50 protein-coding genes, 1 other RNA gene and 1 pseudogene are annotated in these 54,061 nt (G+C 64.2%); 25 read left to right on the top strand and 27 right to left on the bottom strand.

Annotated features, from left to right (window positions below):
* Positions 1 to 122 precede the first annotated feature (122 nt).
* A pseudogene (locus ACFWO3_RS12845) lies at positions 123 to 299 on the bottom strand (GntR family transcriptional regulator); the annotation flags it as partial.
* Positions 300 to 391: 92 nt separating this feature from the next.
* Between ACFWO3_RS12845 and ACFWO3_RS12840 the strand changes: the two are divergent.
* A complete protein-coding gene (locus ACFWO3_RS12840) occupies positions 392 to 1,399 on the top strand; it encodes an iron-siderophore ABC transporter substrate-binding protein (protein ID WP_378577837.1) in 1,008 nt (335 codons plus the stop codon).
* Between the two features lie 118 nt (positions 1,400 to 1,517).
* Complete coding sequence (locus ACFWO3_RS12835) at positions 1,518 to 2,957, top strand: sugar porter family MFS transporter (protein WP_378577890.1); 1,440 nt, start codon at positions 1,518 to 1,520, stop codon at positions 2,955 to 2,957.
* Position 2,958: 1 nt separating this feature from the next.
* On the opposite strand, the gene dxs is transcribed toward ACFWO3_RS12835, so the two are convergent.
* Complete coding sequence (gene dxs / locus ACFWO3_RS12830; protein ID WP_378577835.1) at positions 2,959 to 4,893, bottom strand: 1-deoxy-D-xylulose-5-phosphate synthase; 1,935 nt, start codon at positions 4,891 to 4,893, stop codon at positions 2,959 to 2,961.
* A gap of 225 nt (positions 4,894 to 5,118) precedes the next feature.
* On the opposite strand from dxs, the gene glsA reads away from it, so the two are divergent.
* From glsA to ACFWO3_RS12815, 3 genes are all read left to right on the top strand, one after another.
* Positions 5,119 to 6,948: a glutaminase A gene (glsA, locus tag ACFWO3_RS12825; RefSeq protein WP_378577832.1), complete on the top strand. Its 1,830-nt coding sequence runs from the start codon at positions 5,119 to 5,121 to the stop codon at positions 6,946 to 6,948.
* A gap of 90 nt (positions 6,949 to 7,038) precedes the next feature.
* Positions 7,039 to 7,995: an ATP-binding cassette domain-containing protein gene (locus ACFWO3_RS12820; protein ID WP_378577830.1), complete on the top strand. Its 957-nt coding sequence runs from the start codon at positions 7,039 to 7,041 to the stop codon at positions 7,993 to 7,995.
* A gap of 1 nt (position 7,996) precedes the next feature.
* Positions 7,997 to 8,836 (top strand): ABC transporter permease, encoded by an 840-nt coding sequence (locus tag ACFWO3_RS12815; protein ID WP_378577828.1) that lies wholly within the window; start codon positions 7,997 to 7,999, stop codon positions 8,834 to 8,836.
* A gap of 67 nt (positions 8,837 to 8,903) precedes the next feature.
* Here the strand turns inward: ACFWO3_RS12815 and ACFWO3_RS12810 are convergent, their stop codons facing one another.
* From ACFWO3_RS12810 to ACFWO3_RS12795, 4 genes are all read right to left on the bottom strand, one after another.
* On the bottom strand, positions 8,904 to 10,448 hold the full coding sequence (locus ACFWO3_RS12810) for an MDR family MFS transporter (RefSeq protein ID WP_378577888.1): 1,545 nt from the start codon (positions 10,446 to 10,448) through the stop codon (positions 8,904 to 8,906).
* A 69-nt stretch (positions 10,449 to 10,517) separates the two neighbouring features.
* Complete coding sequence (locus tag ACFWO3_RS12805; protein ID WP_378577826.1) at positions 10,518 to 10,994, bottom strand: MarR family winged helix-turn-helix transcriptional regulator; 477 nt, start codon at positions 10,992 to 10,994, stop codon at positions 10,518 to 10,520.
* A gap of 124 nt (positions 10,995 to 11,118) precedes the next feature.
* Entirely contained in the window at positions 11,119 to 12,387 is a 1,269-nt protein-coding gene (locus ACFWO3_RS12800) for a class I SAM-dependent RNA methyltransferase (RefSeq protein WP_378577886.1), read from the bottom strand.
* Positions 12,388 to 12,392: 5 nt separating this feature from the next.
* Positions 12,393 to 14,387, bottom strand: coding sequence for an APC family permease (locus tag ACFWO3_RS12795; RefSeq protein ID WP_378577824.1), 1,995 nt, complete (start codon positions 14,385 to 14,387; stop codon positions 12,393 to 12,395).
* Between the two features lie 140 nt (positions 14,388 to 14,527).
* Between ACFWO3_RS12795 and ACFWO3_RS12790 the strand changes: the two genes are divergently transcribed.
* Together ACFWO3_RS12790 and ACFWO3_RS12785 are read left to right on the top strand one after the other, a co-directional pair.
* Positions 14,528 to 15,193, top strand: a complete 666-nt coding sequence (locus ACFWO3_RS12790) for a potassium channel family protein (RefSeq protein WP_378577884.1) — start codon at positions 14,528 to 14,530, stop codon at positions 15,191 to 15,193.
* Positions 15,194 to 15,261: 68 nt separating this feature from the next.
* Entirely contained in the window at positions 15,262 to 15,921 is a 660-nt protein-coding gene (locus tag ACFWO3_RS12785; protein WP_378577822.1) for a potassium channel family protein, read from the top strand.
* On the opposite strand, the gene ACFWO3_RS12780 is transcribed toward ACFWO3_RS12785, so the two are convergent.
* Both ACFWO3_RS12780 and ACFWO3_RS12775 read right to left on the bottom strand, forming a co-directional pair.
* Positions 15,895 to 16,599, bottom strand: coding sequence for a DUF3159 domain-containing protein (locus ACFWO3_RS12780; RefSeq protein ID WP_378577820.1), 705 nt, complete (start codon positions 16,597 to 16,599; stop codon positions 15,895 to 15,897). The two genes, ACFWO3_RS12785 and ACFWO3_RS12780, sit on opposite strands and share 27 nt — an antisense overlap.
* Positions 16,600 to 16,644: 45 nt before the next feature.
* Positions 16,645 to 17,022 (bottom strand): DNA-binding protein, encoded by a 378-nt coding sequence (locus ACFWO3_RS12775; RefSeq protein ID WP_378577818.1) that lies wholly within the window; start codon positions 17,020 to 17,022, stop codon positions 16,645 to 16,647.
* Positions 17,023 to 17,185: 163 nt separating this feature from the next.
* Between ACFWO3_RS12775 and ACFWO3_RS12770 the strand changes: the two genes are divergently transcribed.
* The gene (locus ACFWO3_RS12770; RefSeq protein WP_378577816.1) at positions 17,186 to 17,893 is read left to right on the top strand and encodes an alpha/beta hydrolase; all 708 of its coding nucleotides are present in this window, start codon (positions 17,186 to 17,188) and stop codon (positions 17,891 to 17,893) included.
* Here ACFWO3_RS12770 and ACFWO3_RS12765 read toward each other — a convergent pair whose 3' ends face one another.
* Both ACFWO3_RS12765 and dut read right to left on the bottom strand, forming a co-directional pair.
* Complete coding sequence (locus tag ACFWO3_RS12765) at positions 17,894 to 18,814, bottom strand: DUF3710 domain-containing protein (RefSeq protein WP_378577814.1); 921 nt, start codon at positions 18,812 to 18,814, stop codon at positions 17,894 to 17,896.
* A 2-nt stretch (positions 18,815 to 18,816) separates the two neighbouring features.
* The gene (gene dut, locus ACFWO3_RS12760; protein ID WP_378577882.1) at positions 18,817 to 19,278 is read right to left on the bottom strand and encodes a dUTP diphosphatase; all 462 of its coding nucleotides are present in this window, start codon (positions 19,276 to 19,278) and stop codon (positions 18,817 to 18,819) included.
* Positions 19,279 to 19,385: 107 nt separating this feature from the next.
* On the opposite strand from dut, the gene ACFWO3_RS12755 reads away from it, so the two are divergent.
* Positions 19,386 to 19,910 carry a DUF3093 domain-containing protein gene (locus ACFWO3_RS12755; protein WP_378577812.1) on the top strand — a complete coding sequence of 175 codons (525 nt, stop codon included), beginning with the start codon at positions 19,386 to 19,388 and terminating at the stop codon, positions 19,908 to 19,910.
* A 22-nt stretch (positions 19,911 to 19,932) separates the two neighbouring features.
* On the opposite strand, the gene ACFWO3_RS12750 is transcribed toward ACFWO3_RS12755, so the two are convergent.
* Positions 19,933 to 20,235, bottom strand: a complete 303-nt coding sequence (locus ACFWO3_RS12750; RefSeq protein WP_378577810.1) for a DUF4193 domain-containing protein — start codon at positions 20,233 to 20,235, stop codon at positions 19,933 to 19,935.
* 485 nt (positions 20,236 to 20,720) lie between these two features.
* On the opposite strand from ACFWO3_RS12750, the gene cei reads away from it, so the two are divergent.
* The gene (gene cei, locus ACFWO3_RS12745; protein WP_378577808.1) at positions 20,721 to 21,410 is read left to right on the top strand and encodes an envelope integrity protein Cei; all 690 of its coding nucleotides are present in this window, start codon (positions 20,721 to 20,723) and stop codon (positions 21,408 to 21,410) included.
* Between the two features lie 39 nt (positions 21,411 to 21,449).
* Here the strand turns inward: cei and ACFWO3_RS12740 are convergent, their stop codons facing one another.
* On the bottom strand, positions 21,450 to 22,337 hold the full coding sequence (locus ACFWO3_RS12740; protein WP_378577806.1) for an inositol monophosphatase family protein: 888 nt from the start codon (positions 22,335 to 22,337) through the stop codon (positions 21,450 to 21,452).
* A gap of 153 nt (positions 22,338 to 22,490) precedes the next feature.
* Between ACFWO3_RS12740 and ppgK the strand changes: the two genes are divergently transcribed.
* Both ppgK and ACFWO3_RS12730 read left to right on the top strand, forming a co-directional pair.
* On the top strand, positions 22,491 to 23,243 hold the full coding sequence (gene ppgK, locus ACFWO3_RS12735; protein WP_378577804.1) for a polyphosphate--glucose phosphotransferase: 753 nt from the start codon (positions 22,491 to 22,493) through the stop codon (positions 23,241 to 23,243).
* 122 nt (positions 23,244 to 23,365) lie between these two features.
* The gene (locus tag ACFWO3_RS12730) at positions 23,366 to 24,715 is read left to right on the top strand and encodes an RNA polymerase sigma factor (protein ID WP_378577803.1); all 1,350 of its coding nucleotides are present in this window, start codon (positions 23,366 to 23,368) and stop codon (positions 24,713 to 24,715) included.
* An 88-nt stretch (positions 24,716 to 24,803) separates the two neighbouring features.
* Here ACFWO3_RS12730 and ACFWO3_RS12725 read toward each other — a convergent pair whose 3' ends face one another.
* Positions 24,804 to 25,175, bottom strand: coding sequence for a DUF952 domain-containing protein (locus tag ACFWO3_RS12725; protein WP_378577801.1), 372 nt, complete (start codon positions 25,173 to 25,175; stop codon positions 24,804 to 24,806).
* 230 nt (positions 25,176 to 25,405) lie between these two features.
* Between ACFWO3_RS12725 and ACFWO3_RS12720 the strand changes: the two genes are divergently transcribed.
* Positions 25,406 to 25,600 carry a hypothetical protein gene (locus ACFWO3_RS12720; protein ID WP_378577799.1) on the top strand — a complete coding sequence of 65 codons (195 nt, stop codon included), beginning with the start codon at positions 25,406 to 25,408 and terminating at the stop codon, positions 25,598 to 25,600.
* Between the two features lie 151 nt (positions 25,601 to 25,751).
* Here the strand turns inward: ACFWO3_RS12720 and ACFWO3_RS12715 are convergent, their stop codons facing one another.
* A complete protein-coding gene (locus tag ACFWO3_RS12715; RefSeq protein WP_378577797.1) occupies positions 25,752 to 27,494 on the bottom strand; it encodes a DEAD/DEAH box helicase in 1,743 nt (580 codons plus the stop codon).
* A 240-nt stretch (positions 27,495 to 27,734) separates the two neighbouring features.
* On the opposite strand from ACFWO3_RS12715, the gene ACFWO3_RS12710 reads away from it, so the two are divergent.
* Positions 27,735 to 28,874: a YihY/virulence factor BrkB family protein gene (locus ACFWO3_RS12710; RefSeq protein ID WP_378577795.1), complete on the top strand. Its 1,140-nt coding sequence runs from the start codon at positions 27,735 to 27,737 to the stop codon at positions 28,872 to 28,874.
* Here the strand turns inward: ACFWO3_RS12710 and ACFWO3_RS12705 are convergent.
* Positions 28,847 to 29,083 (bottom strand): DUF3039 domain-containing protein, encoded by a 237-nt coding sequence (locus ACFWO3_RS12705; RefSeq protein WP_378577793.1) that lies wholly within the window; start codon positions 29,081 to 29,083, stop codon positions 28,847 to 28,849. The genes ACFWO3_RS12710 and ACFWO3_RS12705 overlap by 28 nt on opposite strands.
* Positions 29,084 to 29,210: 127 nt before the next feature.
* On the opposite strand from ACFWO3_RS12705, the gene ACFWO3_RS12700 reads away from it, so the two are divergent.
* The 3 genes from ACFWO3_RS12700 to ACFWO3_RS12690 all read left to right on the top strand — a co-directional run bounded on the left by ACFWO3_RS12700 (position 29,211) and on the right by ACFWO3_RS12690 (position 32,258).
* A complete protein-coding gene (locus ACFWO3_RS12700; RefSeq protein ID WP_378577791.1) occupies positions 29,211 to 29,570 on the top strand; it encodes a DUF3099 domain-containing protein in 360 nt (119 codons plus the stop codon).
* Between the two features lie 46 nt (positions 29,571 to 29,616).
* Positions 29,617 to 31,113, top strand: a complete 1,497-nt coding sequence (locus ACFWO3_RS12695; RefSeq protein ID WP_378577788.1) for a methyltransferase — start codon at positions 29,617 to 29,619, stop codon at positions 31,111 to 31,113.
* A gap of 173 nt (positions 31,114 to 31,286) precedes the next feature.
* Complete coding sequence (locus ACFWO3_RS12690) at positions 31,287 to 32,258, top strand: sigma-70 family RNA polymerase sigma factor (RefSeq protein ID WP_378577786.1); 972 nt, start codon at positions 31,287 to 31,289, stop codon at positions 32,256 to 32,258.
* 82 nt (positions 32,259 to 32,340) lie between these two features.
* Here the strand turns inward: ACFWO3_RS12690 and ACFWO3_RS12685 are convergent, their stop codons facing one another.
* Together ACFWO3_RS12685 and ACFWO3_RS12680 are read right to left on the bottom strand one after the other, a co-directional pair.
* On the bottom strand, positions 32,341 to 35,028 hold the full coding sequence (locus tag ACFWO3_RS12685; protein ID WP_378577880.1) for a GNAT family N-acetyltransferase: 2,688 nt from the start codon (positions 35,026 to 35,028) through the stop codon (positions 32,341 to 32,343).
* Between the two features lie 4 nt (positions 35,029 to 35,032).
* The gene (locus tag ACFWO3_RS12680; RefSeq protein ID WP_378577784.1) at positions 35,033 to 36,304 is read right to left on the bottom strand and encodes an acetoin utilization protein AcuC; all 1,272 of its coding nucleotides are present in this window, start codon (positions 36,302 to 36,304) and stop codon (positions 35,033 to 35,035) included.
* A 166-nt stretch (positions 36,305 to 36,470) separates the two neighbouring features.
* Here ACFWO3_RS12680 and ACFWO3_RS12675 point away from each other — a divergent pair, with 166 nt between their 5' ends.
* On the top strand, positions 36,471 to 37,163 hold the full coding sequence (locus tag ACFWO3_RS12675; RefSeq protein WP_378577878.1) for an iron dependent repressor, metal binding and dimerization domain protein: 693 nt from the start codon (positions 36,471 to 36,473) through the stop codon (positions 37,161 to 37,163).
* Between the two features lie 3 nt (positions 37,164 to 37,166).
* Positions 37,167 to 38,162: a UDP-glucose 4-epimerase GalE gene (galE, locus tag ACFWO3_RS12670; RefSeq protein WP_378577782.1), complete on the top strand. Its 996-nt coding sequence runs from the start codon at positions 37,167 to 37,169 to the stop codon at positions 38,160 to 38,162.
* Here the strand turns inward: galE and ACFWO3_RS12665 are convergent, their stop codons facing one another.
* From ACFWO3_RS12665 to ACFWO3_RS12650, 4 genes are all read right to left on the bottom strand, one after another.
* Complete coding sequence (locus tag ACFWO3_RS12665; RefSeq protein WP_378577780.1) at positions 38,163 to 39,320, bottom strand: DUF4192 domain-containing protein; 1,158 nt, start codon at positions 39,318 to 39,320, stop codon at positions 38,163 to 38,165.
* A gap of 192 nt (positions 39,321 to 39,512) precedes the next feature.
* Entirely contained in the window at positions 39,513 to 40,208 is a 696-nt protein-coding gene (locus tag ACFWO3_RS12660; protein ID WP_378577876.1) for a DUF5642 family protein, read from the bottom strand.
* 97 nt (positions 40,209 to 40,305) lie between these two features.
* Entirely contained in the window at positions 40,306 to 40,932 is a 627-nt protein-coding gene (locus ACFWO3_RS12655) for an MBL fold metallo-hydrolase (RefSeq protein ID WP_378577778.1), read from the bottom strand.
* The gene (locus ACFWO3_RS12650; RefSeq protein WP_378577776.1) at positions 40,929 to 42,014 is read right to left on the bottom strand and encodes an S-(hydroxymethyl)mycothiol dehydrogenase; all 1,086 of its coding nucleotides are present in this window, start codon (positions 42,012 to 42,014) and stop codon (positions 40,929 to 40,931) included. The genes ACFWO3_RS12655 and ACFWO3_RS12650 overlap by 4 nt, the downstream gene beginning before the upstream one ends.
* 307 nt (positions 42,015 to 42,321) lie before the next feature.
* Between ACFWO3_RS12650 and ACFWO3_RS12645 the strand changes: the two genes are divergently transcribed.
* From ACFWO3_RS12645 to ACFWO3_RS12635, 3 genes are all read left to right on the top strand, one after another.
* On the top strand, positions 42,322 to 43,260 hold the full coding sequence (locus ACFWO3_RS12645) for a proteasome assembly chaperone family protein (protein WP_378577774.1): 939 nt from the start codon (positions 42,322 to 42,324) through the stop codon (positions 43,258 to 43,260).
* A 145-nt stretch (positions 43,261 to 43,405) separates the two neighbouring features.
* Positions 43,406 to 44,443: an alpha/beta fold hydrolase gene (locus ACFWO3_RS12640; protein WP_378577772.1), complete on the top strand. Its 1,038-nt coding sequence runs from the start codon at positions 43,406 to 43,408 to the stop codon at positions 44,441 to 44,443.
* A gap of 59 nt (positions 44,444 to 44,502) precedes the next feature.
* A complete protein-coding gene (locus ACFWO3_RS12635; protein ID WP_378577770.1) occupies positions 44,503 to 47,007 on the top strand; it encodes a DEAD/DEAH box helicase in 2,505 nt (834 codons plus the stop codon).
* On the opposite strand, the gene ACFWO3_RS12630 is transcribed toward ACFWO3_RS12635, so the two are convergent.
* Positions 47,004 to 48,026 carry a linear amide C-N hydrolase gene (locus ACFWO3_RS12630; protein WP_378577768.1) on the bottom strand — a complete coding sequence of 341 codons (1,023 nt, stop codon included), beginning with the start codon at positions 48,024 to 48,026 and terminating at the stop codon, positions 47,004 to 47,006. The genes ACFWO3_RS12635 and ACFWO3_RS12630 overlap by 4 nt on opposite strands.
* 117 nt (positions 48,027 to 48,143) lie before the next feature.
* Complete coding sequence (locus ACFWO3_RS12625) at positions 48,144 to 48,545, bottom strand: DUF5997 family protein (RefSeq protein ID WP_378577766.1); 402 nt, start codon at positions 48,543 to 48,545, stop codon at positions 48,144 to 48,146.
* A gap of 57 nt (positions 48,546 to 48,602) precedes the next feature.
* Between ACFWO3_RS12625 and ACFWO3_RS12620 the strand changes: the two genes are divergently transcribed.
* Positions 48,603 to 49,343, top strand: a complete 741-nt coding sequence (locus tag ACFWO3_RS12620) for a LysR family substrate-binding domain-containing protein (RefSeq protein ID WP_378577764.1) — start codon at positions 48,603 to 48,605, stop codon at positions 49,341 to 49,343.
* 19 nt (positions 49,344 to 49,362) lie between these two features.
* On the opposite strand, the gene ACFWO3_RS12615 is transcribed toward ACFWO3_RS12620, so the two are convergent.
* Positions 49,363 to 50,280 (bottom strand): hydrogen peroxide-inducible genes activator, encoded by a 918-nt coding sequence (locus ACFWO3_RS12615; protein WP_378577762.1) that lies wholly within the window; start codon positions 50,278 to 50,280, stop codon positions 49,363 to 49,365.
* 195 nt (positions 50,281 to 50,475) lie between these two features.
* On the opposite strand from ACFWO3_RS12615, the gene ACFWO3_RS12610 reads away from it, so the two are divergent.
* Positions 50,476 to 51,063 carry a peroxiredoxin gene (locus tag ACFWO3_RS12610; RefSeq protein ID WP_378577760.1) on the top strand — a complete coding sequence of 196 codons (588 nt, stop codon included), beginning with the start codon at positions 50,476 to 50,478 and terminating at the stop codon, positions 51,061 to 51,063.
* A gap of 3 nt (positions 51,064 to 51,066) precedes the next feature.
* Positions 51,067 to 51,606: a carboxymuconolactone decarboxylase family protein gene (locus ACFWO3_RS12605; protein ID WP_378577758.1), complete on the top strand. Its 540-nt coding sequence runs from the start codon at positions 51,067 to 51,069 to the stop codon at positions 51,604 to 51,606.
* A 53-nt stretch (positions 51,607 to 51,659) separates the two neighbouring features.
* On the opposite strand, the gene ACFWO3_RS12600 is transcribed toward ACFWO3_RS12605, so the two are convergent.
* The 3 genes from ACFWO3_RS12600 to rnpB all read right to left on the bottom strand — a co-directional run bounded on the left by ACFWO3_RS12600 (position 51,660) and on the right by rnpB (position 54,002).
* A complete protein-coding gene (locus ACFWO3_RS12600; protein WP_378577874.1) occupies positions 51,660 to 53,078 on the bottom strand; it encodes an RNB domain-containing ribonuclease in 1,419 nt (472 codons plus the stop codon).
* Between the two features lie 45 nt (positions 53,079 to 53,123).
* Positions 53,124 to 53,309 carry a hypothetical protein gene (locus ACFWO3_RS12595; protein WP_378577756.1) on the bottom strand — a complete coding sequence of 62 codons (186 nt, stop codon included), beginning with the start codon at positions 53,307 to 53,309 and terminating at the stop codon, positions 53,124 to 53,126.
* A 270-nt stretch (positions 53,310 to 53,579) separates the two neighbouring features.
* Positions 53,580 to 54,002: RNase P RNA component class A (rnpB, locus tag ACFWO3_RS12590), an RNA gene on the bottom strand.
* Between the last annotated feature and the right edge of the window lie 59 nt (positions 54,003 to 54,061).

Here is a 54,061-nt window from a genome sequence, read left to right as displayed (position 1 = left end):
CTCACGACGTCAGTGACATTGAGAGTCAGACCCCACCGCACCGAACCTATCCAGTATCAACCGGACCACCCCAGACTCACAGTGACATTGGTCGGCGTCAGGCGGGGGCGAACGTTGCCAGGACCGTCCCTGACGGCGTTGCGGGAGACAGCGAAGTCGGCTGCGAGTTCCGACTCCGTGGGCAACCCTCGGTCGCGGTACGCGCCGGCGTGTATTTGCTGACGAAACACGTCGGCGAACCGTCGTGCGTCGTCTGCGCGTGAGCGGCGCCCCCACGTCGACGGTCGACTTCGATTCACGCTGATCCGAAAACAGAAGGAGATCGCCCACCGACGCGGCAGCCTAGGATAGGCTCGCCTTCAATCAGTTTCAGGTTCCGAGGGAGTCGAGCATGACCAGATCGTCGACAAAGCACACAGCTGCCATAGCCATCGCGGCGGCAACCGTGTTGGCAGGCTGCTCGTCGACCGACAACTCCGACTCCGATGCGGGATCACAGGCTGCCGGTTACCCCGTCACCATCGAGAACACCTTCGGCGAAACCACTATCGAATCCGCCCCCGAACGCATTGCGACGCTGGGGTGGAACGCACAGGACGTCGTGTATGCACTCGGTGAAACGCCGGTCGGCATGCCCCGATACAGCTACGGGGCCGACGAGAACGGCGTGATGCCATGGGTGGCGGACCGCTTCGATCCGGAGGCCACCACGCTGCTCGACGCCGAGACGTCCATTCCCGTCGAACAGGTGGCCGGACTCGCCCCGGATGTGGTGCTGGCGCCGTACGAAGGATTCGACGAGGCCATCTACGACCAACTGTCGGCCTTTGCGCCCACCGTCGCCTACCCGGACAAGGCGTGGCAGACCACGTGGCAGGACCAGACGACGATCATCGGTGAAGCGCTGGGAAAGTCCGACGAGGCCGACAAGCTCGTCGAGGATCTGACCCGACAGCTCACCGACACCGGCGCCGCACACCCGGAGTTCGCCGGCAAGACCATCTCCGTCGTGAGCATCGTCCCCGACGCCGGTGCCGTGAGCGTCTACATGCCGACCGATCCACGGGTGCAGACGCTGACCGAACTCGGTTTCGTGAACGCGCCAGGTGTCGAGAAGCTGGCCGAGTCGGCTGACGGAAAGTTCTACTCCGACATCTCCGTCGAGAACATCGGCGACATCGACGCCGATGTCGTGGTCGCTTTCGTACCCGATGACCGCACCCTGACCTCCAATCCCGCCTATGCGAATCTCGGAGCACTCGGACGTGGCACCGTCGTGCCCTTGACCGACACGAAGGTCGTTGCCGGACTGAGTCAGGCCAGCGTTCTCTCGACCCCGTGGGTATTGGACAAGATCACACCGCAGCTGTCCGAAGCGGCCACCAAGGCGGGTGCCTGACCTCGCGGCCGTGTCGATCACCGATTTCGCGGAAGCCGTGGTGTTTCGGGCGTAGCGTCCCGAGGTGACCGATCGACTCCCGGAGCGTCCACACGGTCGCCGGACACGGAGGGCAGGAATGGCCTACAACGGGTCACGCGAAATCGAATCGAATCCCCCGAGCGCGGATGCCGCACATGCGGTCGTGTTCGCAGCCACAGCAGCCCTCGGTGGGTTCCTGTTCGGCTATGACACCGCGGTGATCAACGGTGCTGTCGGCGCCATCCGCGACCGGTACGACATCGGCGCGGGCGCAACCGGACTTGCCGTCTCCCTGACGCTCATCGGTGCTGCCGCTGGTGCGTGGCTTGCCGGACGCCTTGCCGACAAGATCGGCCGTATCCGCGTCATGCAACTCGCGGCGGTCCTGTTCATCGTCGGAGCGCTCGGCTCCGCCTTTCCGTTCGACATCGTGGACCTCACACTGTGGCGCGTCGTCGGTGGTGTCGCCGTCGGCTTGGCCTCGGTGATCGCCCCCGCGTACATCGCCGAGATCTCCCCGGCGGCCATGCGCGGACGCCTCGGCTCGATGTATCAGCTCGCCATCGTCATGGGCATCGCGATATCCCAGCTCGTGAACTATGCACTGTCCGCCGCCGCCGGAGGGGCCGGCAACAATCTGCTCGGAATCCAAGCGTGGCAATGGATGCTGGCCGTAGCGGCAGTTCCAGCAATCCTCTACCTGCTGATGACACTGACGATCCCCGAATCACCCCGGTTCCTCGTCGCGACGGGCAAGGTCGACCGCGCTCGCCGCATCATCGCGGACCTCGAAGGTGGATCCGACGAGATCGTGGCGAAGCGCATGGAGGAGATTCGTGCGTCCCTCGGTGAGGACCGTGCTCGTCCCAGTTTGAAGCAGCTCTTCTCGAAAAAGCTCGGTGTCGGTCCGCTCGTCCTCGTGGGTATCGGCCTCGCCGTGTTTCAGCAGTTCGTCGGCATCAACGTCATCTTCTACTACTCCAGCACCCTGTGGCAGGCGGTCGGGTTCGGCGAGGACCGCTCGCTGCTCATCAGCGTGGTGAGCGCTCTCGTCAACATCGTCGGCACGTTCGTCGCCATCGGCGTGATCGACCGTATCGGCCGGAAACCACTGCTGCTGATCGGTTCCGTCGGAATGGCGATCTCGCTGGGAACGGCAGCCGTGTGCTTCCACTCCGCCGAGATCACGAGAAACGCCGAAGGCGAATCGGTCGCCACCCTGTCCGATCTCAACGGCACGATCGCTCTGATCGCCGCCAACGCTTTCGTGTTCTTCTTCGCACTCTCCTGGGGCCCGGTCGTATGGGTCCTCATCAGCGAGCTGTTCCCCAACCGCATCCGCGCGGTTGCGGTCGGCGTCGCCACCGCCGCGAACTGGGTGTCCAACTTCCTGGTGTCCGCCACGTTCCCGTCCCTGGCGGACTGGAACCTGTCGCTCACCTACGGGATCTACGCGGCGATGGCTCTGTTGTCCATCGGCTTCGTCCTTCGGTTCGTGAAGGAGACGAGAGGACGGACTCTCGAAGAAGCCGGCTGATCTACCGGTCGGACTTCTCGATGTCCTCGGAGTGATCGACGACGGCCACGTCGCGGGCTCCGAGGCCCGCTACCCAGCCCGTGATCTGACGCGAGACGTCCTGCGCCGTCAGGCCCAGTTCCGCATGGATCTCCGATCGTGACGCGTGATCAAGGAACTGCTGTGGGACGCCGAGGTCCCGGCACGGTACATCGACACCCGCGCTGCGAAGTGCCGCAGACAGCGTGGAGCCGACACCGCCGTGCAATCCGCTGTCCTCCACGGTCACGACCATCGCGAATCCACGCGCATATTCGACGAGAGACTCGGCAACCGGAAGCACCCATCTGGGGTCGACGACCGCGGCGCGAATGCCCTGCTGCTCGAGACGGTCGGCTGCGGTGAGCGCCAGTTCGGCGAAAGCGCCGACCGACACCACGAGCACATCCCCCGCACCGTCGGCAGGTTCCCGGAGCACGTCCACTCCACCGGTAAGGCGACGCACGGCGGGAACGTCCTCGCACACGGCACCCTTCGGGTAGCGGAGGGCGGTGGGGCCGTCGGTGACCGCGAGCGCCTCGTCCAACTCTTCGCGCAGAGTCGCAGCGTCACGGGGAGCGGCAACCTGCATGCCCGGGATGATGCCGAGCAACGAGATGTCCCACATGCCGTTGTGGCTGGCTCCGTCCGAGCCCGTGACACCGGCCCGATCGAGCACCAGAGTCACCGGCAGGTCGAGCAAAGCCACGTCCATCAGCAATTGATCGAACGCACGGTTGAGGAACGTCGAATAGATCGCCACGACCGGGTGCAATCCACCGAGTGCCAGGCCGGCAGCGGACGTGACCGCGTGTTGCTCGGCGATACCCACGTCGTAGAGGCGATCCGGAAACTTCTCACCGAACGCGGCGAGCCCGGTCGGCCCCGGCATCGCCGCGGTGATCGCGACGACGTCCTTGCGCTCGGCAGCCTGCTCGATCAACTCCGTCGTGAAAACGGAGGTCCAGTCCGGAACCGACACCGTGGTCGCCTTACCGGTGAGCGGATCGATCACACCGGTCGCATGCATCTGATCGGCGACATGGTTCTCGGCGGGCGCGTACCCCATGCCCTTCCTGGTGACCGCATGGACGATGACGGGCCCGCCGAACGCTTTCGCCCGTCGCAGTGCCGCTTCCATCGCAGCCTCGTCGTGCCCGTCCACGGGACCGAGGTACTTGATACCGAGGTCGGTGAACATCACCTGCGGACTGACCGCGTCCTTGAGTCCCGCCTTCATACCGTGCAGCACCGAGTACGCCGCGCGTCCGACCCAGGGCAGCTTCTTCACTATGCGGCGGCCGTTGTCGAGGACCCGTTCGTAACCGGGCTGCAGCCGCAGTGCAGCCAGGTGATCTGCAAGGCCGCCGATGGTGGGCGCATAGGAGCGACCGTTGTCGTTGACGACGATCACGACCGAACGATCACGGCCTGCAGCGATGTTGTTGAGCGCTTCCCAGCACATACCACCGGTGAGGGCTCCGTCGCCCACGATGGCAACCACGTGCCGATCTTGCCCCGTCAACTCGAATGCCTTCGCCAGGCCGTCGGCATAGGACAGAGAGGCCGATGCGTGCGAGGACTCGACCCAGTCGTGCTCGCTCTCGGCCCGGCAGGGGTACCCGGAGAGTCCGCCCTCCTTACGCAGGGAGTCGAAATCGTCCTTGCGGCCGGTGACGATCTTGTGGACGTAGGCCTGGTGACCGGTGTCGAAGATGATCGGGTCGTGCGGCGAATCGAACACGCGATGGACGGCGAGCGTCAGCTCCACGACGCCGAGGTTGGGACCGAGGTGCCCGCCCGTCGCCGATACCTTGTGCACGAGGAATTCGCGGATCTCGCCCGCGAGTTCTTTCATTTCGACCGGACTCAGGTGCCGCAAATCGTCAGGCGTCTGGACTCGGGCAAGAACACCCAACGAGATCGCTCCCTCCGTGCTTTCGGAAAACGCAGTGCTTTCGGACAAAACCGTCCAATCGACCAACCGGTTCGGTTCGACGTGAACCGACTCGGACCAGTCTACGGAGCGTTTCGATCGGCCGTCACGCCGTATGGGAATCGACCCGTCACACTCATGGGATCGACACCGTCCACTCGGTGCGGTAACCCAGCATCGAGGCACCCGGACCACTACCGTTGACCCATGACAGATGTGGTGGAGTCGCTGATCCGCACAGTGTTCGAGAAGACCCGATACGACGACAGCGGTCACGTCGCCGACTACATTCCGGAGCTCGCAGCAGTGACCCCCGACTCCTTCGGGATCTGCTTGGCCACCGTGGACGGCTACGTCTACGAAGTGGGCGACACTCGCACCCCCTTCACGATCCAGTCCATCTCGAAGCCCTTCACGTATGCGCTGGCACTCCAGGACCGAGGCGCGGCGGCCGTCATGGAGAAAATCGACGTCGAGCCGTCCGGGGAACCGTTCAACGAGATCAGCCTCGACCCCACCACCGAACGCCCACGTAACCCGATGATCAATGCCGGAGCCATCACTGCGGCCTCTCTGATTCATGGTGAGGACACCGACGCGAAGTTCGACAGAATTCGTGCCGCATACTCCCGATACGCAGGCCGGCAGCTCGACTTCGATCGGCGGGTCTACGAATCCGAGTCGCGTACCGGCCACCGTAACCGGGCGATCGGACACATGCTGCGCTCGTTCGGCATCATCACCGACGAACCCGACGGTGTCGTCGACCTCTACTTCCGTCAGTGTTCCCTCGACGTCAACTGCCGCGATCTCGCGCTCATGGCCACGACCCTCGCCAACAACGGCATCCAACCGCTCACCGGAGATTCGGCTCTGAGTCCGGATCTGGTCGAACACGTGCTGAGCGTGATGGCGACCTGCGGAATGTACGATTCCGCAGGCGAATGGATCACCGACGTGGGTCTCCCGGCCAAGAGTGGTGTCGGCGGTGGGATTCTGGCAGTCCTGCCAGGCCAGATCGGGGTATCCGTCTACTCACCGCGCCTCGACGAACATGGAAACAGCGTTCGCGGGGTCGCCGCGTGCGAGGCACTGTCCAGATCGCTCGAACTGCACTTTCTCCATGTGCCCCGGGCAGCTCGCGCGGCAGTACGGGCTCGCTACACCGTCTCCGATGCCCCGTCTCGAATGCGTCGCTCAGCAAACGAGCGGGCCGTGTTGGACGACGTCGGCAAGAAGAGCCGTATCTACGAACTCCACGGCGACCTGTTGTTCGCAGGCGCCGAAACCGCAGTCCGTGAGATCGGGAACATCGAGGATGGCGTGGAAGCCGTGGTCGTCGACGTACGAAAGGTGGACGACGTCAGCGTGGTGGCGCGGCGCATGATCGGCATGCTGCGAGAGGAACTGTCCGCACACGATTGCGGCGTCGCGCTCGTCGATCCCGCCGGTCTACTCGGAAATGTGCAGTCCGACCTGTCCGGGCATCACGGCAGGGTGTTCGTCGACCTCGATTCCGCTCTGCAGTGGTGTGAAGATCTACTCCTCGAAAACCATTGCCCCACATTCCGATCGGATCCCGTGATCGAACTGCGTGAACACCCGGTACTGGATTCGCTGGACGAGGTTCGGTTCGACAGGATTGCCCGCGAGCTCGAGATTCGCACGTTCGACCGTGACGAGACGATCGTGCGGCGTGGCGATTCCGCGTCCGGCCTCTATCTGATCCTCGGCGGCCGGGTCAGTTCCACACTGAAGGACGGGAGCGGAAACCGGCATCGGATCATGACCCTGTCGGCCGGAATGACGTTCGGCGAGATGACGATGCTCCTCGGGACTCGGTTCCTCAACGACTTCCGAGCGGACACTGCGGTCACCGCTGCCGTCCTCACCTACGACGTCTACACCGCGCTCGCGGCCAAGGAGCCCGAGCTGAAGTTGGCACTCGTCGAGAGACTCGCCGCAGGTGCCTACGAACAGGTGGAAATTACCATGCGGAACTTGATGCAGGTCGGTGGCGTGCGCAGTACCCCTTAGCGGCACGGCGGTCACGCAAATATCGATTGCCTGTTTCGGAAGAATCGGACACTCTGGACGGCAACAACCCGACCGATCGGAAGCAGGATCATGCGCTCAGACGCAACACTCGCGATTCGCACCACCCAGCTGGTCAAACGTTTCGGTGACAATCTCGCCGTCGACGGTCTGGACCTCGAGATTCCGAGCGGCGGCGTGTACGGCGTCCTGGGCCCCAACGGCGCAGGCAAGACCACCGCGATCCGGATGCTGGCCACCCTCCTACCGCCGGACGGCGGTAGCGCAACCGTCCTCGGCCACGACGTAGCGCAGGACCCGGACGCAGTGCGGAGCAAGGTTGCGTTGACGGGACAGTTCGCCTCGCTGGACGAGGACCTGACCGGTTCCGAGAACCTCATGCTCCTCGGCCGCCTCTACGGCTACTCGCGCGCTGCCGCCCGGTCACGCGCAGACCAACTGTTGACCGCGTTCGGTCTGGAGGAGGCGGGCGGCCGGCAGGTCAAGAATTATTCCGGCGGCATGCGCCGACGCCTCGACATCGCGGCGAGCATCATCGTCACGCCCGAACTCATCTTTCTCGACGAGCCCACGACGGGACTCGACCCACGGAGCCGAAACCAGGTGTGGGAGATCGTGCGTGCTCTGGTGGCGGGCGGAACGACGGTCCTGTTGACCACGCAGTATCTCGACGAAGCCGACCAACTGGCGGACCGTGTGGCCGTCATCGACCGTGGACGTGTGATCGCGGAAGGCACCACCGGCGAGCTGAAGGCATCGGTCGGATCGGGATCGTTGCACGTGCGGGTCACCGATATCGCCACCCGCGATCGGGCGGCCATCCTGCTTCGGCAGGTCCTCGATGTCCCCGTCGAGGAGGAGTCCGATCCTGCTGCGCTCACGGCCCGCATCGACGACGCCGAGCGAGTCGCACAGGCGCTCCCCGCCCTCGCCGAGGCCGGGATCACAGTCAGCACCTTCGCATTGGGGCAGCCGAGCCTCGACGAGGTGTTTCTTTCGCTGACCGGTCGACACTCCGAGGAGAACTGACATGACCTCCACCACCGAACGGCAGCAGGATCCGAAGCGGGCGGTCGCCGACGTACTGCACATGCCCGGTCCGCGCCCCAATCGTCCGTCCGCTCTGTCCACGTCCCTGTCTTTCGGGTGGCGTGCGCTGCTCAAGATCAAGCACGTCCCCGAGCAATTGTTCGACGTGACCATGTTCCCGATCATGTTCACCCTGATGTTCACGTACCTCTTCGGCGGTGCACTGGCTGGGTCCACCAGTGCGTACATCCAGTTCTTGTTGCCGGGCATTCTGGTTCAGACGGTCGTGATGATCACGATGTACACCGGGCTCACACTCAACAAGGACATCGAGAAGGGTGTGTTCGATCGTTTCAGGTCGCTTCCGATCTGGCGCCCCTCGCCGCTGGTCGGTGCCCTGTTCGGGGACGTGGCTCGCTACACCCTTGCGTCGGTGATCGTCCTCATCCTCGGATTGGTACTGGGATTCCGCCCCTCGGGCGGACCGGTCGGGGTGGTCGCATCGATCGCTCTGCTGCTCCTGTTCTCCTTCAGCCTCTCGTGGGTGTGGACGATGTTCGCGATGCTGATGCGCACCGAACAGGCAGTCATGGGCGTCTCGATGTTCATCCTCTTCCCCTTGACGTTCGCCAGCAACATCTTCGTGGACCCCGAAACGATGCCGGGGTGGCTGCAAGCGTTCGTGGGAGTGAACCCGATCAGCAATCTGGTCACGACGATTCGCGGGTTGATGGACGGATTCGTCGACTCCGGCCAGTTGACGCTCGTCCTCCTCTGGTGTGCAGGTTTCATCGTGATCTTCGGCCCTTTGACGATGCGTCTGTACAACCGCAAGTCCTGACGATCCGACGAGAAAGGCGGGCAATGACCGGAGTCGTTGCCCGCCTTTTCTATTCCGTGCGGTCGGATTACCGAACCGTGACGTCCTCGGCGTCGACCTCGGGCTCGGTCTCGATGTCGATCGTCTTCCGCAGCGGCCTGTTCGGAATCAGAATCACCGCGACGAGGGTGACAACCGCAGCGATGGCCGCCGCGAGGAAGATCCGTCCGGTGGCGTCACCGTAGGAGAACCGGATGACCTCGGCAACCGGACCGGGCAGCGACTTCAGGTCCAGGTTTCCACCACCGCCCCCGGCCTGGCTCGGATCGATTCCGATCTTCGCGAAACCCTCCGCGGACAGATCCGATACGCGGGTGGCCAGGATCGAGCCCAGGACCGACACCCCGATCGCACCACCGAACGTACGGAAGAACGCGACGACGCTACTGGCCGCACCGATGTCCGAGACGCTGACGGTGTTCTGCACTGCGAGAACGAGATTCTGCATCAGCATCCCGGTACCGAGACCGACGATGGCAATGAACACTCCGACCACTGCCATGTTGGTGGCGTGGTCGATCGTGGAGAGCAAACCGAAGCCGCCGAGCAGCAACACCGCACCCGCGATGATGTACGGCTTCCACTTACCGTACTTCGAGATCAGCTGGCCGGACACCACGGACGCCACCAGCATCCCGGCCACCATCGGGATGGTGAGCAGACCTGCTGCGGTCGGGCTGTGGCCACGAGCCGTCTGGAAGTACTGCGTGAGGAACGTCGTTGCACCGAACAACCCGATACCCACCGATACCGAAGCGATGATGGCGAGCCCCGTGGTGCGTTCGGTGACGATACGCAGCGGCATGATCGGTGCTTTGGCCTTGGCCTCGACAACCACGGTGAGGATCAGCAGCAGAATGCCGCTCGTCACGTAGATCGCTGTTTCCTTCGATGCCCAGGCGTAGTAGTCGGCCTTGCCCGCGAAGGAGACCCAGATCAACAGGACGCTGACACCCGCAGTGAGCAGGATGGCACCGAGCCAGTCGATGGACACGTCGTTCTTACGGACCGTCGGGAGCCGCAGCGTGCGCTGCAACAGGAACAGTGCGATGACGGCCAGCGGCACGCAGACGTAGAAGCACCAGCGCCACCCCAGCGGGCTGTCGACGATGATGCCACCGAGGATGGGGCCACCGGACATGGATACGGCCATCGCCGCGCCCATGTAGCCCTGATACCTACCGCGATCGCGGGGCGGGATGATGCTGCCGATGATCGCCACCACGAGGGCGGTCAGGCCGCCCATACCGATACCCTGCACGACGCGTGCGAACAGCAGGAGCGGCACGTTGTGCGACAACCCTGCAATCACCGAGCCGACGACGAAGATGACGATCGCCGACTGGACCAACACCTTCTTGTTGAACAAGTCGGCGAACTTGCCCCAGATCGGGGTGGAGGCCGCGTTGGCGAGCAGCGTGCTGGTGATGATCCACGCGTACTGCGTTTGCGTCCCCTCGAGGTCACCGATGATCGTCGGCAACGCCGTGGCGACGATCGTGGTACTCAGAAGCGCGGTGAAAAGGGCTGCGATCAGCCCTGTCAACGCTTCGAGAATCTCACGATGACTCATCGCCGCGTTCTCGCCCGCGGAGCCTTCTGCCCCGTTGGGAAATTGCCCTGTGGACACTGACATAGGTACTTATCTCCCGATATTTGTGTGAATTGCGAGTTCGCGCTGATGGTTCGCCGCGCAAAACGTTTCGTTGAGTCGATTCAGCGAATCCACCGCTGCATCCGCCTCGGTCTGAGACCAACCCTCGAGCGTGTCGCGTAGGCGTGCCGCACGTCGCTCCTTGGTGATCCTGAGAACTTCCATCCCCGAGGGCGACACGCGAATTCGCGATGCACGCCGGTCCCCAGGATCTGTTTCACGAATGACATACCCGCCGTCGACCAGTTCGGAAACCTGGCGACTGAGCGAGGACTGACTGACGAACATCTCCGATGCCAGCTCGTTCTGACGGCACTCCCCCCGGCCTGCCAGAACGAAGAGAACTCCGATCATCGCGGCCGGGAGCACTGCGTCGGTCTCGTTGGTGATCAGGTAGCGCAGCGATCGTCCGAGCAGGAACACGGCATCGACGAGGGCTTGGGTCGTATCTGGCTGAACGGACAACTGCGACTCCCGATGCGAATTTCAGTACTTGCAGCAAGCAACTATACATATAGTTGCATTCGCTAAGCAATAGATTCGCATTTCGGACAGACACCCCTCCGCCAGGGGTTTCACCGCACAAAACTCACCGGGTGAGCAACGCCACACACTCGACGTGATGGGTGAGGGGAAACGCATCGAAGGCGCGCAGCGCCTCCACGCGATAGCCGGAATTCCGGTAGAGACCCAGATCCCTCGCGAAGGCGGCCGGATCACAACCGACGTGAACCACCTTCTCCGGCGCTGCCGCAGCCACAGCCGCCACGACGGGGCGACCCGCACCCGCCCGCGGCGGATCCAGGACCACCACCTGTGGCCGCTCCGCCATGCTCGCCACGAGCCGTTCCACTCGCCCTTCGTGCATCACGATCTGAGGACGACCGCCGAGTGCGGCCCTCCCCGCAGCAACTGCAGCCCCGGCGAACTCGACCGACTCGACCTTGCCGTCCGGTCCGACCTGATCGGCCAGCACCGACGCGAAGACACCCACTCCCCCGTACAGGTCCCACGCAACCGAGCCCTCCGACAGCTGCGCCCATTCCGACACCAGGGCCGAGTACGTGCTCGCCGCACTGCGATGCGCCTGCCAGAACCCGGTCGCCGACAACGTCCAGGACTGCTCACCGACCCTTTCGACGGCACGTCCACTGCCGGCGAGAACATGCTCGGACCTGCGAGCTCCTCGTGCTGCGCGCCGTGCCGTAGCCCCGCGTCGACCAGGACGGCTCCGGCCGGTCTTCGAGTCACGTGGTGGCGCAAGCTCCACCAGGTGCCGCTCACCGTTGGAATCGATCGTCACCTGAATTTCTGCACCCGGACGACACCGTATCTCGGCCACACCCCTGTAGGCCCACGACGCCATCTGCGGGCAGGCGAGTTCGGTGACGAGCTCCGCACTGCGGTATCGATGGAATCCGGGACGACCCTCCGAGCCCACGGCAAGGCGCACCCGCGTTCGCCAGCCCGAACCGCCTGCCGTGCCGGGCAACTCTTCTACGGATACGGGCTGTTCGACACCGGCGATCCTGTCGAGAAGTTCCTCCACGACAGCGGACTTCATCGCACGCTGTGCAGGTAGCGCCGCGTGCGAGTAATCGCAGCACCCCGAACCACCCGGTCCCGAGATCGGACACGAGGGCTCCACGCGATCACTCGAACCGTTCACGATCTCGACTGCATCGGCGCGACAGAACGAACCGCCGCGATCCTCGGTCACCCGTGCCAGTACACGCTCACCAGGCAGACCGTGACGAACGAACACCACCCGGCCCTCGTAGCGGCCGACGACGAACCCGCCGTGCCCAGGCTTTCCAAGGTCGATCTCGAAGGCTCTTCCCAACCAGTTCTCGCTCAACTCGATCACTTGTCCTGTGCGTCGTAGCCTCGGCGGGTGGAGCCGACCGTGTGGTCGATGGTCAACGGCTTCGTCTTCTCCGACGAGTTCAGCTGCCACGGAACGCTCGTCACCATCACCCCCGGCTGGAACAGGAGTCTGCTCTTCAGACGCAGCGCGCTCTGATTGTGCAGAATCTGCTCCCACCAGTGGCCGACCACGTACTCCGGAATGAAGACCGTCACGACGTCGCGCGGTGAGTCTCGACGCACTCGCCGGACATAGTCGAGAACAGGTTTGGTGATCTCACGGTACGGCGACTCCACCACCTTCAGCGGAACCGTCACGTCGCTCTTCTCCCAGGCACGCACCAGTTCTCGGGTGTCGGGCTCGTCCACGTTGACCGTGATCGCCTCCAGCGTGTCCGGACGAGTCGCACGCGCGTAGGCCAGTGCCCGCATGGTCGGCATGTGCAGCTTCGACACGAGGACGATCGAGTGAGTTCTGCTGGGCAGCACGCCATCCCATTCTTGCTCTTCGAGTTCCGCCGCGACGCTGTCGTAGTGCTTCCGAATCATCTTCATCACCGCGAAGATCGCGATCATCGCAACGATGGCGATCCAGGCACCGGCAGCGAACTTGGTCACCAGGACGATGATCAGTACAGCGGCAGTCATCCCGAGGCCGATCGAATTGATGATTCGCGAGCGCGTCATGCGGCGACGTTGAGCAACGTCGTTCTCCGACTTCAGGTGCCGCGTCCAGTGCCTGATCATTCCGGTCTGGCTGAGCACGAACGAGACGAACACACCGACGATGTAGAGCTGGATCAACTTCGTGACCTCGGCCTCGAAGATGACGACGAACGCGATTGCGGCACCCGACAGGAACAGAATTCCGTTACTGAACGCCAGCCGGTCGCCACGAGTGTGCAACTGCCGAGGCAGATACCGGTCCTGCGCCAGTACCGATGCCAGCACCGGAAACCCGTTGAACGCGGTGTTGGCGGCCAACACGAGAATCAGTGCCGTCACGGTAGCGATGAAATAGAACCCGACCGGGAATCCGCTGAAGATCGTCTCCGCCAACTGGGCGATCAGCGTCTTCTGGTGGTAGCCCTCCGGCGCGTTGGTCAGCTGCGTTGCCGGATCGTGCGCGTACACGATCCCCACCTTCTGCGAGAGGATGATGATTCCCATCAACAGCACGATTGCGATACCACCGAGCATCAGCAGTGTCGTCGCCGCATTCTTCGACTTGGGCTTTCGGAAGGCAGGAACACCGTTGCTGATCGCCTCGACACCGGTCAGCGCCGCGCAGCCGGACGAGAACGCTCGCGCGATCAGAAACGCGAATGCGATTCCGTAGAGGTGTGAATCCTCCGCTTTCATGTCGAAGCCGGCCGACTCGGCCTGCAGGGTGTCCCCCTCGACGTAGATCCGGAACAATCCCCACAGCAGCATCACCGTCATACCGCCGATGAATGCATACGTCGGCGCCGCGAACGCCGCACCGGACTCCCGAATGCCGCGAAGATTGACGGCGGTCAGAATCACGATCGCAGCAACTGCGAACAACACTTTGTGATGTGCCACGAACGGAATTGCCGAACCGATGTTGGAGGCGGCAGACGAAATCGACACAGCAACTGTCAGCACGTAGTCGACCATGAGAGCACTACCGACCGTCAGCCCGGCGTTCTGCCCCAGATTGACTGTCGCGACCTCGTAGTCGCCACCGCCGGACGGGTAAGCGTGCACGTTCTGCCGGTAACTCGCGACGACGACCAGCATGACTGCCGCGACTGCCAACCCGATCCACGGTGTGTAGGCGAAAGCGGAGACTCCGGCCACCGACAGAACGAGGAAGATCTCCTCGGGTGCATAGGCCACGGAAGACATGGCGTCGGATGCGAACACCGGTAGCGCGATCCGCTTGGGGAGGAGCGTGTGCCCGAGCGTGTCGCTCCGGAACGGCCGGCCCAGTAGTAACCGCTTCGCCGCGGTCGAGAGCTTTGACACCGCCAAAGCGTATCCCGCCGCTCCCAGGATGACCCGCCGCCCGACGAAGTGTCCGAATTGCCGTGCGACCATGCTTGTTCTTTGCGTTCGGACCGGTACCGTTCGAGCGGGTGGATCGACGTGACGAATGGAGTTCACAGGTGTACGTGGTCATCATGGGATGCGGCCGAGTGGGTGCATCCCTTGCGAGCTCACTGACCCGAATAGGGCACGAAGTCGCGATCATCGACCGAGATCCCAGCGCATTTCTCCGCCTCGAACCGGATTTCCCGGGCAAGAAGGTCGTGGGCATGGGCTTCGACCGCGACGTCCTGGTGAAGGCCGGAATCGAGGGCGCGGAGGCTTTCGCCGCGATTTCTTCGGGCGACAACTCGAACATCATCGCTGCCCGCGTCGCCCGGGAGACGTTCGGCGTGGAACGGGTGGTCGCCCGCATCTACGACGCCAAGCGTGCTGCCGTGTACGAGCGCCTCGGAATCCCCACGGTGGCAACCGTCCCGTGGTCGACCGACCGGTTCCTGCACACGCTGACACGCGATACCCAGACCGCGAAGTGGCGCGACCCGTCGGGCACCGTGGCAGTCGCCGAGCTCGTCCTCCACGAGGACTGGGCAGGCAAACCCGTCACCGCACTCGAAGCCGCCACGAGTTCGCGCGTCGCCTTCATCATCCGGTTCGGTGGTGGTGTCCTCCCCGACCGCAAGACGATCATTCAGGCCGACGATCAGGTGTACATAGCGGCGGTATCAGGGACGGTAGCCGAAGCCCTCGCCCTCGCCGGCAATCCCCCGCCGGCCGACGACTGACCGCCGTGAACTCGCCCGCCCACACCGACACAGCCCACCGCCCACGACCACCCGAGGGGAACAGTTCGATGAGAGTCGCAATCGCCGGAGCCGGAGCTGTCGGCCGGTCCATCGCGCGAGAGCTCCTTCGGAGCGAGCACGAAGTGATGCTGATCGAACGCAAACTCGAACATGTCGAGCAGGATTCCGTGCCCGAAGCGGTCTGGGTTCATGCCGACGCGTGCGAACTCAGCAACCTCGAAGCCGCCGAGTTGCAGACCTACGAGGTGGTCATTGCAGCGACAGGAGACGACAAGGCCAATCTCGTGCTCAGTCTCCTCGCCAAGACGGAATTCGGTGTCCGACGGGTGGTTGCACGAGTCAACGATCCCCGCAACGAGTGGCTCTTCAACGACGCCTGGGGCGTCGACGTGGCCGTGTCCACCCCACGGATGCTGGCATCTCTGGTCGAGGAGGCGGTGTCGGTCGGAGACCTGGTTCGGCTCATGACCTTCCGTCAGGGGCAGGCGAACCTCGTGGAGGTCACGCTCCCCGACACCACGGCTCTGGCCGGAAAGCCTGTTCGCAAGCTGCAACTACCAAGGGACGTTGCCCTCGTGACGATCCTGCGCGGTGGTCGCGTCATCGTCCCGCAGCAGGACGACCCGCTCGAAGGTGGGGACGAACTCCTGTTCGTCGCCTCGGTGGAAGTCGAGGACGAACTACGCGCCGCTGTCGGACTTCCCTGACAGCTTCTGCGCGTCTTCCGCTTCCGGGAGGGCCTCGCTCGTATCCGCCTCGTCGGGTTCGGTTTCGGGAGTGTCTCGCGCGACGATGCTGTCGGCGCGACGTACGGCCCACACCGTGACCAGGAATGCGACCGCGGCAAGCGGCCAGCCCATCGCGATCCGGGCGACAGCCAGCCATCCGGTCTGATCCGAGTCGTACAGCTGTGACTGGACGACGTAGCGGGCGCCGAACACCAAGGACCACGCCGCGGTCGCCGCGTCGTACGCGCACACCGCACCGCGATGCTGCCGCCAGGAATTCCCGTGACCGTTCAGAAAGCCCCAGATGAGGCCGACGAGCGGCCACCGAACGGCGATCGAGATCAGGAAGGCTGCCCCGTACGCAAGGCTCATGTAGATGCCGTACAGGAAGTAGCCCTTCGCATCACCGGTGCGATAGGCGATGAATGCCGAGATGCCGACCCCGAAGAATCCCGAGATCGCAGGCTGAATCGGATCCCGCCGGACGACGCGCCAGAGGAGAATCGCGATCGCCACGCCCAATGCGGCCCAGATGGCCACCGTGAGGTTCCAGATACTGTTGACCGGCACGAACACCAGGATGGGAAGGGTGGAGTAGACGAGTCCGCTCACGCCGCCCATCTGCTCGAGAATTGACTGATTCTTCGTTTCGGTCACCTGCCAAGGGTGCCATATCGAGCGCGACAGGAATTTCGTGCAGCTCTACGAATCGTCGCGCAGCTCGTAGTACGGGTTGAAAATGACCTTGCGGCCGCCACGGTCCCCGATTCGACCGCGAACCAGCAGACACTTGCCTGTTTCGATTCCCGGGATACGCCGCCGTCCGATCCACACCAACTGAACTTCGTCGGTGCCGTCGAAGAAATCTGCTTCGACGCTTGCATTGCCGGCCTTGGGGCAAGCTTCGACACTGCGTAGACGCCCCAGCATCGTCACTTCCTCGCCGCGACTGCAGTCACAGGCGTGCTGAGCGCCGGAAGCCTGCGAAGTCTCGACCATTTCTTCCGCGTCCAGCTCCTCGAGATCCTCGGTGAGTCTGCGAGTGAGCCGACGAAAATATCCTGCCGTGGCGGATGCCATTGCGCGCTCCTGGAGCATGTGCGGAACGAGTACTTCGTACCGCGTCGTAGGGCCTTCTCTGATCGCAACTGTAACCCCAATTCCCAGCGGTAACCACACCGGCGCACGTGCACTCGACATACCGATGAAAAAGTGATTCGGGACACCGGGCAAGATCGTCCGGGTGCACCGAAAACGCCTGCCGTCGACCGCCGTCGTGCTCCCCGGAACGGGGTCCGACGCCGACTTCGTCGACCGCACTTTCGCCCCCGCTCTGACGGCCGCCGGAGTCCGCGTCGTCCCCGTCGAGCCGGACCCGCGAAGGGTGGTCGGAAGCTATCGAGACGCCCTCCGGTCGGCTACCGCCGAAGCGGGGAGCATTCTCGTCGGAGGTGTGTCGATCGGGGCAGCCGTGGCCCTGGAGTGGGCCGCCGAGCATCCCGCGACGACGTTCGGAGTTCTGGCCGGGTTGCCGGCGTGGACGGGACGGCCTCACGACGCACCCGCCGCGGCAAGCGCGCGCTTCACCTCCGACCGCCTAGGCGAGATGGGGCTCGAGGCTGTCACGGCCGACATGATCGAATCGAGTCCACCCTGGCTGGGGCGTGAACTCGCGAAATCCTGGCGGTCACAGTGGCCCGGACTCCCCGACGCGCTGCGCGAGGCCGCGGAATATCACGCTCTCGACAAGGTGCAACTCGCCGAGCTGACGGTTCCCGTGGGAATCGCCGCAGCGGTCGACGACGCAGTCCATCCCATCGGCGTGGCTTGTGAATGGGCTGCTCGGATTCCCCGAGCAGCCCTTGCCGCATTGACGCTGGACGAGATCGGCGCCGACCCGTCGGCACTCGGCCGAGCGGCTTTCACCGCCCTGACCGACCTCCTCGGCTGACTAGCGCCCCAGCTGCTGCATTGCCGACCCCGACTCACCACGTCGCGGCATCTGCTGGGGTTGCTGCGGCGCCTGCGGCTGTGCCGGTTGCTGCTGTTGAGCTTGTTGCTGCTGCTGAGCTTGTTGCCGCTGGACCGGTTGTTGTTGCTGCTGCTGAACTTGTTGCGGCTGGACCGGTTGTTGTTGTTGCTGAGCCATCTGTTGCTGCTGGGCCTGTGCCAGCTGTTCGGCCAACGCTGCAGGCAGGACAACCGGCAACGGTGTGCGAACCGGGTGCGGGTCCGTTCCACGTTCGACCACCGTGTCCCGAAGAATTTCACGGGCTGCGGCGACCAGTGACGAGTTGGCCGCGTTCGACCCGCTCGGTCCGGCGACAACGCACCGCACCATCCACCGGTACCCGTCGACACCGATGAATCGCAGATCCGCATTCGGTGTCACGGCAAGGATTTCGCGTCCCCACGGGCCGTTCTCGATGTTCACGGTCGCGTTGTCGTTGCGCAGCGATTCGGCGAGATCCCCGGCAACCTCACGCCACTGCCCCGGCGACTTCGGCGCTGCGTAGGCAGCGACGGTGACGCGACCTTCCTGCGTCACCACGTGCACAGCTTGTGGTGTCCCGTTCTGCGCCATCTCGACCTGCAGTTGCGAACCCGGCGGCATGGGGACGAGCACCGAACCCAGATCGAGGCGCTGTCCGTTCACGCCGACGGAGAGATCGGTGTCCGGCTCGAATTCGCCACTGTCGTAAGGGCCTTCGTCCGACTGCTCGACGTGGTCGAGGTCGTCTCCCTCGCCATACTCCCCCGCCTGGTAGTCGTCCTGGTACTCGTCGTACTCGAACGATTCCGATTCCGATTCCGATTCTTCGAAGAATCCATCGACTCGATCGTCGTCCTTCTTCCTACGGCGCCCGAACATGATCACGCTCCTTCCGTGGCGAGACTCGCATGTCCACCGCTCGATCCGTAACCGCCGTCGCCGCGAGTGGTCTCGTCCAGGGAGTCGACTTCCTCGAATGCGACCAGTTCGACTCTCTGTACCAGCAATTGAGCGATCCGATCACCTCGGCGGATCTCGATGGACTGGTCCCGATCGTGGTTGATCAGGCAAACCTTGATTTCGCCCCGATAGCCGGCATCGACGGTTCCCGGCGTGTTGACGACGGACAACCCCGACGTCGCCGCGAGACCGGAACGCGGATGGATGAGACCGACGGTCCCGATGGGGAGCGCGATCGCAATGCCCGTGCCGACGAGTAGGCGGCGTCCAGGCTCGATGGTCACGTCGACCGTGCTGTACAGGTCCACACCGGCATCGCCGTCGTGCGCACGTGCGGGGACCGGAAGGTCGGGATCGAGCCGCCGAAGGGCAATGGAGTGCACCGCGCCGGGATGCCGGGCGTCGGGGTGCAGTGGAGTGGTAGATGCGTCCGTCACGTGCACCGAGCCTACTCGCAGGCCGGTTGCGTCGGACTGGGTATCCTGGGGCCGTGCCACATTTCCCGGACCCCGACGTCGTGCCCTCGGACCAGCCCTCGGCGAACGGTTCGTCGACCGTATTCGCGGAACGGTTGTGGGTCCCGATCTGGTGGTGGGTGGCTGCCCTCTTCGTCGCCGGTCTTCTGGCCGCGGAGTTGCACATGGGGGCGCCGGGGGTGCGCGCCTGGCTGCCTTACCTCTTGGTTCTGCCGATTCCGATCTGGGCGATGTTCTGGATGAGTCGTCTCCGCGTCGAGGTGATCGACGAAAAGGATGGCCGTCATCTGCGCGTCGGCGAAGCGCACTTGCCCGTGGACGTCATCGCCCGGGCGGCGGAGGTACCCGCGTCCGCGAAGAGCGCGGCACTCGGTCGGCAACTCGATCCTGCCGCCTTCGTTCAGCACCGAGCATGGGTCAAGACCATGATCCTGGTCGTACTCGACGACCCGGACGATCCGACTCCTTATTGGCTCGTGAGCACCCGTCGACCCGCCAAGCTCCTCGCCGCGATCGACGGTGCACGTTCTCCCGAATGAGGCGCTGACCGCCGCACGCGGATCATGCAGCGCAGTCCATGCAGATCGGCTGGCCGCCGGCCTCACTCGCCAACCTGCTGCGGTGATGAACCAGGAAGCAGCTCGAACAGGTGAACTCGTCCGCCTGTTTCGGGACGACCCGCACCGAGAGCTCCTCGCCGGAAAGGTCGGCTCCGGGGAGCTCGAACGATTCGGCAGTGTCCGATTCGTCCACGTCCACAACTGCGGACTGAGCCTCGTTGCGTCGGGCCTTCAGCTCCTCGAGCGAATCTTCCGAAACCTCGTCCGACTCCGTACGCCGTGGTGCGTCGTAATCAGTAGCCATGTCCTCTTCCCCTCATCCTCTTCTGTGTATCCCGGCCTTGCACCGAACTCCGAATCGTGTCGACCGGTTGTCCAGTTGAAAAGCCGCCGCGGTGCAGATCACACCCTGCCGTTGATCAACGTTGCAGCTACTCGAAAAGTGCCCGGAAACCACTCCGGAAACCATGATCTACGCCTCATCGGTCCCGCCGATCCACCCTCCTCGTCCACAGTCACGAACTCGTCGGGCCGCCAGACAGTAGCCGAAGCAAGCCTGAAACTGGTAACCGAATCGTCCGATCGCGCAAATTGTCTGCTAATCGTCACCAACACCAGAGCAACCTGTGACATTCCATAGCTCGGTGGGTCGCCACGACTTCACGGCGGGGCCATCTAAGGTAGGTGCCGAACCTTGGCCACATACGGTGGGGCCGAGCACTGTATCGGTGCGCAACACATCGGTGCGCAACATTTGTTCCAGCGCAGTAGGAGAGGTCGAGGCACACCGTGGTTTCACTGATCACCGAAGGCAGTTCCACCGACGACCGCGGACGTCCGTTCCGGCGGCGCCGATCGACTCCTATCGTCGTGGTGCTGTCGATACTTGCTCTGCTCGGCGCGATCGTATGGATCGGCGTGCTGGCGAAAACGACGGAGTCCTCCACAACCGCAGCGTGCAATGCACCCCAAGCCGCCACCAAGCCGGGTGAGACGAACGCAGAGCAGCCCGCCCCTCTGGGCGAGAAGGTGGACAGCGACACTCTCCGGGACGTCGAACCCGCAGCCCTTTCGGCCACCAAGGTTCGCGTGTTCAACGCCAACGGCGAACACGGTCAGGCAACACAGGTCGCCGCACAACTCAGCGACTACGGTTTCGCAAGCGCTCCCGACGTGCAGGCCGGTAACGACCCGGTCTACGTCGACCAGAACCTCCAGTGCCAGGGGCAACTGCGATTCGGCGAGAACGGTCTCGCTGCGGCGAGTACGGCCTGGCTCATCGCGCCGTGTGCGGAACTGATCCAGGACGAGCGCACCGACGACACCGTCGACCTGGCTCTCGGCACCTATTTCCGCTCGATCTCACCGAACGCAGACGCCGAGGAAGTACTTCGTTCACTTCAAGACCCGCCACCGGGATCCCAGCCCGCAGCGCTCGATATCGACCTCCTCAAGGCTGCACGCAGCGCCCGCTGCTGATCGTCCCCGATCCCCCCCACTCGGCCTGTTCCCCGCCAGTCAGTCTGCAGGGATCGGGTCGAGCGCTCCTGCCGCTCGGAGAATCGTCTCGATCTCGTCGGCGATACCCGGCGCAGCAGCCACCACGACCTCACCGGCCGACCCGGTGGAATCGGCGGAGGGAATTCTGACCCGAGCGCCCGCCTCGGTGGCGATCAACGAACCAGCGGCCCAGTCCCACGGATTGAGTCCGTGTTCGAAATGGGCATCCACTCGACCCGCTGCGACCATGCACAGGTCCAGCGCAGCCGATCCGATCCGGCGCACGTCCCGCACCTGAGGCAGGATCTCGGCGATCAGGCGACCTTGAATCCGGCGGCGCTCTCGCCCGTACCCGAATCCGGTAGCGAGCAGAGCCATCGACGCACTCGTCACCGGGTTGCACGCCAACCGATGAACCTCGCCGTTCGTATCCCTCAGGTGGGCCCCGCCACCGGTCGCGGCCGAGTAGATCGCGTCGACAGCCACATCCGCGACGACCCCTGCCACCGAAACACCGTCGATCTGTGCGGCGATCGACACCGCGTGCGCGGGGATGCCGTACAGAAAGTTCACCGTGCCGTCGATGGGGTCGACGACCCACCTGACACCGGCGACCGGACCGGAATGTCCTCCACCTTCCTCACCGAGGATCGAGTCGCCCGGACGGAGCCGGGTGAGCCGGTCACGAATCAACTGTTCGGTTTCGGTGTCGACCACGGTGACCGGATCTGTCGGCGTGCTCTTCGCCTCCACCGACTCCTCTGCGGTTACGGACGCGCCTACCACCCCGAAGACCTCGAGTCGTCGCGTGCGCACGTGCTGCGCTGCCTCTCGCACCACCTCGAGCGCCACGGCCAGGAGGTCACGGGGATCGTTCGAGTACTTTTCGCTCTCTGGTTGCTGCACGAGACCATCGGATCACACTCCGTGCACACTTCTCCACCGCAGAAACGACAGTCGGCGTCCGAGAACGAGGGGCGGCGATTACTGTTGCGATCGACCGAGATTCCGTCAGGATTCATTCGGACGTCCCGCTTTCGAACGATCAGGAGCGCACGCATGACCAGAACCGGTTTCGGTATCGACGTGGGCGGTAGTGGAATCAAGGGAGGCACGGTCGATCTGGCGACAGGCGAGCTGATCGGTGAGCGCATCAAGATCGCCACCCCACAGCCGTCCACGCCCGAAGCCGTTGCACGGACTGCAGCCGAGATCGCAGCGGAAGCCGCGTGGGACGGACCACTCGGAATCACTCTGCCGAGCGTCGTGACCAATGGACTCGCGCGCAGCGCAGCGAACATCGACAAGTCCTGGATCGGCACCGATGCACGGTCCCTGTTCTCGAAGGCACTCGGCCGTAAGGACGTCACGGTCCTCAACGATGCCGACGCCGCGGGTATCGCCGAGGACGCGCTCGGCGCGGGACGAGACGTGGACGGAGTCGTCGTTCTGGTCACGTTCGGAACCGGAATCGGCTCCGCCGTCCTGCACAACGGGGTGCTGCTGCCCAACACCGAATTCGGGCATCTGGAGGTCGGCGGCAAGGAGGCGGAGCATCGGGCCGCATCGTCCGTCAAGGAGGACAAGGACCTCAGCTACAAGGAATGGGCGAAGGAAGTGAGCCGTGTCCTGGAGGCGTTCGAGAATTTGTTGTGGCCCGACCTGTTCATCGCCGGTGGCGGGATCAGCCGCAAACACGAGAAATGGATCCCTCACCTGAAGAATCGGACCGAGGTCGTACCTGCTGCTCTTCTCAACACGGCAGGCATCGTCGGGGCCGCGCTTGCAGCGGATAAGGGTATCGCTCCCTGACTATTGCGATTCGGTCGTTACAATGGTGGAGCCCGGCTGCGCGCCGGCGAAACCAAACAGACCTCTCCGCCGGATGATAACTCTGGCGTGACGCCGCACGACACCGTCACGAAAGGGCGTACGTGGCAGCCACGGATACACGTCAGACTGACTCCACCGAGTCAGTGCCGGATTCACCGGCCGCAGATGCGGCAAACGGTACCGCCCCAGCCAAGAAAGCACCTGCCAAGAAGGCGGCCGCGAAGAAGGCGGCCACCAAGAAGGCTGCTGCAAAAAAGGCACCCGCCAAGAAGGCCGCTGCAAAAAAGGGCGCAGCGAAGGGTACCGAGTCGGACGCCGACGCGCCGGAAGCCGACATGGAGGACATGGAGGTCAGCGAAGGCGATCTGGCTGCCGTCGCGTCCGAGGTCGTCGAGGTCGTCGCCGTCGGTGAGGACGAGGAGGACGGCACGTCCGAGCCCACCGAGAAGGACAAGGCATCCGGTGACTTCGTCTGGGACGAAGAAGAGTCCGAGGCCCTGCGCCAGGCACGCAAGGACGCAGAACTCACCGCATCCGCCGACTCGGTCCGCGCGTACCTCAAGCAGATCGGCAAGGTCGCACTCCTCAATGCCGAGGAAGAGGTCGAACTCGCCAAGCGGATCGAGGCCGGCCTGTACGCCACCCAGCGCATGCAGGAGATAGCGGACGCCGGCGAGAAGCTCCCCGCGGCGCAACGACGCGACTACAGCTGGATCTGCCGTGACGGAAACCGCGCCAAGAACCACCTACTCGAAGCCAACCTTCGCCTCGTCGTGTCGCTGGCGAAGCGCTACACGGGTCGCGGCATGGCGTTCCTCGATCTCATCCAGGAAGGCAACCTCGGCCTGATCCGCGCGGTCGAGAAGTTCGACTACACCAAGGGCTACAAGTTCTCGACGTACGCCACCTGGTGGATTCGTCAGGCCATCACTCGCGCCATGGCCGACCAGGCACGCACCATTCGTATTCCCGTCCACATGGTCGAGGTCATCAACAAGCTCGGCCGTATCCAGCGTGAACTGCTTCAGGATCTGGGCCGTGAGCCCACTCCCGAGGAGTTGGCGAAGGAAATGGACATCACGCCGGAGAAGGTGCTGGAGATCCAGCAGTACGCGCGTGAGCCCATCTCTCTCGATCAGACGATCGGCGACGAGGGCGACAGTCAGCTCGGTGACTTCATCGAGGACTCGGAAGCGGTCGTCGCCGTCGACGCCGTGTCCTTCACATTGCTGCAGGATCAGCTGCAGTCGGTTCTCGAGACACTCTCCGAGCGTGAGGCCGGCGTGGTTCGCCTGCGCTTCGGCCTGACCGACGGACAGCCCCGCACTCTCGACGAGATCGGTCAGGTCTACGGAGTGACGCGCGAGCGTATCCGCCAGATCGAGTCGAAGACCATGTCGAAGCTGCGGCACCCGAGCCGTTCGCAGGTCCTGCGCGACTACCTCGACTAGTTCGGGTCCGACCCTGTTCCGAAGATGGTCCCCACCGGGTGTTCCGGTGGGGACCATCTCGTCGTGCCTGGATTCGACGCCCAGCTCGTCACGTTCGCGGAGCGAATTGCCCGTCCGAACCGGGAAGGTAGTCCTCGACGGAAAGCACCGACTCGACCGGCAGCGGACCGTACAGATGCGGGAACACCATCGAGTCCGGCTCGGAGGGCACGCCGGGCTCCCAACGGATGGGCGCGCCGACCCGGCCGGGGTCGACTTCCAACAGGACGAGATCGGTGCGCCCTGCGAACAGGCGGTTGGCGGGAAGATGGACCTGCGAGGGCATGGACAGGTGCACGAAGCCTTCCGTGCCGAAACCGGCTGGGACGTGCTGCCCCTCGATCTGTGCGCTTGCCCACTCTTCACGGGAGCAGATGTGGACCAGTTCGGACGGCTGGTCGGGCTCTGTGGGATGGTTCACAAACACAGATTAGCGCCAGGTGGCGCCAGCAAATCAGCTGTGAGCGAACGTACCTCGACGCATCCTTGCTTGTCCTGCGTGTTTACCATCGGAGGCAACAGCGAGAAACGCCGACGGGAACAACGCGTAAAGCCCAAACGTCTGACAGAGTAGATCTACCGCGCCGTCCCGGTGCGGCGGACCAAGGCCCCAGGCAACAGGCAACAGCCCAGAGCCAGTACGGAGGAGTCATGCCCGGAACACTGACCACCCCCAAGTTGACTGCAGCCGACCGGTGCGACCGGTGCGGAGCCGGAGCTCGCGTACGCGCAGTACTTCCCACCGGAGGCGAACTGCTCTTCTGCAATCACCACGCCAACGAGCATGCGGATCGACTTCGCGAGATGAATGCAACCATCGTCTCGGAAGACGAAGTGACCGTCTGATGACGTCAGCCCGGGTGAACCCGTTCGCGGCTCACCACATGCAGTACCAACTCGACATGTAGTTCGGCACGAACGAGAACGGCGGGTGAATCACCTAGGTGATTCACCCGCCGTTCTGTATGTCCGCAGCATTCTTTTCAGGCAGTGCGCGTCACCATTTACGCAGTGTCGCGATCCGTTCCGTCAGTTGTTCGACCGACGCGATGGCCGTCGGCGGGCCACCACAGGTGCGCCGTAGTTCCCCGTGGATGACTCCGTGCGCCTTTCCGGTGCGATGGTGGTGCATGGCCACGAGAGAGTTCAGCTCCCGCCGTAGCTGCGCCAGCTGGCCCGCTGTGGCGGCGCGTTCGACCGCCTGGGGTGGCGGGGTCGGCGCTGCCGGTGCGGAAGGCTCCTTGTTCAACTGCTCCTGCTGGCGTTGCCGCAGCAGTGCTCTCATCTGCTCCGCGTCGAGCAGTCCCGGCAGCCCGAGGTAGTCGGCTTCCTCGTCGCTGCCGGAGAAGGTGGCGGAGCCGAACGAGGATCCGTCGTAGATGACCTGATCGAGCTCGGCATCGGCGCCGATCGAGGTGAAAGCCTTCTCGTCCTCGCCCGGTTCGTCCTTCTGTTTGTTGGCATCGGCGAGAAGGTCGTCGTCGAAGCCCTCCTTCTCACGATGCGGCTTGCCGAGGATGTGATCGCGTTGGGTCTCCAACTGGCTCGCAAGGTCGAGCAGGACCGGCACGGAAGGCAGGAACACACTCGCGGTCTCACCCTTGCGCCGCGCGCGCACGAATCGGCCGATCGCCTGTGCGAAGTACAGCGGGGTGGAGGCACTGGTGGCGTACACGCCCACAGCCAGGCGGGGGACGTCCACACCCTCGGACACCATTCGAACGGCGACCATCCACTTCTGCGTGCTCGCGCCGAACTCCGCGATGCGTTTGGAAGCGGTGGGATCGTCCGAGAGAACGACACACGGCTCTTCACCGGTAACCGCGCGGAGGAGTCGCGCGTAGTCACGGGCAACGGTCTGGTCGGTCGCGATGACCAGTCCCCCGGCGTCGGGCATACCGCCCGCACGCAACTGTCCAAGGCGGGTGTTCGCGGCATGGAGAACGGCAGGAATCCACTCGCCCGCTGGATCGAGCGCCGTACGCCATGCCCGCGCGGTCTGCTCGGCGTTCAGCGGCTCCCCCAGTCGAGCGGTGAACTCTTCGCCGGCATTGTTTCGCCAACGGGCTTCACCCGAGTACGCCAGGAACACGACGGGGCGCACGACCCCGTCCGCCAATGCGTCCGAATAGCCGTAGGAATGATCGGCCTTCGACCGCATCAGCCCTTCGCGGTCGGGCTCGTACGTGACGAACGGTATGGCGCTGTCGTCACTGCGGAAGGGCGTACCGGTGAGGGCCAGCCGGCGGGTCGCGCCGTCGAAGGCCTCACGAATGGCCTCACCCCAACTCTTCGCATCACCGCCATGGTGGATCTCGTCGAGGATCACGAGGGTGCGACGCGATTCTGTCCGCACCCGATGTTTGAAGGGGTGCGACGCCACCTGCGCGTACGTCAACACCACACCCTGGAAGTCGCTCGAGGTCTGCCCCGTGGAGTTCGAGAAGCGTGAGTCCAGAGCCAATCCCGAGCGTGCGGCCGATTCCGCCCACTGGTGTTTGAGGTGCTCGGTCGGTGCAACGACGGTGATCTGATCGACTGTCCGGTCGCGGAGCAACTCCGACGCAACCCTCAATGCGAAGGTGGTCTTTCCAGCGCCCGGCGTCGCGACGGCGAGAAAGTCCTTCGGCCCCGTTGCGAGGTACTTCGTGAGCGCGCGGCGCTGCCACGCACGCAACGATCCGCTTCCAGCGGGACCGGCGATGGGTGTGATCTCTGCAGAAGCTGTTTCAGCACTCACAGGCAGTCCTCCGCTGGGATGACACTTGGTACCGCGCTCCTCTGTCCGTGATCGTCGAGTATCGGATGTTGTTGGAGTATCGGGTCCGGAGCCGACACGGACCGTGTGGCGGGACCTTCGTCAATGAAGAGTAACCGCCGTCCCGGACACGTTTCGCATCAGATCTTGGCAGACGATTTGCGACACGACTGCACCCATAGTGGGCATCACGGCGTGTCGTACGGAATGCTGGAACCCATCATGAGTGATTCGCCTGCAAAGACTCCCGGAGGCGTCACCGCCGTACGGAAGTCTCGGCGCCCGCTGCGAACAGTCTTGCGTGTGATCGGCCGCACTCTGGTCAAAGCTTGGGACGATTCGATCTTCGCGAAGGCTGCCACGGCCGCGTTCTGGCAGACCCTGTCCCTTCCGCCGCTCCTGCTGGGTCTCCTCGGCATGCTGGGCTACGTGGGCGGCTGGTTCGGCCCGGACACCGTGGACATCATTCAGTCGAAGATCATCAGCTTCACCGCAAGCATCTTCAGTGACAGCGTCGTCGATCAGATAATCCAGCCCACCGTTCAGGACGTTCTTCGGCGCGGGCGCCCCGAGATCGTGTCGCTGAGCTTCCTGCTGTCACTCTGGGCAGGTTCGTCTGCGATCTCGACGTTCGTCGACTCCATCGTCGAAGCACACGACCAGCAAGATGCTCGGCATCCGGTCTGGCAGCGATTCTTTGCACTTCTGCTCTACGTGATGTTCCTCGTCATGGCGGTATTCACGTTGCCGCTCGTGGCCCTCGGACCAACGCTCGTCGGCAAGGTGCTACCGATGTCGTGGCGATCCACCGGTGGCGAGATCGTCGACACCTTCTACTACCCCGCCGTCGGCCTGCTGCTGATCCTGGGACTCGCGACGCTCTACAAGGTGGCGCTGTACAAATCATTGCCGTGGCATCGCCTGCTGGGCGGCGCATTCGTTGCGGGCGGGTTCTTCCTCGCAGCCAGCACGGGGCTGCGCTGGTATCTGTCGTGGGTCACCCAGACCGGATACACCTACGGGGCACTTGCAACGCCGATCGCGTTTCTGCTCTTCACGTTTTTCCTGGGTTTCTCGGTGGTGATCGGAGCCGAGTTCAACGCCACCATCCAGGAGTTCTGGCCGGCACGGGCGACCCGCATGGAACAGATGCGGGAGTGGATCGCAGCACAGGCCGCGCTCGACGACTCCTCGAGCGGGCCCGTCGCCACGATCACCAGACGCCTCGCAAGCGGCCCGATTCGGACCGTGGCCGGCGCACGCAACGACGCAAAGCAGCCAGGCAGCGATCAGTCCGAGCCCCGTGCACGGGAGTCCCGTGCCGAGGGGCCGGTTCAGTCTCCCTTGCGCAAGCCCTCGTAGATCTTCTTGCAATCCGGGCACACCGGCGAGCCCGGCTTCGCGGACTTGGTGACCGGGAACACTTCACCGCACAGCGCCACGACGTGCGTCCCCATGACCGCACTCTCGGCGATCTTGTTCTTCTTCACGTAGTGAAAGACCTTGGGGGCGTCGTCGTCGGTCGTCTCGTCGGTGCTGACGTCGGGACGTTCCTTTGTCTGAGTACTCACAAATCAATAATGCCGCACTCGGACGTCGTATCGCATCAACCGCTGCGTTCGGACGCGAGTCCGCAGGGCATGGGCCCACCGAAATCGGGATGTGCAATCGGACCCGCAGAGTGGAACAGTGGTAGCCATGGCACGAAGTGCAGGGTTCGGCGGCAGTCACGAGGCCGGATCCCCCGAGAACCCATTCGTCATCACCGAAGCTGCGGATTCGGTCGAAGCGCAGCATCGTGCCCGCGTACGCAAGTACATGCTGATCATGTCGGTGCGATTCCCCGCCCTCATTCTGTCGGCGGTCGCCTATGGAGTCTGGGGCAATCCGTGGATTTCGATGGCCATCATCGGGGTGTCCATCCCGCTACCGTGGATCGCCGTGCTCATCGCGAACGACAGACCGCCGCGAAGCAAGGACGAGCCCAGCCGATACGACCACCACGAGGCCGAATCGAACGCCATCGCTCCTCCGTCGAATCACACCATCGAGAGCTGACCGCGGGCGTCGGCCCCGCCCGGGATCGTCCTGCGACAATGCACGGGTGACAACCCACACACCTCTGTCCTCGATCTGCGACGAGCTGCGACAGGCACTGACCCGTAACCGCTACGACACCGACACTCTGCTCGAGGAACTCGGAGCGCAAGCACACGCTGCACTCGGCCGAAACGAACCTGTCCCCGTACGTCGTGCCTGCGCGTCGTCGGGCGACCTCGGCACCTTGATCCGATTGTTCCTTCTTGCGGACGCACTGCCGGAATCCGAAGTCGCTACCGCGCTGGCGCCGCTCACCGTCGAGGACGCCCTCTCCGCAGGGCTTCTCGAACGAGAGGACGGGCACGGCGAACGGCTACTCGCCGCCGTCGATCTGCGTCCCGTCGACACCGGCTCGGGAACTCACTGGATCTTCTCCGACCTGGACGGGAGCATGCGGCCGCGGCCCACGGTGCCCGATCACGTCATCGGTGTCGGTCATGCTTCCCTGTCACTGGTTCGCGCCACCCCCACAGAACGGGTGGGCACCCTCCTCGATCTGGGAACAGGATGCGGTGTCCAGGCAGTTCACGGCGCTTCGTACGCGGAGCGCATCACCGCGACCGACATCAACCCCCGTTCGCTCGAACTCACCGCCGCCACGTTGTCGTTGAACGAACTGGACATGGAGTTGCTCGAAGGGTCCTGGTTCGAACCCGTCGAGGGGCGACAATTCGAGCAGATCGTCGCCAATCCGCCGTTCGTCGTGAGTGAGGCGAAGGTCGTCGACACGTACCGCGACTCGGGCCTCGATCTCGACGGCGCAAGCGAACTCATGGTGTCGCGAACAGTCGACCACCTCGCACCGGGCGGAACCGCCGTACTGCTGGCGTCGTGGCTGCATCTGGAGGACGAGGACTGGCGGGCACGGGTGGCTTCGTGGATTCCGGCACACGGGGTGGACGCCTGGGTCGTGCAACGCGATGTTGCGGATCCCGCCCTGTACGTGGGCACCTGGATGCGCGACGGCGGGCTCGATCCGAGTCGGCCGGAGTCCGCGCCACGCGCAGAAATGTGGCTCGATCACTTGGAACGAGGCGACGTCGTCGGCATCGGGTTCGGGTTCGTCTACCTGCGCCGCACCGATGCCCCGACCGACCTTCTGGCCGAGGACCTGACTCACGGGTTCGAGGATCCACTCGGGCACGAAGCTCTCGCCTACTTCGACCGAGTTGCGTGGCTGCGGGAACACGACGTGATGCAGGCGCGTTTCCAGGTCGACGAGCACACCGCCCTCGAACGAGTGCACCTTCACGGCGAACAGGGGTGGGAGCAGGTGGTCGCTCGCGTCCACCGCGGAAACGGCCCCATGTGGCAGCACGAGGTGGACGATCTCGGTGCGGCGCTCCTGGCAGGCATGCGTCCGGACGGACTCGTCCTGGGCGAACTCGTCGAACTTCTCGCGTACGCGCACGACCAGGACCCCGACGAGCTGAGTGGTTCCGCTGTCGAACTCGTCCACGGTCTCGTCCGTCACGGATTGATCACACCCGTCGGGGCGTGACCTCCGTCCTGTGTTCCCGCACCCCGGCACACAATTGCGTCTTCTCAGCAACTTCTCAGGACCTGAAGCGAAGAACTGCAGGTCAGAAGAGTTGCACGGGCGGACGGTCGGGAACTTTTCGGCGGTGTCGGCGCGTTGATCCTTATGAGACACCACCGATGAGGAGGCAAGTCATGACAAGCCCCAGCACAACCACTCGCGTTCGCCCCAGTGCCGCCGACATGGACGCGCAGAGCCCCGCAGCCGACCTGGTCCGCGTTTACCTGAACGGAATCGGTCGCACTGCGCTGCTCACCGCCGCCGAGGAAGTGGAACTGTCCAAGCGAATCGAGGCTGGGCTCTACGCCAAGCACGTGATGGCCACCGGCAAGCGCCTCTCCGCTGCGAAGAAGCGTGACCTGGCAACGGTCATCCGTGAGGGCGAGTCCGCTCGCGCTCACCTCCTCGAAGCGAACCTTCGCCTCGTCGTGTCGCTGGCAAAGCGCTACACGGGTCGCGGTATGCCCCTGCTGGACCTCATCCAGGAGGGCAACCTGGGCCTCATCCGCGCGATGGAGAAGTTCGACTATGCAAAGGGCTTCAAGTTCTCCACCTACGCAACTTGGTGGATTCGCCAGGCCATCACCCGCGGAATGGCGGATCAGAGCCGCACGATCCGGCTGCCAGTGCACCTCGTCGAACAGGTGAACAAGCTCGCGCGCATCAAGCGTGAACTCCACCAGCAACTCGGCCGTGAGGCGACCGACGACGAACTGGCGGAGGAGTCCGGTATTCCCGCGCACAAGATCGCCGACCTGCTCGACCACAGCCGCGACCCGGTGAGCCTCGACATGCCGGTCGGCAGTGACGAGGAGGCGCCGCTCGGAGACTTCATCGAGGACTCCGAGGCGACTTCGGCGGAGAGCGCCGTCATCGCCGGGCTTCTGCACACCGATGTCCGCAGTGTGTTGTCCACGTTGGACGAGCGGGAACAGCAGGTCATCCGCCTTCGCTACGGACTGGACGATGGTCAGCCACGCACCCTCGACCAGATCGGAAAGCTTTTCGGTCTGTCCCGTGAGCGTGTGCGCCAGATCGAACGTGAAGTCATGGGCAAGCTCCGTCAGGGCGATCGCGCCGAGCGCCTGCGCTCGTACGCCAGCTGACGGCCTCTACACCCACACGGTTTTCCGCGGGCGTGCTTTCTCCCCTCGGAAGCATGCCCGCGGTTTCTTTTGTCCGAGTCGGTCAGCGCAAACGACGTGGGCCGAGATCGACCATGTTCGGTTCGGGTCCGATCCGTACCCGCGAATCGGTGATCTGTGCGCCCGCCGCCGACGCAAGCACCGGTTCGCACGCAAGTTCGCGTACTTCCGGCAAGTCGTCCGCCAGTGCGGAGATTCGCTGCACCAGGTCGACGAGGGCGGCCTTGTCGACAGGGACAGAGCTCCGGTATCCGGACAGTAGTGGCGCTGCCTTGGGCGCGTCGATCAGCTCGACCGCGGCATCCTCGGTCACCGGTAGGACTCGGTAGGCACGATCACCGAGCAAGTCGGAGATGACGCCGGCGAGACCGAAGGAAATCAACGAACCGAACGACGGGTCGTCCTGGACCCCCACGACGCAGCCGATGCCTTTGGCTCCCATGCGCTGAACATGAAGCAGCGGTTCACCCGACACGGCAGCAAGGTCTCGATACGCAGACCGCACCGAATCGGCGCCGCCGAGATCGAGTCGCACCCCGCCGAGGTCCGGTCGGTGACGCCACTGTTCGCCGGTTGCCTTCACGGCAACGGGATAGCCCAACCCCTCTGCCGCCGCAACGGCTTCGTCTTCCGAGCCGACCGTCCGGAACGGAATCACCTCCACGCCGTAGCAACCGAGAAGTTCCGCAGCTTCCACGTCGGTGAGCCAACGCCCTTCCGACGCTGCGGGTTCCGCAAGCCACCCCGCAACCAGATCCCGGGCACGCTCCGGGTCGAGCGACGCAGGGCGCACCACCTTGGACGGTGGTTTGCGCTGCCACTGGGCGTAACGCCATGCGCGCGCCAAGGCCATCGCCGCTCGCTCCGGACCCGGGTAGGACGGCACCGAACCCCGCATCGGGTTTCCATCCACACCACGAACGGCCAACGCATCGGGAACACCCTCTGCGGCAAGGAAAGTCGAAAGAACGGGCTTGTCACTCCCCCGCACCGCGTCCTTGAGCGCCGCGGCATACGGCTCGACAGCCACCGCAACGGGCGGAACGAACACCGCGATGACCGCGTCGATGTCGAACGACTCCACCGCCGTGCGCACGCCGGCCGCGAAGTCCGTCGGCCCTGCCTGTGGTCCGAGGTCGACCGGTTCACCGACCTGCAGGCCTTCGCTGCGTGCGGCGTCGGCGGCGAGTACACCCAACGCCGTCGAATTGCCCACCACAGCAACCCTCGGGCCGGCCGGCAAGGGTTGGAACGCGAAGAGCAGCGCGCTGTCGAACAATTGCGAGATCGAGCCCACCTGCACCACGCCGGATTGTTCGAACAGGGCACGCACGATGGAGTCGTCCATCTCTGCACCGGTTGCCAGCGCCGGCGGGACGGCGTGCCGACCGCTCTTGACCGCCACCACCGGCTTCGTTCGTGCGACTCGGCGCGCGATCCGGGAGAACTTGCGCGGATTGCCGAAGCTCTCGAGGTAGAGCAACACGACCTCGGTCGCGGGATCCGAATCCCAGTACTGCAGCAGATCGTTACCCGAGACGTCGGCGCGGTTACCGGCAGAGACGAACGCCGACAATCCGATCCGGCTGCGCGCTGCCTCGTCGAGAATGGCGATTCCCAAAGCGCCCGACTGGCAGAAGAAGCCCACGTTGCCCGCAGTCGGCAGCACCGGGGCCAGCGTGGCGTTCAACGAGATGTCCGGGTCGTTGTTGGCCACTCCGAGCGCATTCGGGCCGATCAGCCTCATGCCGTGCTTGCGGGCCGAATGTACGAGTCGCCGCTCGGACCTTCGACCTTCGTCGCCGGTTTCACTGAAGCCGGACGACACCACGACCAGGGCCTTCACACCCTTGGCCAGGCAGTCGTCGAGGACGGCGTCGATACTCTCTGCCGGAACTGCAACAACGGCCAGATCGACTTCGTCGGGGATGTCACGCACTGTCGGGTAGGCGCGTACACCACGTATGGAGCGACTCTCGGCATTCACCGGGTAAACGGGGCCGGTGAAACCGCCCCGGAGTAGGTTCACGAGAACCGCGCTGCCCACCTTCGACCGGTCACCGGACGCGCCGATGACCGCCACGGAACGGGGGCTGAGCACATTCTTCATACTTCGAGCCTCGGCAGCTCGCTCCCTCGAATTGCGCACCGACACCAGAGCTTCCGTGGGGTCGATGTCGAATTCGAGGCGCAGGACGCCACCTTCGTAGGTCCTGCTGACCTGATATCCGGCCTCGCGGAACACGGTCACCATGTTCCGATTCTCGGACAGCACTTCGGCTACGAACTGCGTCAGCCCGTTCTCCGCCGCCGCCCCGGCGAGATGCTCGAGCAGGATCGGACCCAGGCCGCGTCCCTGATGGGCGTCGGCAACGACGAACGCGACCTCGGCAGAATTCCCGTCGCCCACACCGATCAGGCGCTCGTAGCGCCCGACCGCGATGATCTCGTCCCCGAGTACCACTACGAAGGCGACACGATTGCGATGGTCCACCGTCGTGAAGTTGGTGACGTCGCGCTTCGACATGGTGGGATACGGCCCGAAGTACCGCAGGTACCTGGTGCGCTCGGAAAGCTTGGCGTGGAACGCGATGAGCCGATCTGCATCCTCGGGCATGATCGGTCGCAGTGAGACGGCCCCACCGTCCGACGCGAGGATGTCGGCCACCCAGGTCCGTGGAAACGGATGCGGGCCGTCGCCGATTCGTTCCTGCAGACGCGAGATGTCGATCGGTTCAGTCACGTGGATCCTCCGGGTCGAGGCCGAGCAGTGGGAAGCAGGCGCGGCGACTTGCCATGATCGCGGCGTCGACGCGGGTGACTGCCCGGTCCTTTGCGGGGACACCGGTTTCGGGCGCTCCACCGGGACCGTCCCAGTGCGCGTACTCGACGTCTCCCCCGTCGCTCATCGTGTCGGGCATCTCCGCGCCGGGCACCACGGCACGCGCCTGTTCGACCCAATCGGACGGGATCCGGCGCCCTGGCTCCACATCACGATCGAGTGCGGCCGCTATCAAGTGGGTCCACGCCCGCGGCACTACGCGCGCCAGCCCGTAACCGCCTCCGCCGACCGCCAACCAGCGACCCTCCGCATATCTGTCCGCAAGATCACGCATCGCGAGAAACGCCGCACGCTGACCGTCAACGGTGAGTGACAGATCCGCCAGCGGATCCTCGCGATGACTGTCGACTCCGCACTGACTCACCACGATCTGTGGGCGAAACGCCGCGACTACCGCGGGGACCACGGCGTGAAATCCACGCAGCCACAGGCTGTCCTCCGTGCCCGGCAGAAACGGGAGGTTCACGGCTGTGCCTTCGGCAGCACCCTCGCCGACTTCGGAGACCCAACCCGTGTTGGGCCACAAGGTGGCCGGATGCTGATGCAACGACACCGTGAGAACCCTCGGATCGTGCAGGAATGCATGCTGAACGCCGTCGCCGTGATGAGCATCGACATCGACGTAGGCGATGCGATCGAAACCGTTGTCCAGCAACCACGAAATTGCGATGGCGACATCGTTGTAGACACAGAACCCCGATGCTCGGTCGGGCATTGCGTGGTGCATGCCTCCACCGATGCTCACGGCCCGTCGCGTTCGCCCCGAAGCTATCTCCTGGGCGGCCGCCAGGGAGCCACCTGCCAAAGTCGCGCCGGCCTCGTGCATCTGCGGAAAGACGGGATTGTCCTCGGTTCCGAGTCCATGGGGGGTGTCCACCTCGGTGACGCCCGGATGCCCGGAATGACCGGCCCGTTTCACCGCATCGATGTAGTCGGAGGTGTGGATACGCAACAATTCTGCGTCCGTCGCCGAGGCCGGGCGCAAGAGCTCGGTTCCGGTCAACACCCCCAAACTCTCCGCCAGCGCCATCGTGAGCTGGAGCCGCCCCGGATTCATCGGGTGCTCCGCGCTCCATCGATATCCGAGATAGTCGGTACTCCACACCACTACCCGGTCGGGCGGGGGCGTTGATTCGACCTGGGCGGGTCGGTACGACGCGGTCATGCGCTCACGCTACTGTCCGAGACGCCGGGGGGCGACCTACCCCACATTTTGCGGGAGTCACCACCGTTCGAACCCGAGCCCAGCAGCAGCGACACTCGTCTGCGCACGGTGAACACCGAGAACACGCCACGACCGGTAGACTCGCGTCAGACGAAGGGGTGTGAGTGTGAAGGATCTGGTCGACACCACGGAGATGTATCTCCGGACGATCTACGACCTGGAAGAAGAGGGCGTCGTGCCCCTCCGGGCCCGTATCGCAGAACGACTCGAGCAGAGCGGTCCCACGGTCAGCCAGACGGTGGCGCGAATGGAGCGCGACGGACTGCTCCAGGTGGCGGGAGACCGCCACCTCGAACTGACCGACAAGGGTCGCGAACTTGCCGTGTCCGTGATGCGTAAGCACCGACTCGCGGAGCGATTGCTCGTCGATGTCATCGGACTCAAGTGGGAAGAGGTTCACGCCGAGGCCTGCCGCTGGGAACACGTCATGAGCGAGGAAGTCGAACGGCGACTCGTCGAGGTTCTCAACAACCCGACGACATCGCCGTACGGCAACCCGATCCCGGGCCTCGACCAACTCGGACTCGCGCAGTCCACGGCACAGACCGAGACCCTCATCCGACTCACCGAGGTGCCCGCCGGCGGTCCCACCGCGGTTGTCGTCCGCCGTCTCGCCGAGCACGTTCAATCCGACCCGGAAATCATTGCTCAGCTGCGGGAGGCCGGTGTCGTACCCGACGCCCGCGTGACGGTGGAGACGAAGCCGGGCGTGGTCACGATCACCGTGCCCGGACACGATGCCGTCGACCTTCCCGAAGAAATGGCGCACGCCGTTCAGGTGAAGCGGGTTCAGGGATAACGGATGAAGCTCTTGGTCACCGGCGGTGCCGGTTATGTGGGTAGCGTCTGCGCCACGGTTGTCGTCGAGCGCGGACACGAGGTGACCGTGGTCGACAACCTGTCGACAGGAAACCGGGACGCCGTTCCTGCCGACGCGGAATTCATCGAAGGCGACATCGCCGAACTGGCAGAGTCGGTCCTCGGCTCGGCGGACGAACCCGCCGGGTTCGACGGAGTCCTTCATTTCGCAGCTCAGTCGCTCGTCGGCGAATCCGTCGAGAAGCCCGAGAAGTACTGGCAGGGAAACGTGGTGACCACGCTCCGGTTGCTCGAAGCGATCCGGGCTTCCGGGACCCCGCGGCTCGTGTTCTCCTCTACCGCCGCCACTTACGGCGAACCGGACAGCTCCCCCATCACCGAGGCGGACCCGACCCGACCCACCAATCCCTACGGTGCAACCAAACTTGCGATCGACCATGCGATTACGTCGTACTCGGTTGCGCACTCGTTGGCTGCCACGAGCCTTCGGTACTTCAACGTGGCCGGCGCATACAAGTCCGCCGGTGAGAACCGAGTGGTGGAAACGCATCTCATCCCCCTGGTTCTGCAGGTCGCACTGGGGCAACGCGACAAGATTTCGGTCTTCGGAACCGACTGGCCTACCTCGGACGGGACCGCGGTTCGTGACTACATTCACGTACTCGACCTTGCCGAGGCACATGTGCTGGCATTGGAGTCGTCGGCGCCCGGTAGGCATCGGATCTACAATCTCGGCAGCGGTGCAGGATTCAGTGTTCGACAGGTAATTTCGGCTTGCGAGCGGGTGACCGGTCTCCCCATTGCAGTCGAGGACGCACCCCGACGAGCTGGTGATCCGGCTGTCCTGATCGCTTCGAGCGATCGCGCCATTGCCGAATTGGGGTGGCAGCCGAACCACACGGACCTCGACGAGATCGTGTCGGATGCCTGGACCTATCTTCGGGAGCTCGGCGACCGATCGCACGCTGCACATCGTTGATCACCGATCGGTCGGTGTAGGTAGGTCGACGCCGAGTGCCGCAGCGCATTCGAATCCGACATCGGCTAGTTCACGAACGATCCCGGGTCGGATTCCGGACTGAAGTGCGACGTCGAGCATTCCCGCGAGGTTGTGCTCAGGATCGGCGTCGAGTGCCGACCCCAATGCGATTCCCGCGAGAGGCCCATCGCCGCGCACGTATGCACTGAAGCCCAGAAGCGCCGCGGGCGCAGATCGATGCGGTGCCGGTAGCTTCTTCGCCAGCAGAATCCACAATCGCTCTGCGTCATCGGCGAGGTCACCGACGGCGAGTGCGAGCAGGCAGTCGCGTACCGTCACATTCGCAAGCGCCAGAGCGAGTTGCGCACATTCGCCCGGTGCCGGAGTACCACCGGCACCGACCTTCCCGATATGAGCGAGTACGAAACGCAACTCTCTCCGATGCCCGCTGGCGGGATCACGCGGGTCCCCGGGGAGGTCGCGAGAACCGGTGGTGGAATCGAAGGCGGCATCGACCAGGTATCCGATATCGTCCGTTTCCCGCGACGGATCGACCGCAAGAATTTCCTCCAGTTCTTGTCGGGACGAACGGATCACGCGCCCACCCAACACCTGTGCCATCGCAACGCGGGATGCTCCCGGATCGGGCTGACGGCCACGGTCCCCGTCCGGCAACAAACTGAACCAGTCTTCGCCCTCCGAAATCTTGGCGGCGACGAACGCGTCGAGCAACTCGATCCCATGGAAATTCACGGCATCCTCTAGTGCTTCGACGACGGCCACGACCGCATCGCGACGGATCGCAGTTTCACTGGTGCCGTCGAAACGATCGTCGATGAACAGGATCAACACTCCGGATGCAGCTTCCCGAGCGGACACCGTCGCGAACTGGTCGACCGCCATCCTCATTTCGAGCGAAAGATCCGGAACCCCGTCGTCGAACACCAAGTCGTGACGCATCACCGCGCCGATCGTCGGCCTCGGATTGCCCGAAAGGCAGATGGCGATCACCGACCTTGTCGGCGTGAAGCCGAGGATCGCCGGCACGGATGCGATCAGTTCACCTGGCTCCGAAAGCTGAACAGTCGTATGAGGAATCCGCTGGAAAGGGCTCGATGAGTCGGACGCCGAGCCTCGGGAGAACGCCGAAGAAGTCATGAACGAACTGTGCACTGTCGTTCTGCCGCCACCTCGCCCAGAAGGTCGCTGAAAACTGGACTGGGGAAATACCGCATCAGTGTGTGCAATAGCCGAATTCACCTCGGCTGCAGGCGCGACGCTCATCGTCGTGTCGGTGGTGTGCGATAACCTTGTGTCGGACTCCTTGCAGGCAGTATGCCCGGGATGGCGTCAGGACTGTTTCACCTTCTGAACCGCAGCCGTGAATGCTTCGTCGAGGGGCGCCAGTTCGGGTTTGCCCGATCCGAACGACATGAGGGTGGCGGAAATGCGTACGTCCCCGACCTCCCCCATCAACGTCGTCATCGACTGAACAACCTCACCGCCTGACTCCCCGGATGCGACGGTTCGACGCAGCGCCAACGTGTCATCGGCATCGACAGGAGGCGGTGGCACGATGTCGGTCGTCACGGTCGACTTCGCCCCACTCGAGGTGACGGTGAAACTCGAGCAGTCTTCGGCTTGATCCTTCAATTCGCCGATGGTTGCCTGCGCCCTGGTCAACTCGACCGTGATCGTGGCGCGCGTGGCATTGTTCGTTCCCACTGCCATGGCTGTGCTGGTGGGCCCGTACTCCTGTTCGGGCGGAACACACCTCGCGGGTTCCACCTTCGCATTCTGAGGTACGCCGGTGAGGTCGGGCGCAGCCATGGACACCGCTTGTGGCGGTAGCACGACTGTGTCGAAGCCGCCGGGAAACTCCGACGGCTCGAGAAGAAGCTTGGACAGCTCCGTATCCGACGATCCCCCGGACGCGCGCTGGGCAGGCTGAGCCACCCCGGACACATCGCTTCCACACGATGTGAGAGCACCGACGGACAGCACGGCCGAGACACAGACTGCCGCAACCGCTCCGCGATCTCTCAACACCTTGCCCAAGCGAGTTCGCGCCACAATGCCTCCTGCCGTTCGGTGTCCTCGTGGTGCCGAGTGTCTCCCCGTGATCGTCAATGTCCCGTGGTCGTCAGTGTCCCCGGGAAATCCACTCTTCCAGGTGCGGCGACTCCGCGCCGATTCGGGTGGACGGCCCGTGTCCCGTGTGGACGACCGTGTCTCCCGGGAGTGCGAGAAGACGATGGCGAATCGAGTCGATGATGGTCGGGAAGTCCGAATACGAGCGGCCCGTGGCGCCGGGTCCGCCCTCGAATAGAGTGTCGCCGCTGAACAGTTCACCGGCTTCCGGAAGGTACAAACACACCGACCCCGGTGAGTGACCGGGCGTATGAACCACCTGAATATCCGTTCCAGCCACCGAAATCCGCTGCCCCTCGTCCAGCCCATGGTGTTCGACATCGGGATGCGTGCTGCGCCACAGCATGTCGTCACCCGAGTGCAGAAGTATCGGCGCATCCAGTACCTGCGACAGTTCCGGAGCCACGGTCACATGGTCGTCGTGGCCGTGAGTGCACACGATTGCTCGCACGGCGCGCCCCGCAACGGCGTCGACGATCGGTTGGGCAGTGTGCGCGGCGTCCACGATCACGACCTCGTCGTCGTCACCGACGATCCACACGTTGTTGTCCACGTCCCAGGTGCCGCCGTCGAGGCTGAACGTCCCGGAAGTGACCACGTGGTCGATGCGCAGCGTCACAGGACCACCACCGATCGGAGAACCTTGCCCTCTCCCATGGTCGTGAAGGCAGCTTCGACTTCGTCGAGTCCGATTCGCTCGGTGACGAACTTGTCGAGCGGGAGCCTCCCCTGCTGGTACAGATCGACCAACATCGGAAAGTCCCGCTCGGGCAGGCAGTCGCCGTACCACGACGACTTGAGCGAACCACCGTGACTGAAGAAATCGATCAGCGGCATGTCGAGTTTCATGTCGAGGGTCGGGACTCCGACCAGCACGACCGTGCCGGCCAGGTCTCGCGCGTAGAAGGACTGCTTCCATGTTTCGGGACGCCCGACCGCGTCGATGACCACGTCCGCACCGAATCCGCCGGTGAGTTCCTGCACGGCCTCTACGACGTCACCCTTCGTCGCGTCGACGGTATGCGTGGCGCCGAGTTCAGTCGCCCATTCGAGCTTTCCGGCATCGGTGTCCACGGCGATGATCTTCGCCGCACCGGCCAGCCTGGCTCCGGCGATCGCGGCGTCGCCGACTCCACCGCACCCGATGACGGCTACGGAATCGCCGCGCCCGACGTTTCCGGTGTTCATCGCTGCACCGAGTCCGGCCATGACGCCGCATCCGAGCAGGCCGGCGACGGCGGGGTCGGCGTCGGGTGCCACCTTGGTGCACTGTCCCTGGTGCACGAGCGTCTTCTCGGCGAAGGCACCGATTCCCAATGCAGGAGTCAGTTCGGTTCCGTCCTCGAGCGTCATCTTCTGGGTCGCATTGAACGTGTCGAAGCAGTACTGGGGCCTACCGCGCTTGCAGGCACGGCAGTTTCCACAGACCGCACGCCAGTTGAGAACCACGAAATCGCCCACTTCCACGTGGTCGACACCGGGGCCGATCTTCTCCACCACGCCCGCAGCTTCGTGTCCGAGCAGGAATGGAAACTCGTCGTTGATGCCACCTTCACGGTAGTGCAGGTCTGTGTGGCACACACCGCACGCCGCGATGTCGACGACGACTTCTCCGGGACCGGGGTCGGGAACGACCACGGTTTCGATCGTGACAGGCTCCCCTTTCGCCTTCGCGACCACTCCTCGAACACTCTGCGACATGATTACCTCCGCCGTTCAGTCGTCCTGCGAACCGGGCCCCACGTCCACGGTGGGCCATGCTCGGCTCTGCCGTTCACCGGCGCCCCCACCCTGCCACAATCCATCGCTACCGACGCATATGTCGGTCGGTGTCTCCGAACTGTTCGTCTGCTCTCGGCGAACACGAATCGGGCGGTCCACGGGAATTATCGGCACGGCGTTCGACGTTTGGACGAACGTACCCACCAGTAGCAAGCGACACCGAACTTTCGATCAGGTGACCGTGTGGGGGACACTGAGAGCAGACACGCACAGATAGGGGCCTGCGATGACCGAGCAGTCGAAGATGTACGAGCTGGAGTTTCCGGCACCGCAGCTGTCCTCTGCCGACGGGCTGGGCCCCGTGCTCGTCCACGGCCTCGAAGGATTCTCGGACGCAGGGCACGCCGTGCGCCTCGCCACCAAGCATCTACGTGACAGTCTCGAAAGCGAGCTCGTGGCCTCGTTCGCAGTCGACGAACTGATCGACTACCGTTCGCGGCGGCCGACCATGACCTTCAAGTCGGACCACTTCTCGGACTACGAGCAGCCCGAACTGAATCTGTACGCACTGAAGGATACGAACGGAACCCCCTTCCTTCTCCTCGCAGGACTCGAACCCGACCTGCGGTGGGAACGGTTCACCACTGCCGTGCGACTGCTCGCCGAGCAACTGGACGTCCGCCGCACGATCGGTTTGAGTGCCATTCCGATGGCGGTGCCGCACACCCGTCCGCTCGGACTGACCGCTCACTCGACGAACAAGGATCTGATCCAGGAACAGCATCGCTGGGCCGGCGAACTTCAGATCCCCGGCAGCGCCTCCTCCCTGATCGAGCTCAGGATGGCGCAGCACGGACACGATTCGATCGGCTATTCGGTCCATGTACCGCACTACCTGGCGCAGACGGACTTTCCGTCGGCGGCCGAAACTCTCCTCGAGAACGTCGCGGAGATAGGCGACCTCGAACTTCCGCTGAGCGCACTGGGCGCGGCGGCCGCGCGGGTTCGCGAGCAGATCGACGAGCACATCGCGGGTAACGAAGAAGTCGAGTCCGTCGTCCAGGCCCTCGAGCGCCAGTACGACGCTTTCGTGACCGCACAGGAGCAGAAGTCGACCCTTCTGGCGCGAGAAGAGGATTTGCCCAGCGGAGACGAGCTGGGCGCCGAGTTCGAGCGTTTCCTGGCCGAGCACGCACGCGACGACGGCCCCGACGACACGCACTGATTCGGCACGACGCCATGAAACGACCACGCTATGAACGCCAACGATAAGGAACTCGAAACGTGACGTTCACCCACGAGCGAACGACCGTCATGAATGTCGCTTAACCTGGTGCTGTCCACTATCAGGAGCCCTGACAGGAGGCGCGATGAGCACAACCCGCTTTCGTCAGCTCAGACCGGTGCCCGACGAAGAAGCACGGATGGCTTTTCGCACCATTCACGGGTATCGGCGTGCTTTCCGGATCGCAGGCGAGGGTCCCGCCCTCCTCCTGATACACGGAATCGGTGACAACTCCTCCACGTGGTCCGAGGTGATTCCTCATCTCGCGAAACACCACACGGTGATTGCTCCGGATCTCCTGGGCCACGGCCGTTCGGACAAGCCACGCGCGGACTATTCGGTGGCGGCGTACGCCAACGGCGTACGCGATCTTCTCACCACGCTGGGGATCGACCGTGTCACGGTTGTCGGTCACTCGCTGGGCGGCGGGGTTGCGATGCAGTTCGCGTATCAGTACCCCCAGCTGGTCGAACGACTCATTCTCGTATCGGCGGGCGGTGTCACGAAGGATGTCCATCCCCTGCTGAGGATGGCGGCCGTTCCCGTGCTCAACGAAGCCATGAAGCTTCTTCGTGTACCCGGCGTGATGCCGGGTCTGCGCACCGCCAGCAGCGTGCTGAGCCGGCTCGACGGAGCACCGTTGCTCCCGGGTGCACTGTTCCACGACACGGCCGACCTCGTTCGTATCCTCGGCGATCTACCCGACCCGACTGCACACGCCGCATATCTTCGTACGCTGCGCGCCGTGGTCGACTGGCGCGGCCAGGTCGTCACCATGCTCGATCGCTGTTACATGACCGAGGACATGCCCGTCCAGATCATCTGGGGTGATCGGGACGTCGTGATTCCGGTCGCCCATGCCCATCTCGCGCACGCCGCGATGCCCAGTTCGCGTATCGAGATCTTCCACGGCTCGGGACACTTTCCGTTCCGCGACGAGCCGATGCGGTTCCTGGAAGTTGTCGAGAACTTTCTCGACTCCACCAAGCCTTCCGAGTTCGACGAGCACCGCTGGCGCCAGATGCTGCTCGGCGGCGTCGGCGAGGCCGCGATCAGCGGGAGCGCAAGCACCCGCATGGCGGTCCTCGATGCAATGGGCTCCGACGAACGCAGCGCGACCTGATCCCACGCCTTCGGTCCGGGGCATTCGGGACGCAGCCGTCGGCGGGCTAGCCTGTATCGGTGCTGCTTCCCGATCTTCTGCCCGACGACGCCGACCCGGATTCCGTGTTCGACGCCTTCACCACCTGGACGACGGAACGTGGCATTTCGCTGTATCCGGCTCAGGAAGAGGCGGTGATGGAGCTCGTGTCGGGTGCCAACGTCATTCTCGCCACGCCCACTGGTTCCGGAAAATCGATGGTGGCCATCGGCGCGCACGCCTACGCGATGGCGGCCGGCAAGCGCACGTTCTACACCGCACCCATCAAGGCACTGGTGAGTGAGAAATTCTTCGCCCTCTGTGAGGTGTTCGGCGCGGACAACGTCGGAATGATGACTGGCGATGCAGCCGTCAACTCACGTGCACCGATCGTCTGCGCAACCGCCGAGATCGTCGCGAACCTGGCATTGCGTGAGGGCGCCGACTCGGATATCGGCCAGGTGGTGATGGACGAGTTCCACTTCTACTCGGAACCCGATCGTGGTTGGGCTTGGCAGGTGCCGATCATCGAGTTGCCGAACGCCCAGTTCCTCCTCATGTCAGCGACGCTCGGCGACGTGAGCTTCTTCTCGGAGGACCTCACTCTCCGCACCGGACGACCAACGAAGGTGGTCGCCGGAACCGAACGTCCTGTGCCACTGATGTTCTCCTACGCGACGACGCCCGTCGGTGAAACCATCGAAGAGTTGGTGACCACCAACCAGGCTCCCGTCTACGTCGTGCACTTCACGCAGGCGGCAGCGCTCGAACGCGCGCAGGCACTTACGAGCGTCAATTTCTGTTCCCGCGCAGAGAAGGACGCCATCGCAGAGGCCCTCGGCGGATTTCGTTTCACCACCGGGTTCGGTAAAACCCTGTCCCGCCTGATTCGGCACGGCATCGGCGTCCATCACGCGGGCATGCTCCCCAAGTATCGCCGACTGGTCGAGCGACTCGCGCAGGACGGTCTTCTGAAAGTCATCTGCGGCACGGACACCCTCGGAGTGGGCATCAACGTGCCAATCAGGACCGTTCTCTTGACGGGACTCACCAAATTCGACGGGACACGGACCCGGCACTTGCGAGCCCGCGAATTTCACCAGATCGCGGGTCGCGCAGGCAGGGCCGGCTACGACACTCTCGGCACCGTCGTCGTTCAAGCACCCGAGCACGAGGTGGAGAACATTCGTGCACTGGCGAAAGCCGGCGACGATCCGAAGAAGCGACGGAAGGTCCAACGCAAGAAGGCTCCGGACGGCTTCGTGTCCTGGGGCGAACCCACTTTCGATCGTTTGGTCGCCGCGTCACCCGAACCCTTGGTCTCGCGCTTCGACGTGAGCAACTCGATGCTGCTGAACGTGATCGCCCGCCCGGGCAACTGCTTCCAATCGATGCGACACCTGCTCGAGGACAACCACGAGACCCGGCCCGCGCAGCGCAAACACATCTTGAAGGCATTGTCGCTGTATCGCGGCCTCGTGGGCGCCGGGATAGTCCAGCGTCTGGACAAACCGGACGAGGACGGTCGGATGGCACGCCTGACGGTGGAACTTCAGCGTGACTTCGCCCTGAATCAGCCGCTCTCGCCGTTCGCGCTGGCAGCACTCGAGCTTCTCGACGTCGAATCCGATTCCTACGCACTGGATGTGGTGTCCGTCATCGAGTCGACGTTGGACGATCCACGACAGATCCTGATGGCCCAGCAACACGCTGCCCGTGGCGAGGCGGTGAGCCAGATGAAGGCCGACGGAATCGAGTACGACGAACGAATGGAGCTACTCGAGGAGGTCACTTGGCCGAAGCCGCTGAGCGACCTTCTCTTTCCTGCTTTCGAGATGTACCGCGAAGGTCACCCCTGGATCTCCGAGTTCGCGCTCTCCCCCAAGTCCGTGGTGCGCGACATGGTCGAGAAGGCCATGACGTTCTCGGAACTGGTCTCGCATTACGGGCTTGCCCGGTCGGAGGGACTCGTCCTGCGCTACCTCGCCGATGCGTACAGGGCACTGCGCCAGACGGTTCCCGCCGAAGCTCGAACCGAGGAGCTCGAGGACCTCACCGAGTGGCTGGGCGAGTTGATTCGCCAGGTCGACTCGAGCCTGCTCGACGAATGGGAATCCCTGACCGATCCCGGTACCGAGTCGGACGAGCAACAACTCGCCTTCGGCGCCGACACCCCGAAGCCCATCTCGGCCAACACGAGGGCTTTCCGGGTCATGATTCGGAATGCGATGTTCCGACGAGTCGAACTCGCCTCGAGGCGACGGTGGGCCGAACTCGAGGGACTCGACGACGGAATCGACGCGGACGAATGGGAGGAACAGCTGGAGCCGTACTTCGAGGAGTACGCCACGATCGGAACCGGTCCGTCGGCACGCGGGCCGCAACTGTTCCAGGTCTCGCCCGACGCGGAATTCTGGCGCGTACGACAGGTACTCGAAGACCCTGATGGTGACCACGGCTGGGCTCTCGTCGCCGTCGTCGACCTGCCGGAATCCGATGCGGCCGGCGAGGTCGTGTTCGACGAGTTGTCGATCGTCGAAGGCTAGTTATCGTGTCCTGACCGTTCGAGCCGACGGAGCAGCGCGAGGGACAGGAAAGTGATCGGACCTCGGTCCTCGAACTGATCACCGACGTTGCCGGCGTCCCCACCTTCGACCGCGAGCCTCCCGTTCAGGTCGAGTTTGCGCTGCGCCGCGCCCTCGGCGAGATCGAGGTCGGCGAGGTCGACCCACACGATGTTGGGACGTGTGGTCGACTCGAACACGAGCCGTTTGTTCGTCAGATCCGTGACCGTCTGCCAGATCGTCTGGGACGCGTCGGGCTTTCCCGGGTCCGGAATGCGGAATGGCTGCGCGGCGTTGCGGATCACGCTGAACATGCTTGCGATGGCGTCGATTCCGTCGGTCGGTGTCGGTAGCCGACTCGAGTAGTAGGCCGCTCTGGCGAATCGGTGTTCCGCCTCGGTGTCTCCCGGGAGCGGTTGATCGCCACCCAGTCCTTGCCAGCGACCGAGGAGCTGGATCTGACGGTCGTAGGTGGGCGAGTTCGTCATCACTCGGTAGGAGGCGTCGTGATAGACGCGCGGCCCTCCGTCGATGTACTCGATGATCGCGGAGTCACCGCCCGCGTCGTCGAGCGCGAGATGGATGGTGGGCGGGCTGCCACCCGTGGGATCGGACATCTGCACAACCTGCACTTCGGTCTGCGCGATCCAGTCCACGGCTTCCGCGACCGTGGCGAAGTTGTCGAGGAAGTATTGCAGCCAGATCGCTTGACTCAGAGCGGGCCGTGTCTCGTCCGGCTCGCCGTAGGTCGACTCGGCAAGCCACAACACGTGGCCCGCGAGTCCCGCTTCGTTGAGGCCGTCGACGGAGATCAGGTCGAACGCCGTCACGATGACACTGCCGTACTTCGATGTCCAGGTCAGTCGCCCGGCGACGCCGTCGTCGCGCTCGATACCGCGGGGTTGGCTCCACAGATTCGTCATGAGATCTTTGTGGAAGTCCATGTTGCGGCCGACGAGCACCGCGCCGCCCGCATCAGGCCAGATCACTCGCGTGCACATCGTCGATCACCGCTCTCCGCCACCTGCTATGGGACGTGGTCGCCGCTGTCAACTCTCGCCGTCAACTCTATTGGCTCCACGAGTGGTCCGGCAGCAACTTCGACAAGCCGAGAGCAGCTATGAACGACGACGGGGCTGGTTGCGCCGCTCCGCGTTCTTCTCCTTGATGCGCACCTTCTCCTGCCGCACGGCGGCCTGCGTTGCCCGCTCCTGCTGCAACCATTCCGGTCGATCCCCAAGCAGTGCGTCGATCTGCTCGGTCGTCAGGGGTTCGGTGACGCCGCCACGTGCGAGGCCTGCAATGGACACTCCCAGCTTGGCGGCGACGACCGGTCGCGGGTGCGGCCCCTTGGCGCGTAGTTGGGTCAGCCACCCCGGTGGGTCGCTCTGCAGCTGTGCGAGCTCGGCCCGCGAAACGGAACCTTCCCGAAACTCCGCAGGTGTGGCTTCGAGATACACACCCAGCTTCTTGGCCGCAGTAGCGGACTTCATCGTCTGGGTGCTCTTGGGCTGACTCATGTGGTCAAGGATAACGATGCTGCGTGCCGTCTCCGACCGTGCCGGTACCCTGACGACGTGACCGACGCGGCTGAGACCACCCCGTTTCGACTTGCGTACGTGCCGGGTGTGACGCCCAGCAAGTGGGTCCGCATATGGAACGAGCGCATCACGGATGTGCCGCTCGAACTCGTCACGGTTGCCGCCGCGGAGGCGACGACCCGTCTGCGCGACGGATCGGCCGACGCAGGACTCGTGCGGCTCACCGACCGGGACCCGAACCTCAGCGCCATTCCGCTGTACACGGAAGTGACCGTCGTGGTCGTACCGAAGGACCACGTCTTCTGCGCGGCGGACGAGATCGGCGTCGCGGATCTGTCGGACGAGATCGTCCTGTCACCGCTGGACGACTGCCTCAGCTGGTCTTCGCCACCCGGAAAGCCTGCTGTCGACAGGCCTGCCTCCACCGGCGACGCGGTCGAACTCGTTGCAGCCGGCATCGGAGTGCTCGTGGTCCCCCAATCGCTGGCTCGCCTGCATCATCGCAAGGATCTCACCTATCGCCCGGTCGTCGGTGCGCCCGAGTCGCGAATCGCTCTGTCGTGGCGCGAGGACCACACGACCGAACTTGTCGAGGAGTTCATCGGCATCGTTCGTGGACGAACGGTCAACAGCTCGCGCGGACGGAAGTCTTCGGAGCAGCAGCCCACCAAGACGAAGCCGGCTCGAAAGAAGCCGGACAAGCCTGCCCGCAATGCCGCGAAGCGAACCCCTGCGCCGAGGCGTAGCAGCAGAAGTCGCCCGCGAGGGCGGCGCTGACGGATCGACCGCAGGTCGACTATCGCGGCGGTGCTGCGGCCGAAATCAGCTCGGCCAGCTGGGCGTAGCCCTCGGAATGCGCACTCGAGGAACGAAACACCAGACCGATGGTTCGCCCCGGCTTCGGATCCGCGAACGTGGCCGTCGCCAAGGGACCTCGGCCGGTCTCCACGGCGACAGCCGACTCCGGCACGAGCGTGACTCCGAGATCACCGGCGACACACTGCACCACGGTCGACAACGATGTCGCTCGGGTATCGCCCGCCACGTTCGGGTGCGCGTCGGCAGACCGGCACAGGTCCAGCGTCTGATCGCGGAGGCAGTGCCCTTCGTCGAGCAGGAGCAGCGGCAGTTCGTCGAGCGATCGGGGTGATACCCCCTCGGCGCCGGCAAGCGAATGAGACGCGGGCACGACCAGTACGAAAGATTCTGTATAGAGCGGGATCTCGACCAGGCCCGCCGCCTCGGACGGCAGGGCCAGGACAGCGACGTCGAGTGAGCCCTCCCGGAGTGCGGCAAGGAGCCTTGCCGTCTGGTCTTCCACGACTTGTGGGACGAGGGTGGGCATCTCGGAACGCAGCGCCGGCAGCAGCGACGGCAGCACGTACGGCGCCACGGTCGGGATCAGTCCGATCCGCAGCGGACCGGACAAGCGGTCCCCGACGCCCGCTGCTGCGGCGACGAAACCTTCCGCCGCATCCAGTGTCACCTTGGCCTGACCGAGCAGCCGCTCCCCCGCTCTCGTCACGAGAACCCGCCGTGTGCTTCGCTCGATCAGCGACACCCCGAGACCTGTTTCCAGTGACGCCAATGCCTGCGACAGTGTGGGTTGACTCACACCCAAACGTCCTGCGGCGGTACCGAAATGCCTGCATTCGGCGATGGCGACGAACGCACGCAGCTGTGAGAGTGTCGGCTGATAAGTCTGATCAGACATACCTATCAGTATAGTGGCATCCATCGCCTTTACCTTTTGCGAGCCGTGATGCAGAATGGACTCACACCAGAAAACGCAGCTCGGTCGTTCATTCGACCCGATCCGTTCCGGTTGACCACACTCAAAGAAGCCGCACTTCGTGCGGTCTCGCGCGTTCACGGATGTTCACAAGACAAGCAGGAGGACGAGAGGCACATGGCTCTGCTCACGATCGGCGACCAGTTCCCCGCATACAACCTGACGGCAGTTATCGGGGGTGACCTCTCCAAGGTCGACGCCCAGCAGCCCGACGACTACTTCACCACCATCACGAGCGACGACCATGCAGGCAAGTGGCGCATCGTCTTCTTCTGGCCGAAGGACTTCACCTTCGTATGCCCCACCGAGATCGCGGCGTTCGGCAAGCTCAACGAAGAGTTCGCCGATCGCGACGCACAGGTGCTGGGCGCTTCCGTCGACAACGAGTTCGTCCACTTCCAGTGGCGTGCCCAGCACGAGGACCTGAAGACCCTCCCGTTCCCCATGCTCTCCGACCTCAAGCGTGAACTGGTCGAGGCGACGGGCGTCCTCAACGCCGACGGCGTTGCCGACCGCGCGACCTTCATCATCGACCCGAACAACGAGGTCCAGTTCGTCTCCGTCACCGCAGGTTCGGTCGGCCGCAACGTCGAAGAGGTGCTGCGCGTTCTCGACGCACTGCAGTCCGACGAGCTGTGCGCATGCAACTGGAAGAAGGGCGACCCGACCATCGACGCAGGCGAACTGCTGAACGCGAGCGTGTAATCCATGACTGTCGAGAACCTGAAGAACTCACTCCCCGAGTACGCCAAGGACCTCAAGCTCAACCTGAGTTCGCTCGCACGCACCACCGTGCTGAACGAGCAGCAGCTGTGGGGCACCCTGCTCGCCACAGCTGCGGCGAGCAAGTCGGCGACGACGCTGAAGGAGATTTCCGAGGAAGCCGCCGACACGCTGTCGGCCGAGGCGTACAACGCCGCCCTCGGTGCCGCCTCGATCATGGGTATGAACAACGTGTTCTACCGCACGAAGGGGTACCTCGGCGGAAAGTACGACGACCTGCGGGCCGGACTGCGGATGAACATCATCGGCAACCCGGGCGTCGAGAAGGCCGACTTCGAACTGTGGTCGCTTGCAGTCTCCGCAGTCAACGGCTGTAACCACTGCCTGGAGGCTCACGAGGACACCCTCCGCAAGGAAGGCGTCGAGCGAGAGGTCATCTTCGAAGCCATCCGTGCCGCCTCCATCGTGGCCGGCGTGGCCCAGGCCGTCGAGACCAGTCGCACGCTGGACGGCACGACCGTCTGATCCGTTTCACATCGAGAAGGGGCACCCACATTCGGTGGGTGCCCCTTCTCGTGTCAGGCGGGGAACGTGAATGCCACGGTGCGCTCTGCGGCATCGGCGGCGGCGAGGCGCACTTTGGCCTGCTCACCTTCTCTCGGAGTCCCCGAACATTTCGCGATCACCATCACCGAAGGCACGAACACCTCGGCAGCGCGCTTCTTTTCGGACGCCCGCAGAACCGTCGCCTCGAACACCTCACCGACGCGATCCGACAGCATGACCGCCTCGGTGAGATCGATGCAGGCCCGCTCGACCTTGTTCGAGACCGAATCCGAGATGGACATGATCTTCGGTAGCGCCGGAAGGGCTTCGCGAACCCAGTCCGGCACCTCGCCGCCCGCCCCGACGGCGAGACAGATCTCGGTCGCGAAGCGATCCGACAGTCGCCGTAGCGGGGCTGTGACGTGTGCGTACGGTGCACCGATCGCCGAGTGAACGGATTCTTCGGGCTCTGTCCCTTCGAAGGCCGCGTAATCGGCCCCTCGCAGAAGTGTCGGTGCCTCGCTCATGAGAGCAAGCGTCGTCGTCTCGTTGGGATCGAGCCCGGCGAGAACTTCCCCGGCGCCCTTGCCCTCCGGCCATGCGATACCGAGGGCGAGCGCGGTGTGGCGTAGTGCGGTGAGTGCGCTGTCCTCGGCAGGCGGCAGGGTCCGCAACAGCCCGACACCGGCATCGAGCATCATTCGCGCGGCGCACATTCCGGTCAGCAGCGACACCTCGGCATTCCAGTCGTCGGCCTCGGTGCGGGGCGCGGGGACGATCCGCCACGACGCGGCACCGTCGACGCCTGCCTCGACCTTCACCACATCTTGCTCGGGCAGCTTCAATTCGATTGCGCCGCGGGTGATCGCAGCTGCCATGCGACGCTTGCCGAACTCCGGCAGCGCCGCGATCGAGGGATGCAGTCGCCCGGAGTCGGCATCGGATTGAACGGTGGCGTAGTCCAGCCTCGCCACGGACCGAACGAGCGCCCTCGTGACCGACCACGCCACCGGTTCGGCGCGTGAATCCAACTCGACACGCCACAGAACCGCGGGGCGCTTCCGATCCGGTAGCAAGCTGGGGGAATCCTCCGACAACTCGCGCGGGTGCAGGGGAACCGATCCATCCGGCAGATAGTACGTCTGACCTCGCCGACGAGTCTCGGTGTCGAGAGCGCCGCCCGGTACAACCACTGCGGCGACGTCCGCAATGGCGTAGTTCACGACGAAGCCGCGGTCGGTGCGCTCGAGATGCACGGCCTGGTCCAGATCCATCGATCCGGGTGGGTCGATGGTCACCAACGCGAGGTCGGTGCGATCCTCACGCTCGTCGGCACAACGGTCCGAGGCCGAGCGTGCTTCGTCGATTGCCTCCGACGAGAAATCCTCGACCAGATCGAATTCGGTGCGAATCGATTCGAAATCGATATCCCGCGCAACAACGCGACTCAGCGGCACGCTTTCCCCTCCCTTTCCGATCGCCCCACGGCGAACCGGTCAGTTCTTCCAATCGTCGTCTTCGCGATCGGCTTCCTTGTTGCGTTCCGCCGCTATCCGAAGCGCGTTCTCGGCGGATGCCCGGTCAGGGTACGGGCCCATGCGAGACATCGACGAGGCAGCTTTACCCTGTGCCACCGAGCCGTCGTCGACGTTGTAGTACCAGAGGTCGTCTTCATCGCTCATGTCGACCAGTCTTCCACCAAAACGCGTCGCGTCGGTGCAAGCGCGAAACTTCGCCCGGTCAGCTCCGGTTGTGAAAGAACCTCGACTGTTATCCTCTGAGTGCCCGCACAGAGAATGGAGCAAGCATGTCCACGATCATCTTCGATCAGCTACTTCCCTACCTCGGCGCTGACGCCGCCTCGTACTGGGCCCAGGTTCTGATGGTCAACCCCGTCTGACGGAGACCACACGACAAAGCCCCCGCCGATTCGGCGGGGGCTTTGTCGTGGGCGGACGAGTCGGCGTGTAAGCCGGATCCTGTCCCCGGCGCTCACGCACCGGGTGGCGACCATCCATCTGGGCACACCGTCGCCGGGTACCTCGAGCGGTTCACCCGCAGGCTCGGGCGAGCAGCCCTCGATCACCTGCGCAATCGCACTCGTGACGAATGCGATCTTCAACCTTGCTCCGGGCGGGGTTTACCTAGCCACCCCGGTCACCCGGGGTGCTGGTGCGCTCTTACCGCACCGTTTCACCCTGACCTGCCCCGAAGGGCAGGCGGTCTGATTTCTGTGGCACTGTCCCGCGAGTCACCTCGGGTTGCCGTTAACAACCGCCCTGCTCTGTGGAGTCCGGACTTTCCTCGATCCGGGGCCTGAACACGTCACCGAAGCGAGTGTCGGTTCCCCGAGCCGCGGCCGCCCAGCCAACTCGTCCGCCAGCACAGCGTACTCGGCGGCGGTGCGGGCAACTGCACGCAGGTGACACACCGG

This window comes from Rhodococcus sp. NPDC058521, assembly GCF_042719695.1.
Taxonomy (GTDB): Bacteria; Actinomycetota; Actinomycetes; order Mycobacteriales; family Mycobacteriaceae; genus Rhodococcus_F.
This window is presented reverse-complemented; position numbering and strand designations above follow the sequence as displayed.

Bases quoted from the DNA above. Each gene is read 5' to 3' on its own strand.
- ACFWO3_RS12650 (WP_378577776.1), bottom strand. From the start codon at position 42,014: ATGTCGCAGAGTGTTCGAGGAGTGGTCGCGAAGGCGAAAGGGGAGCCT.
- ACFWO3_RS12645 (WP_378577774.1), top strand. From the start codon at position 42,322: ATGACCGAGCAGTCGAAGATGTACGAGCTGGAGTTTCCGGCACCGCAG.
- ACFWO3_RS12665 (WP_378577780.1), bottom strand. From the start codon at position 39,320: ATGACTTCTTCGGCGTTCTCCCGAGGCTCGGCGTCCGACTCATCGAGC.
- ACFWO3_RS12820 (WP_378577830.1), top strand. From the start codon at position 7,039: ATGCGCTCAGACGCAACACTCGCGATTCGCACCACCCAGCTGGTCAAA.
- ACFWO3_RS12785 (WP_378577822.1), top strand. From the start codon at position 15,262: ATGAGAGTCGCAATCGCCGGAGCCGGAGCTGTCGGCCGGTCCATCGCG.
- ACFWO3_RS12835 (WP_378577890.1), top strand. From the start codon at position 1,518: ATGGCCTACAACGGGTCACGCGAAATCGAATCGAATCCCCCGAGCGCG.
- galE (WP_378577782.1), top strand. From the start codon at position 37,167: ATGAAGCTCTTGGTCACCGGCGGTGCCGGTTATGTGGGTAGCGTCTGC.
- ACFWO3_RS12680 (WP_378577784.1), bottom strand. From the start codon at position 36,304: ATGACCGCGTCGTACCGACCCGCCCAGGTCGAATCAACGCCCCCGCCC.
- ACFWO3_RS12630 (WP_378577768.1), bottom strand. From the start codon at position 48,026: ATGTGCACGCGAGTGATCTGGCCTGATGCGGGCGGCGCGGTGCTCGTC.
- ACFWO3_RS12615 (WP_378577762.1), bottom strand. From the start codon at position 50,280: ATGTCTGATCAGACTTATCAGCCGACACTCTCACAGCTGCGTGCGTTC.
- ACFWO3_RS12595 (WP_378577756.1), bottom strand. From the start codon at position 53,309: ATGAGCGATGAAGACGACCTCTGGTACTACAACGTCGACGACGGCTCG.
- ACFWO3_RS12750 (WP_378577810.1), bottom strand. From the start codon at position 20,235: ATGGCTACTGATTACGACGCACCACGGCGTACGGAGTCGGACGAGGTT.
- ACFWO3_RS12710 (WP_378577795.1), top strand. From the start codon at position 27,735: ATGAGTGATTCGCCTGCAAAGACTCCCGGAGGCGTCACCGCCGTACGG.
- ACFWO3_RS12720 (WP_378577799.1), top strand. From the start codon at position 25,406: ATGCCCGGAACACTGACCACCCCCAAGTTGACTGCAGCCGACCGGTGC.
- ACFWO3_RS12765 (WP_378577814.1), bottom strand. From the start codon at position 18,814: ATGTTCGGGCGCCGTAGGAAGAAGGACGACGATCGAGTCGATGGATTC.
- ACFWO3_RS12625 (WP_378577766.1), bottom strand. From the start codon at position 48,545: ATGAGTCAGCCCAAGAGCACCCAGACGATGAAGTCCGCTACTGCGGCC.
- ACFWO3_RS12605 (WP_378577758.1), top strand. From the start codon at position 51,067: ATGACTGTCGAGAACCTGAAGAACTCACTCCCCGAGTACGCCAAGGAC.
- ACFWO3_RS12640 (WP_378577772.1), top strand. From the start codon at position 43,406: ATGAGCACAACCCGCTTTCGTCAGCTCAGACCGGTGCCCGACGAAGAA.
- glsA (WP_378577832.1), top strand. From the start codon at position 5,119: ATGACAGATGTGGTGGAGTCGCTGATCCGCACAGTGTTCGAGAAGACC.
- ACFWO3_RS12810 (WP_378577888.1), bottom strand. From the start codon at position 10,448: ATGAGTCATCGTGAGATTCTCGAAGCGTTGACAGGGCTGATCGCAGCC.
- ppgK (WP_378577804.1), top strand. From the start codon at position 22,491: ATGACCAGAACCGGTTTCGGTATCGACGTGGGCGGTAGTGGAATCAAG.
- ACFWO3_RS12815 (WP_378577828.1), top strand. From the start codon at position 7,997: ATGACCTCCACCACCGAACGGCAGCAGGATCCGAAGCGGGCGGTCGCC.
- ACFWO3_RS12775 (WP_378577818.1), bottom strand. From the start codon at position 17,022: ATGGCATCCGCCACGGCAGGATATTTTCGTCGGCTCACTCGCAGACTC.
- ACFWO3_RS12840 (WP_378577837.1), top strand. From the start codon at position 392: ATGACCAGATCGTCGACAAAGCACACAGCTGCCATAGCCATCGCGGCG.
- ACFWO3_RS12700 (WP_378577791.1), top strand. From the start codon at position 29,211: ATGGCACGAAGTGCAGGGTTCGGCGGCAGTCACGAGGCCGGATCCCCC.
- ACFWO3_RS12610 (WP_378577760.1), top strand. From the start codon at position 50,476: ATGGCTCTGCTCACGATCGGCGACCAGTTCCCCGCATACAACCTGACG.
- ACFWO3_RS12690 (WP_378577786.1), top strand. From the start codon at position 31,287: ATGACAAGCCCCAGCACAACCACTCGCGTTCGCCCCAGTGCCGCCGAC.